Consider the following 57,671-nt stretch of genomic DNA (forward strand, 5'->3'; position numbering starts at 1 on the left):
ATGTCGCCTTTTTCTATACTGTCAACGACGGCTAATTTAAAGCCTAAAGTATAATCTTTTTGAGTGCGCTTAACCTTTACAGTGTCTAACTTGTCCATGAATAAGCTCCTTTTTCGTAAACTTATTTCAGGACGGGACATTGCTCATAAAAAAAGCCTTATAAAGAGTTATAAGGCTTTTTTTATGCAGTTATTATAATTGCTGATAAATATTAAAACTACATAGTATAAGTAGCCTGCAAACTGTCGATCTTACCTGCCAATAGACGCTCAACTTCGTTCTTTATTCTTAATCCCGTAATGTCCGTGCCCATTTGGACTGCAAAACCTACTGGTCGACCACTTTGAGCTTTAGAATTAATCCAAACTACCTTGCCATTCATAGGCAAACGCTCGCTAGAATTGGGCAAAGTAACAGCAATAAAAACTTCGTCACCCAGTTTTTGCGCTCGATCAGACGGCACGAACAATGCCCCATTGGTAACAAAGGACAGATAGCTTGCATATAGCATATCTATGTTTTCAATATGACAGGTTAAAATCCCACCACGTCCTGGCATTGCCATAGTCAGCTCCCTTTATCCATGAGGTTTACAGTATTTTTTCACACAGGGTTATCTTGTATAGTATTAGAGTATAAATACTGATAATAAGTTTAGTGGCATACACTGATATGCGAGAGTATCTTTAAGCCTTGTTGTCTATTACAAGCAAGCCAAATCTTGCATCAGCTTATCATAGGCGAATTTTTCTTGCACGTTTTGTTGCAGCGCAATTTTTGTCTGTTGTAAGCTATGCGCAAACACCTCTAACCCACTATCAATAGGTTGATAATCATTTAAATTGATTAAAAAATTAATGTCTTTTTGCTGCGCTTCAAAGCCCAAACCAACACGGCGGATATCGATTATCATGAGTTCAGACAGCTGGATAAATTCGACAATACCAAGCTGGGTTTGCCAATAGTCACTTGCCGCCACGCTACTGCGCTTACCACTACGTAATGCCTGCCATGTCGTCAGCCATAGCGTGCGCTTGCTATACCATGGCGCTTGAGCCAGTGCCACAGCTGCTAAAGGCGCACCATTTGCTAACTGGATAAGCTGCTCAATGGCATCTGTACCAACCGCTTCACGATGAATATTGCTGCCCAATACTTTAGTCACATAGTCCACTGCGACAGCAGGGTCAATCGTTTGTAATGCCAATTGCTGAACGCGGCTTTTAATCGTTGGGAGCAACTGTGCAGGGGCATCACTAATCAGAAATAAATGGACTTGGGCTTGGGGTTCTTCCAAGGTTTTAAGTAGCGCATTGGCGGCGGCAATGGTCATTTTCTCAGCATGATCTAATACGCAAATACGCATTCCCTGCCCGCCTTGATAAATAAAAGGCTGCAAGGCACGAATATCATCCACCTTTATTTTTAATGACGCGTTACTAGCTGTCTTAGCAGATTTTTTATCTTTTGTACTATTAGTTAATGCTTCTTTTTGAGCGCTGCTATCAGCATTGACTGGCAGGCTGACTAGCGGTAACACTTGTAAGCTTGGATGCGTACCTGATCTAAGCCATTGACAGCTCTCACAATGCCCGCAAGCGCCGAGTGGATGCTCATCACGCCCGCGGCATAATAACCATGCCACCAATCGCCATACAAAAGCGCGCTTGCCCATGCCTTGCATGCCAGCCGCCAACAGCGCATGAGGTAAAGACTGCTGCGGCGCTAGTACCCGCATTGTCAGCTGCGACCAAAGTCCGTGTTGCCATGGCAATAGTGGCGCAAAATACATATCATCTGTCATATTTGTCAGCTCACTCATAGCTATCGCTTAATATCTTTCAATTAAAAATCTGTGTTAAAGCATAATTTCTAAGAGTAATTTGGAATAAAAGTAACGTTATAAAATTTAAGTGAAACACCGTTAATTATTTTCGCTTAGGCTATTCTGCATTAATAATCTTGGAAATCTGTCAAACTCATGGCATTTAAACGATCTAAATCTTCTTGCGTATCGACACCTGCAGGTAATGAGCAGGCGGCTTTAGCAATCGCGATATGTCCCCCATTTTCCAACACACGTAATTGCTCTAAGCTTTCTAGTATTTCAAGCGGCGTTTGTGACCAGTGGACAAATTGCTGTAGCAAACTGACGCGATAAGCATATAAGCCTAGATGACGATAGGCATTTTTTGGCGGCTGTTTATTATTCTCACTGGTTAATACAACGTCACGATTACAAGGAATCGGCGCGCGACTAAAATAAAGCGCTCGTTGTTGACCATTGGACGTCTGACTGACCACTTTAACGACGGATGGGCGCATAAAAGTATCAAAGTCTTCAATTGGCTCACACAAAGTTGCCATGACGCTCTTTGCATCTTGCACCAATAATGTTTTAACTTGCTCTAACAATAATGGCGGTACTAGTGGTTCGTCACCTTGCATATTAACCACTATATCATGGGCAGCCCAGCCTTTGATGGCAGCTACTTCAGCCAAACGGTCCGTGCCTGAAGCATGTTCACTGCTTGTCATCACCACATCAAATCCTGCATCTAGACAAACTTTTGCAATCGATTCATCATCGGTTGCAATACACATATCATCGGCAAAATCCGCCAATCGTGCCTTTTCAGCCACCCAAATTATCATGGGCTTGCCATGAATGGTTAATAATGGCTTGTTAGGTAGACGCGTACTTTTTAAACGTGCAGGAATGACGATATGAGTTTTGACGGGCATAAGGGCTGATGACATAATCTGTTCCTATAAAACCTTTTAAATCTTTATATGATAAACGCTATATTATTGCTTTCTCATGCTTATATCGATGTCCAAGGTTTGCAATTGCTGTTGTAAACTCTCGTAACAACTGTCTGACAATACTGCGGTCACTGGCAATACCCATAATCTGCTGACCAGCTCTTTATACTCATCACTCAGCGCTTGATTAATAATTGCTTGCATTATCGAAGTTCTTATTTTCACGGCATCTTTACTGGTGACAATAATAGGATGGTCAGTATACTGCAACAGTTCATCCAGACTAAAGTCATAATGATCAGGATAAGGATGCGGAATAACTTCAAAACCAAGCGCATTTAAAGTATCAAAAAAACGCTGAGGATACCCAATGCCGCTCACCGCATGTACCTGACTGCCTTTCTCAGGTGCCATGGCTACTACGGCTAAATTATCCATCTGATTATTAGATGACCACAACAGTTCTAAATCATCTGGTTGTAAATGCATCGTTAAATGCTCAGTTAGAAGGGTATTATGATCAGATTTATTGTATATCGATGATGCGTCTGGCTTGTGATGATAAATGACATTTGCATCCTTTAATCGTGAAATGGGTTCGCGTAAAAATCCTGTCGGTAGCAACTGTTTATTCCCAAACCCTCGCGCCGCATCTACGACAACCCATTCGATATCACGTTGCAGCGCATAGTGCTGCAAACCATCATCAGCTATAATAAGCTGTAGATCTGGATAAGCCTCTAGCAAAATAGCAATCGCTTGCTGACGGTTAGGAGATACGGCCATGGATGTCCCTGTCGTATTAACGATGAGACATGGCTCATCACCGACGACATTAGGGACGCTCTCTGTATTAACCAATGCTGGCATTTGGCTACTATCACCGCCATAACCGCGACTGATAACCCCTACTTTAATGCCTTGCTGCTGCAAATGTCGAACCAAAGCAATAATTAATGGTGTCTTTCCGCTACCACCCACTGTGATATTACCGATGACCATGACTGGAATAGGCGCACGGTAACTGGAAAAAACACCTACTTTATAAGCTTGGCGGCGTAGTACCATCAACAGTGCATACAGCCAACTCACTGGCAACAGTAGCCAAAGCCAAGCTGCTTTGCGTTGCCATGCACGTGTTATTGTCGTTTCAATATTCATAGTTATTCAAAATCACGCGCATACATCTGCGCATAATGACCATGTAATTGCATCAGCTCAGCATGGGTGCCAAGCTCAACAATCTGACCACCATCTAGTACAGCAATACGGTCGGCGGACTCAATTGTAGTCAATCGATGCGCAATAACCAATGTTGTGCGATTCTTCATAATATTATCGAGCGCTTTTTGTATATAATATTCTGACTCATTATCTAAAGCACTAGTAGCTTCATCCAATATCAAAATTGGCGCATCTTTTAGCAGAGCACGTGCAATCGATAGACGCTGACGCTGACCGCCAGAGAGTTGTAAACCTTCAGCACCGATTTCACTTTGATAGCCATTTGGCATTTGCATAATAAAATCATGAGCAAAGGCATCTTTTGCTGCTTGCTCAACTTCAGCTGGAGTTTTATGAGCCAAACTGCCATAAGCAATATTATTAAACACAGTGGTATTAAACAGTACCACTTGCTGATTGACCATCGCAATCTGGGCACGTAAGCTTTCAAGCTTAATGTCTTCAATGGGCATACCATCGAGCGTAATCTGCCCTGAAGAAGTGGTTAACGTACGTGTGAGCAAATTGACTAAAGATGATTTACCCGCGCCACTACGTCCAACGAGCGCTACTGTCTCGCCTGCACGTATATCCAAATTAAAGTCGTGTAGTGCCACGGTTGAGTCTGGATAAACCAAGCTGACATTATCCAGTTTAATCTCACCTGCTAAGGTAGGACTAAGCACACCAGTATCCACCTCTTCCGGCTCATCTAATAAAGCAAATATCGATTCACCAGCCGCCAGCCCTCTCTGTAACTGTTGATTGACATCCGTCAATGAGCGTACTGGCTTACTTAAGAGACCTGCTGCTGCGATATAAGAGATAAACTGACCTGCTGAGATATCGTCTATCACCGCAGGGCGTAATGCTAGCCAAACCACGACTGCCATTGCCATTGCCATCAATAACTGTACTGCTGGGGTATTGATACTATTGGTCACAACAACCTTCATACCTTGGCGCAGGTTTTTCTTAGATGTCACATCAAAGCGCTTGGACTCGTATGCTTGTCCGCCATAATTTTTGACCACTTGATAACCATTGATGACTTCATTGGTGATATGACTGACATCACCCATCGTTTCTTGGATACCTTTGGAAAGCTTCAAATAACGCTTTGACGCCACACGGATAAGCCATAAAATCGGTGGCAGCACAACGAATAAAATCAGCGTCAAACGCCAGTTGCTATAAAGCAAAAAGCCCATCAAGGCAACCACGGTCAGACCGTCACGTAATAACGTTTTCATCGAATCGGTGCTAGCAGCGGTCACCTGCTCAACATCAAAAATAAGCTTAGATGAAATCGTCCCTGCCGGATTGGCCAAATAGAATGAACTTGGCAAACGCAGTAACTTATTAAACACCTCTACGCGCAGCTCATAGACCAAATTTCGCGACACCAACGCCGTATAGTAATTACCCAAAAAGCTACCCACACCGCGCACAAAGAACAACATCACAATAATAAACGGAAATAAATCCTGCTTACTTTGATCGTTCTGATTGATAGCATCGGTGATGTATTGCAAGAGTTTGGCAATCCAAATCTCGGTGGCGGCATTAATAGCAAAACCGATAATGGTAAGCAATATTGCCCACCAGTATGGTTTTAAATAAGCCAGTAAACGCATGAGCGTCTTGCGTTTAGGCGGATTTAACGTCGCCACTGTTGGTGCTACTGGTGTTTTAGCAGAAGTTTTTGTAGAGTCAGGTTGGTAAGCTTGGCTCATAAAAGCCTCAATATAGGTATAAGAACGAGAGTAAATGGCATTGATAAAGCAGTAACTTACAATGATGTATATAGCCATAAAAAAGAGTGATGGTGCTTAATACTGAGAACACGCTATAAGTTTATTCAGATTTATTGCGGTAACGCTTGACCAAGTGGTACAACGGTACTGATGTTTATATTTAAAAAGCCCAATTTGCCAGCGATATCCATCACTCTTACCACTGATTGATGTGTGGCATTGGCATCAGCGGCAATCACAAATAGCATATCACGATTACTGCCCGCCTCTTGCTGCAACATACTGGTGAGTTCTGCTTCATTGCTGCTGGCAAGGGTAATACCATTGACCAAATAGCTGCCATCTTCTTGCACAGCTACCTCGATACTGTTTTTGTCTTCGGTCAATGCCACCCCTTCAGCTTCAGGCAAAATAATGTTTAAGCGGCTAAAATGATTGAATGAAGTTGCCAGTAGCAAAAACATGATTAAAAATAATAAACAATCAATCATCGGGGTCAGATTAATTTCAAGCGGCTCAACAGTCGGTTTTCTAAAGCGCATATCACTCTCTTCAATATAATGCTAATGTGCTCGATACATGATTCTCATAACGCTAATATCTTGATGTAAAGGATACTCAAAAAAATAACTATAAAGTAGCGGTCACGGCTTTATCTAAACCTAAGCCATCAATTGAACGCTCACCTTCTACAGGATTATCAACCACTATATTTTGCACAGGCGTATTGAGCGCATAATTATGCTCTAACAATTGATAGTCATACAGTTCTTGAACCATCAGTCCTGCTTGGGTTTCAAACTGTGCATTGATATCGATGATACGGCGCTGGAAATATCGATAGGCTACCAGCGCTGGGATAGCAACTATCATACCAGCCGCTGTGGTAATCAGGGCTTGCGACACCCCTGCAGCAAGCATCGTCGGGTCTTGCATTGCGCCATCAGTAATGGCCAAAAATGAAGAGATAATACCTAGTACCGTGCCCAATAAGCCAAGCAGAGGCGCAATCGCTCCGATCGTACCAAGCATGTTGATGTTTTTTTCTAATTGATGCACCTGTACACTGGCGCGGTTTTGCATATGCATCGTCATCGACTCTAAGCCGTATTGACGATAAAGCAAACCCGTCGCTAGGATATCACCTAGAGCGGTCTTTTCTTTGACATTCATTAGCTGCGTACGACCGATATCACCATTTTCACGAAGGCGCGTTATCAGCTGCTCACGCAATCTATTTGGGGCAACTTTGTTAAACTGTAAAGTATGACTACGCTCTATAATAATCACTAATGCCAAAATAGAGCACAACACGATAGGTGTCATCAGCCAACCACCCGCTTTTACCAACTCCCACATACGAACTCTCTTTTATATTTTTATAAAAATGGTTGTCATCAAGATAACTTAACAAGATAATTCGAACAGCGATTACAAACGCAGTCAATACCTTAAGCCTGTGCTTCTATATGCTTAATTAAAGCGGCTAATTGGTCTTGGCTATGGAAGAATATCTCGACGCTACCCTGCCCATCTTTTTTATGCTTGAGCTTCACTTCTGCACCTAACATATCTGTCAGTCTTTGTGTTAAACGCTCGACATCGCGAGATTGCCCTTGTTCGGTGCGACTCACTTTTGGTGCTGGCTGCAAAATAGATTTAACGAGTTTTTCAGCTTCGCGTACGGTCATACCGCCATCGATGATTTTTTGGGCGATGATAGGCTGCTGATCAGAAGATAAGGCTAAAAGTGTGCGCGCATGACCCATATCTAGAGCATTGGTCGCCAAATGATCTTTGACCGTGTCATGTAATTGATTTAGACGCAAGAGATTGGATACCGTCGTACGTGCTTTACCGACGACTTCTGCAATCATGGCATGACTCATACCAAATTCGGTATGGAAACGCTGTAACGCTGCAGCTTGTTCAATGACCGATAAGTCTTCGCGCTGAATATTTTCAATCAACGCGAGGGCAATCGCCAGCTCGTCTGACAAAGCACGCTCAATCGCTGGAATGACTGACTTGCCTGCCATTTTTGCCGCACGCCAGCGGCGCTCACCAGCGATAATTTCATGCGTAACCAAGGCCTCACTCTTGTCTTCATTCGCCAATAATGGACGAATAACGATCGGCTGCATGATACCATGCTGTTCGATAGAAGATGCCAATTCTGCCAGTGCCGTTTCACTCATATCACGGCGCGGCTGATACTTGCCCGCTTGCAAACGCGTGACATCGATTTGCACCAAACTGATTTGGTCCTCAGACCCGCTATTTTCTGTACTATTTACACGATTGCTCTTAACCGCAGTTTTATTTATCATACGCGGTGTGCGAGCTTTACGCAGACTATTGTCTTTTGGCTCAGAAGCAGCAGATTGAGCGGACGTAGAATTCGTATTGATTGCAGTTTCAGCAGCATTGCCCGTCGCTTTTGTCTCAGCTGGCAAAGCATCCTCGCGCGCAGCCATATCGTCTTGCAAGGCAGAGGCGGTAATTTGCTTTTCTTTTTTGATTGACCCTAATAAGGCATCCAAGCCTCGATTGGCAGCCAACCCTCTTTTCTTCGCCATGATTACCTATCCTCTAACGCTAAAATAAAAGCCAAATGTTTTTAAATTTAATAATGAATACAATGTTCAATGTTCAATGTTTTGTTATTTAGCTGATTGCTCTAATGATCCATTACTTTTTTATCATTCGTCATTTTGTCTTATCCTAAGATAACTAACGACTTTGTTTTATGACTTCAGCGGCCAATTTTTGATAAGCACGTGCGCCCTTTGACCATCTCTCATAAGCAATAACCGGTAGACCATGCGCAGGCGCTTCAGCCAAGCGGATATTTCTTGGAATAATGGTTTGATACATAACGTCGCCAAAGTGCGCCTCTAACTCAGCAGACACATCACGGGCGAGCGTATTACGCGCATCGAATAACGTTCTGACCACGCCGCGAATATAGAGCTTAGGGTTCAATTCTGTTAAACGCTCTATCGTTTGCGACAAATCCGCCAACCCTTCTAGCGCATAATACTCACATTGCATTGGAATAATAACGCTATCAGTTGCCACCAAAGCATTAATCGTCAATAAGTTTAAGCTTGGCGCGCAATCTATAATCACATAATCATAGGCGGGTTTTTGTGCCACTGCTTGCGCATCAATCAAATCTGCCATTGCCGTCTTAAATAACTCATGGCTGTTGGTTTTGCTCATTAATGTGATGTCCATACCCGCCAAATCACGATTGGCACCGATGACATCAAATCCTGCAGGGCTACTGACAATAGCGTCAGATAAAGATACGCCATCAAGAAGCACATCTGCTATCGTCAATGCGAGCTCATTTTTATCGATGCCCGTACCACTAGTGGCATTACCCTGTGGGTCTAAGTCAATGAGCAGTACGTGCTTGCGTTTGGCAGCCAAGCTGGCGGTCAAATTTACCGCCGTTGTGGTCTTACCCACGCCGCCTTTTTGATTCGCAATCGCTATGATTTCCATACACTCACTCAATTTAATTAGGATCTATTACTGATTTTACTAACGGGCTCTTTTACTGAAGGCATAAACATTAGCACAAAGGATGTTTCACCATAAAAACACAGTTTTATGGTAAATGCTGTGCTCATAGCTTAGACATTTTTATGAGACAATTCAATTAAATGACGACTATCATGTAAACGTGGCACATTAAGTTTAATGGTCTTAATCTGCCAATTATCATCCAACGCTTGCAGCTCCTCATCGCTCGGAGCCTTACCTTTCATCGCACATAAGTAACCACCATCTGCTAATCTGGGCTCTGCTGAGTCAACAAAATCTATCAAACTGGCAAACGCACGCGAGGTGACCACATCGTAGCTGGCCTCATGCGCCTCAATGCGCGAGGCGATGGGCTGCACGTTACTCAGACCAAGCTCGCTGCTGATTTGCTTAATAAAACGAATTTTTTTCTGATTGCTATCAAGCGCGGTACATGAGCGCTCAGGCTGGCAAATCGCAATAATAACCGCCGGTAAGCCTGCGCCCGTGCCGATATCAAGCAGCGACCCTGATGGTAAATGCGTTATAATAGCCAAGCAGTCGATAACATGTTTGATAAGTGCCTCTACCGGATCAGTAATGGCGGTCAGATTATACGCTTTATTCCATAATAAAAGCTGGTCTAAATACAATAATAACGTGCGTTGCTGCGGCGCGCTCAATGCTAGACCGAGCTCTTTTATCGCTTGTGCCAAGACATTTGCCAATGTCGGTAATTGCGTGCCAAGCTTTACAAAGCCAGTTGGATCAATATGGATATTGCCTGTGCTAACAGATGATGCAGCGATTTTAGTAGTGTCTGACATACAAGGAATTATCCAGTTTTGATACGTGAACCGTCTATTTTATCATGCAGGCTGCCCATTGAATAGTTACAGATTGCGCCAATGTCCGTCATCTTATACTATCTACACTGACAGTGAGCCGTTATTCTTCTTGTAAGTCGTAAAGTTATCATATCGAAGTTAAGGTAAGTGCATTCCTATTAAATAAAACCTTCATCTACCTATGATACAAAACTGCGCTTAATGACTTATTTAAACTATGGCTATATCTTGTAAGATGTTCTATCCATTATTAAAAATTGACCATAAATATTTAAATATAAAAACCCAGTACTAAAACCAAGCATTAAAACTCAATGACCATCCAACTACTAGAAACGACTGATCATACACTTATGACTGAAGAGCCCAACATACCCCTGAATAAAGACCAACAAGACATCACCGATAATACCGCTGATGCTATGACGCCTATTAGTGATTCAAGTGATAAGCATTTATCTAAAGAGCCGTCAGCTAATAAAGAGCCGTCAGTAAGTAAAGAATCCCTGAATAACAATGCTTTAGCTAAGAAGAAATTAGATCAAAGCTTAAAACGCAAAAGAACGGCTCATAAGTCTGCAGAAAAAGAAAATAACCCCGACACTGCGGACACACCTATGACGCCTCACCCTATATTTACAGAGGTCTCACAGCGCTGCCTCATCGCGGCAAACCAACTTAAACGTTATAGTAAACCTAGCCTACTGCCAACCGATACCCGCAGCGCCCCAGATTTAGATATTGGTTTTGGGCAACAGCGGGCGCTTAAGGCATTGCATACGGCACTCGATATTCATGCTAGTGGCTATCATGTGTTTGCGGCTGGTGAAAATGGCTTAGGCAAACGGACAGTGATTAGTCGCTTGCTCAGTCTTATCGCAGCCGATGCACCGACGCCGGATGATTGGGTATATGTACACAATTTTACTGATCCTCGTACGCCATTAGCCCTACGCTTACCTGCTGGTCAGGCCGCTGTATTGCAACAACAAGTCAATACTCTGTGGCAACAAGCCAAAAAACGACTGAGTCAACGTTTTCGTAGCGACCAGTATCAAAGCAAAATTGAAGCCATCAAAAATGACACCCATCAAAAAGAAAGCCACGCCTATGATGCGCTCAATGCTGAGGGCAAGCAGTATGATTTGGCGTTAACCTTTCGCTCATTTGATAATAAAGCCGTTTTTGTTCATCCAAGCCAGCTTGCCGCAGAAACGAGCGAGATGGATGATAAAGAAGGCAAACTCTCTCATAGCCGTAAAAATAATAACCTTATCGATGACAATAAGGAAGCGGCTACCGCTAGCGCCGATGAGAGCGATGTTAAAGCTGGCAATAAGGCATACAGCAGTGAATATGAGACTGAGCTGAATAATTTTGCGCAAAAAAACCATATGCAAAAACGTCTTAGCCAGCTGACCATTGCTTTAGAGCAATTAGAAGATGAAGCTAATGATGCCATTGAATCATTACATCGCAATATTGCAAAGCGGGCGCTGCAGCCGTTATTCACACCTATTTATGAGCAGTTCAGCGCTCATCCAATTGTCGTTGAGTATCTAAAGGTAGTCTTTGCTGATATGGTTACTCATGTCGAGCGTATCGTCAATGGCGATGATGAAGAGTTTGTAACGGCGCTGCTTGCCACGACGCCTAGCCGCTATGCTGTCAATGTCGTTATCAGCCATGAGCCTGACAGTGGTGCGCCGGTTATCCTTGAAGACCTGCCCACTCATCTAAACCTCTTGGGTCATGTAGAGCAAATTACCCAATTAGGCACGGTCACCACCGATGTCAGCATGATTCGTGCCGGCGCCCTACACCGCGCCAATGGTGGCTATCTGTTGCTAGAAGCCAGTCATCTGCTTGAGCACCCTTATGCGTGGCAGGGTCTTAAGCGTGCACTGCAGTCTCGTAAAATCAAACTCTCAAGCCTTGAGCAAATGCTGACCTTAACAGGCAGTTTGTCTTTAGCGCCTGCACCGATTGAGCTTGATATAAAGGTTATTTTATTAGGCGAAGCTGATTTATATTATGAATTATTAGAGCTTGAGCCAGAGTTTGATGCGGTATTTAAGGTACGTGCTGACTTTCATGATGATGTAGTGCGCACCCATGAGCACGAGCTGGCGTTGGTTGGAAAGATGGCAGACATCATCGACTATGCCAATCTTTATCCGTTTGATAGAAGGGCACAGGCTGCGCTGCTTGAGCATTTAAGCCTACAAGCAGAGGACCAAGATCGTCTAAGTCTGCACAGTGACTTACTTATTAAACTGTTGCATGAATCTAATCGCCATGCGCGTTTGGGCGGACAAGACATCGTCAGTGCCAAGCACGTAGTGCAAGCGATTGAGGATATGGATGAGCGCTCAGGCTATTTGCGCGACCTCTATTGGGATGAGCTCAAAAACGGTCAGCAGCTTATCCAGACCCAAGGAGAGGCGGTTGGACAAGTCAACGCTTTAACCGTGGTGAGTTATGCCGATAGTGAGTTTGGTATGCCTGCCCGTCTCACGGCGGTTATTCAGCCAAATATCGGTACGGGTGAAATTCTAGATATCGAGCGCGACGTTGATTTGGGCGGCAGCTTACACGCCAAAGGCATGCTGATTATGACCAGCTACTTACGGGCGTTATTTAGTCAGCACCACGCATTAAATTTTAGCGCCTCACTGGCTTTTGAGCAGAGCTACGCGCATATCGATGGTGATAGCGCAACTGTCAGTGAAGGCTGTGCCCTATTGTCTGCCTTAGCAAACGTACCGATCAATCAATCTCTTGCGATCACAGGGTCTATGAATCAGCTTGGTGAAGTACAAGCCGTCGGTGGCATTAATTCCAAGATTGCTGGCTTCTTTGATGCCTGCCGCGAGCAAGAATTGACTGGACAGCAAGGCGTAGTCATCCCGATGGCAAACGTCAAACAGCTTATGCTGCGTGATGACATTATTGCCGCTGTCAAAGCGGGCAGTTTTCATATATATGGGGTGCACACGCTGAGCGAAGCGCTCACATTAATGACGGGCTTGCCTATCGATACGATAAATAAGAAAGGTCGCTATCGCAAAGAGACACTGTTTGGTAAGGTGTTAAGTCGTTTGATGCTATGGGATGAAAACCAAAACACAGATGATGATATTGATGATAAAAAATCAAAAAAGAAAGCCAAAAAGAAGCGTCAAGCCAAACGGCAAAAAGAAGAAGACAAGAAAAAAGCAGTTAATAAAGACAAAACGCTTGATGAAGACAATGGCATTGCCACAGACGAAGCACCCTAGACGTTATGCTGCTTTTCTGCGATGATAATCCACTGCTGCCGTCGTGCTCATATTAATATCAATAACCGACTGCCTTCATACTCGTGATTTTACAAAGGTTATCTTTTTATGACTGTATCTCATATCGACACTGCTCATACCAACAATGACAGTCTCGACTCTCAGCTTGCCATTGATGAAGGGACGCATACTGTTGCGCCTTTAGACAATAAAACCTCTGATGATACAGCAGATAGTCGTCATGGCGCTGCGACAACTGCGCGGCAGTGGCAAGTATTGTCGCAATTGCAGCGCAATCGCTGGGTCGGCACAACCCATGTCTATGAACAGCTGATATTGGCAGGTTTTGATATCAGTTTACGCACAGTACAGCGCGACCTAAACGCCCTTGCCAAACGCTTTCCTATCGAAAAAAACAACGCCAACCCGCAAGGCTGGCGCTGGGAAGACGATGCACCACTACAAAGCTTACCGCATATGAATTTATCGCAAGCAGTCGCCTTTAATATGGTAGAAGCCAATCTAAGCCAGCTGTTACCGCCAGTTATTTTAGATGAACTATTCCCTTGGTTTGATTTGGCACGGCGCCAACTTAAAAACAGCAAAGTCACTCATTCATGGATTGACAGAGTTCGTATTGAGCCTGCGACCCAGCCTTTGATTGCCCCGCATATTGATTTGGACAGTAAAGACAATATTTATCATGCGCTGTTTTATCAATTACAAATCAAAGCCTGCTATACCCGCAGCAATAAATCCCAAGCCAGCGAATACATCCTAAACCCTATCGCTATTATCCAGCGCGGGGTGATTATTTATCTGCTCGCAACCCGGACTGATGATAGCGAAAATATCATTCGCACCTTTGCCTTACATCGATTTGCCACGGTTGAGATATTAGAGAGCGCCGCAAAAACCCCTGACAACTTCCAACTGGATAATTATCTAGATGCAGGTGGCATGGGCTTTAGCCATCCCCTATTTAGTCAATTGCCCAATCATGGCAAATACACAGCGATTGAGCTACAATTTACCAAACAAGCAGGCAAGAGCTTGACCGAAAGTAAGCTCAGTGATAACCAAATTGTCACCATCAATAGCGATGAAAGCTTGACCATACAAGCAACCGTGAATCTCACTTCTCAGCTGGTTTGGTGGTTACGAGGTTTTGGTAATGGGCTGCTAGATGCCAAGCCAGAGCTATTACATCAAGCAGTATTGGATAAAGAATTAGATAGCCACTAATCCGTCTTTACGTTGTCTTTATTACACTTGTATAGCTGCCTTAGCTACCTTAACAATTCATAAAAAAATCCAAGCATCAAAAAGGAATACTATGTCGACCACTACCCCATCACCACTACTTTCAGACAGTTTAAGAGGGTTAGGTCTAGACGCAGGGACTTTGTTTTTTGGTCTCAATTATGAATTTACCAAAGTTGAGCAAAAAGGCTTATTTAAAAAATTAAAAAAGCGCTTTAATAAAAATGCAAACTCCATGGATCTTGATTTGGCTTGCGTGTTATATGATGACAACTGCACCATCAGCGACATCGTCTGGTTTAAACAATTGCGTGACAAAGCCGAATCGGTTCGCCATCAAGGTGATAGCCTCAATGGCAAAGACCGCGGTACAGAAGCGATGTACCTTGCACCCCTTGATCAAGAGCAAATCAGACTGTATTTGGATGAAATTCCTGCTCATATCACGCACATTGCTTTGATTGCCAACTCCTATTACGGACAGCCCTTTACCAGAGTTAAAAAGGGTGAGATTCATCTGAGTGATGATGAAGGTAACCGCTCTTTTGAGGTTAATTTAAAGCAGCTGCCGCGTGATTGCGTGACGCTTTGGGTGGCAGACTTGCGCCGAGAAGTAGATGACTGGCATTTGACCTTACAGAACCTGCCACTCCCTGCAACAGATTTGGCAGTAGCGGCGCAACAAGTGGCGCACGAATTGGCACGCGCCTTGCCTATTCCACAGGCAATCTATAGCTAAGACACTGCGTCGCGCTAAATTAAAAATGGTCAATCGCTATACAAAGCCATTGACCATTTTTAATTTTATATATAGGCGATTCGATATAGAAGAAGGCCTGTGATAACTGATATAGTTAAAATATCTTAAAAAACGCTACAGTGCTGCTGGTATAAATTTTTTGCAGCCTCTGTCTGTGTAGGCACAGCAAGCAAGAAAAATTAATATCAGCAGTACTTGATGTATCAATATTACTTTTCCCTGACTATAGTCCTTTACTATAAGCGCTCACCGCAATGTGGACAAAAATTCTTTTGCTGCACGTCTCTTTCACGGCGCTCAAGCTCTTGCTCACGCAGCACTTGCAGCACAATATCCTGCGCTTGCTCTTTATCTAAGCCAAGCTCGCGGCGGATTTTTTCAATCATCATCTGATTTTGAACCAAATCAAAATCACTATCAATCAGTTGTCCCCTGAAATCCTGCTCAAGCTCTTCACGGCGCTGACTGAGCTCATTTGCCAAGCCAGTTGCCAAAATACCAGCAGGTAACGCTGCTAAACCAACGCCCAATATAGTAATGATAGCGCCTAATATTTTGCCAGCATTGGTAATCGGCGTCACATCACCATAACCTACCGTTGTTAGAGTAACTACCGCCCACCACATGGCTTTTGGTATCGATTCAAACTCCTCTGGCTGTGCATGATTTTCTACTAAGTAGATACCACTAGAAGCGGTCACAATCATGATTATTAAGATAAAAATAACCGCTTGGAAGGAGCCTTTTTCCTTACTAATAACCACCAACAAAATACGCAATGAGGCAAAATAACGAGTCAACTTAAGAATACGAAACAGACGTAAAATACGCAAGAAACGCAAGTCTATACTGACAAAGAAGTTCAAAAAGGCAGGGACAATGGCAATCAAATCAATCAATGCAGATGGACTTCTTAGCCAATCCCAGCGCTGTCGCCATGTAGTATTGCTTGGCTTAGCTTCAGCAACGCTCCATATGCGAAGCAAATATTCAATAGAAAATATCACAATAGAAAAATTTTCAAACCACGTAAAGTATTCTTGATAAGGGTAGTACCAAGTATCAACAGACTCTGCAATCACCGCAGTGACATTTGCCATAATTAAAAAAATAAGGAAATAATCAACACAGCGACTAAAGAGCGTATCATGCTCATCGTTTTGCAAAATATTATAGACAAAAAGACGCAAGCGCCGTATAGATTGGAATAACATGCCGTCCCTATGCGGTGTAACACCGAGCTTGGATGAACAAAAAAGCCGTTATGAGAGTCTGATTATACTAACTTTGTATAATAAATGTAGACAACCAAAACCAATATGATAGCAACGGCGAAAAACGCTATGCGCAATAACCGCTCTTCAGCGCGCCACTCATGACTACGTTTTTGGGCAGGTAGCAAGGATAAGCCACAGATCGGGCAACAAGAATCTATTTGGTCTAACACTATCAATGAGAGAGCGTTGTCACAGCGCAGTGGAGAATTACTACAGTAGCCAAGCATAATAAATAACCGATCCCTTTATAAAATAATGGCATATCAATAATAGCAAAAACCTACAATCAAAATAGGTTATGTCATAAACTTTAACGTATCCAAACCTTTCTGATTGTAACTTTACGCATAAATATCTGAACGTTCCGCTTAATACCTTACTACTAGTAAGGTATTTGTACTATAATAGATAGCAGATGTTACAGGTTAATCCCTAGCCTAACATTATATGTTGCTAACTTATGACATCCCTCATGAGCTAGCGACCATTATCTAAACGTTGAGGAATTAAACGATGAAACTACAATCCCTAGTTTTAGCCGCTGCTACTGCACTTACTATGACCACTGCTTTTGCTGTGCCTGCAGGCACTTGGACAGTTGCCGCTGGTGCGCATTATGTTGATCCTAAAAATGATAATGGTGATGTCACTATAGGGGGCACAAATTATGCTGTAGATGTTGATGGCGATGTCCGTCCAACCATCAGTGGTGAATACTTTATCGCTGATAACGTTGGTGTTGAACTACTCGCTGCCATTCCATTTCATCATGACTTTACCTTAACTGATGCCTTAAATAATGAGATCACTGGTAGAACTCAGCATTTACCACCAACGCTTTCTCTACAATATCACTTCGATGATTATAACCTATCTATGAATGTAAAACCGTTTGTGGGTGTTGGTGTAAACTACACGATGTTCTTTAAAGAAAAAGCAAACGTTGTAGGTACTGAATTAAAGCTTGATGATAGCGTTGGTGTTGCTGGTCATATCGGTCTTGATATCCCATTTGCTGCCACTGAGTCTTTCCGTATTGATGCCCGCTATATGGACATCAAAACTGACGCTACTTTAAATGGTACTGATATTGGCAAAATCGACATCAGTCCTTGGGTTTATGGCATTGCCTTTGTAAAACAGTTCTAATTTATCAGAATTATAAGCTAAATAGCATAAATAGAAAGCCAGCGATAAGCTGGTTTTTTTGTGTCTGTTATTTATCTATATTCTGCTTAAATAACAGACACAAAAAAAAGACCACCCGAAGATAGTCTTTCTTTTATATAAAATTTAAGTAATACTAAAATTTATAGCAAGATACGACGCGGGTCAGCAAGCAATGTTGCAACATAACGCGTGAATACTGCCGCATCAGCCCCATTAATCACACGATGATCATATGATAATGACAATGGCAACATCAAGCGCGGTTCAAAAGTTTGCTTATCAGCATTCCATTTCGGTTGCATAGTCGCTTCTGATGCCCCCAAAATACCAACTTGTGGCCAGTTTACCAGTGGCGTAAACGCCGTACCACCCAAGATACCTTGGCTTGAGATAGTAAAGCTTGCGCCTTGCAAGTCTTTAGTACTTAGCTTTTTATCACGGGCTTTGATGGCCAACTCGCCGATTTCAATCGCAATTTGCTTAATACCTTTTTCGTGAGCATTTTTAATCACTGGCACGATTAAGCCATCATCTGTTGCTACTGCAATCCCCATATTTACGCTTTTACGTAGGATGACTTGGGTATTGTCGTCACTTAAATGACTGTTAAAACGTGGATGCTGGGTCAATGCATAAGCCGTTGCTTTGACAATAAAGGCTAAAATTGTCAGTCCAACACCTTCAGCTTTCATACTGCCTTTAAGCTCACTACGAAGCTGCTCTGTCTCAGTGATATCAGACAAATCAAACTGCGTCACCTGTGGCAAGTAAGTGTTGTAATTCAGCTGTGGAATCGACACCTTTTGCAAGCGAGTTAAGTCTTGGGTTTCTGTTTCGCCCCAAATCTCAACGTTACTCATATCAGGTAAGCTTGGTAAGCTGGCTCTAGATACACCGGCTCCAGTATCGGGTGCAGCTTGTTTTGTCGTCAAGCTTTGCTTTACATGAGCAAACAAATCTTCTTTTAAGATACGTGCATTCAGTGCTGAACCTGTTACTTGGCTAATATCTACACCCAACTGACGGGCAAGTTTACGCACAGCAGGACCAGCATAGACATCAACCATTTTTTCATTGACTTGTGCTTCGGTCAGCTTATTACCTGTACTGCTCGTTGCAGTAGTTGTAGTATTAACTACTTGTTTAGGCGCAGTCGTTACTTCCTTGTCCGCTTTCTGGCTCGAATCTACCTTTTGTTCGCTAGCCGCTGGTTTTGCATCTTGCGACTGCTTATCTTCTACTTTGGTTTCACTTGCAGCATCAGCATTGTCTGAGCTTTGAGCGATGATGACAATAAAGTCTTGCCCATTGGCAACCATATCGCCTACTTGTATCAGTATTTTCTCAACTTTGCCGGCTTGTGGCGCTGGTACTTCAACCGACGCTTTATCTGACTCGATCAGCAAGATAGACTGATCAGCAGTGACCATATCGCCAACACTGACCATAATCTCAGATACTTGCGCTTCATCGACGCCTAAATCTGGGAGCGCATGCGTGGTCGCTGTTGCTTCTTGCTCAACAGGTTGATCAGTATTTGACTCAACGGCTACCTTATCGCTCTGCTCTTCTTTTTGCGGTTCTTCTTGCTCAGTATCAAGAGATTTCTCTTGAGTGTCAGCAGCAGGTGTTTCTACGCTTTGACTGTCAGTCTCGCTTTCAAGCTCGATTAGCACCATACCTTCACTGACTTGATCACCAATCGCAACACTGATTTTAGTCACTTTACCAGCAGCAGAGCTTGGCACTTCAACTGAAGCCTTGTCTGACTCAAGTAAAATAATATTATCGTCTTTTGCAATGACATCACCAACTGCAACCATAATTTCACTGACTTCGGCGCTATCGACACCCAAATCGGGGGCTTTAATGTCCATTTTTCATTTCCTTGTCTTATGGTTATTTTTCTTCGACATCATTATTATTAAGTAAGGTTGCATCGGCTTGATCTTCGGCGCGACCTTCACTGCTGATTTCATCATCATCTTCAGCGACAAACTCAGGTACAGGAATCGGATTGATGTTGCCAGGTGCTGGAGCGTCTGGAGAATAGTCATAATATGGCTGTTGCTGCCATGCAGGCGGATGATCGATATCGATATTCAAGCTAGAGATCGCGTCTTTAACCAGACGCATTTCTACTTCGCCTTCATCAGCCAAGCGTTTTAGGGTAGCAACAACAATATGGGCGGCATCAACGTTGAAGAAACTACGCAGATTTTCGCGGGTATCAGAGCGACCATAACCATCAGTACCTAGTGTGGTATATGGGCGGCTATCTGGCAACCAAGCACGGATCTGTTCTGAATAGTTGCGCATATAATCCGTTGCGGCAACGACCACACCTTCGTGCGGTGCAAGCTGTTCAGTAATCCATGGCACGCGCTCTTCATCCATTGGATGTAGACGATTATAGTCATCACACGCCATACCATCACGTGTCAACTCATTAAAGCTGGTCACACTCCAGACGTTCGATGTGATATTAAACTCGTCTTTTAAGATACGTGCCGCTTTTTGCACTTCACGTAAAATAACACCAGAACCTAATAACTGAACTTGCGCAGAACCATTATCTTCTAGCAGATACATACCACGTTTGATGCCTTCTTCAACGCCTTCTGGCATTGCAGGTTGCTCATAGTTCTCATTCATCACGGTGAGATAGTAATAAATACGCTCACCTTCAGCATACATGCGGCGTAAACCATCATGCATAATCACTGCCAACTCATAACCAAAGCACGGATCATAGCTCACGCAGTTAGGAACGACGTTGAATAAAATTTGCGAATGACCATCTTGATGCTGCAAGCCTTCACCATTTAACGTCGTGCGACCTGCCGTAGCACCAAGTAAGAAACCCTGTGCTTGACAATCACCTGCCGCCCAAGCCAAATCACCAATGCGTTGGAAACCGAACATAGAGTAGTAGATGTACATCGGAATCATCGGTAGCGCATTCACTGAATAACTGGTTGCCAGCGCAATCCACGCACTCATTGCACCCGCTTCGTTGATACCTTCTTCTAACATATGACCATCGATGGCTTCTTTATAACCCATCAAGGCTTCACTGTCTTCAGGTGTATACTTTTGACCAACGGCAGAATAAATACCCAATTGACGGAACATACCTTCTAAACCAAAGGTACGCGCTTCATCAGGTACGATAGGTACAACGCGATCTTGGATGTCTTTGTTCTTTAGCATTGCTGATAATAGGCGCACAAACACCATGGTGGTTGATTGCTCTTTACCGTTACTACCTTTTAAAACCCGATCAAAGATAGATAAATCAGGGATATTCAAAGGAATATGACCACTACGGCGATTTGGCAAATGGCCACCCAAGGCTTCACGGCGACCTTTTAGATACTTCATCTCTGCTGAATCTTCAGCTGGACGATAGAACGGTAGCGTTTCTAACTGCTCATCAGTAAATGGCAAATCAAAACGGTCACGGAAGTACACCAATGCTTCTTGATCAAGCTTCTTGACTTGATGCGATTTGTTAACCGCTTGGGTGGTGGATAGACCATAGCCTTTGACGGTCTTCACTAAAATAACCGTCGGCTGACCTTTGGTTTTCATGGCTTCACTAAACGCGGCATAAACCTTCATCGGATCATGACCACCACGGTTCAGACGTGAAATATCTTCATCCGTTAAGGCATCTGCCATCTCTTTTAATTCAGGATACTTATTAAAGAAATGCTCACGGGTAAATTTGGCATCGCGCGCTTCATATAGCTGATACTCACCGTCGACTGTCTCTTCCATACGGTGTTTAAGGACACCAGTATCATCATTAGCAAGCAGACTGTCCCAGTTACCGCCCCAAACCACTTTAATCACTCGCCAGCCTGCACCGCGGAATACGGATTCAAGTTCTTGAATAATTTTACCATTACCACGAACAGGACCATCGAGGCGCTGCAGGTTACAGTTAACGACCCAAATCAGGTTATCCAGCTTTTCACGACCAGCAAGAGAAATAGCACCTAAGCTTTCTGGCTCATCTGTTTCACCATCACCTAAGAACGCCCAAATCTTACGACCTTCTGACTCTAGCAGTTTGCGGTTTTCCATATAGCGATGTACATGGGCATGGTAGATTGACATGATAGGACCTAAGCCCATCGAAACCGTTGGGAACTGCCAATAGTCCGGCATCAAATAAGGATGTGGATAGCTTGATAACCCTTTACCACCGACTTCACGGCGGAAATTATCCAACTGATCTTCAGTCAAGCGACCTTCTAGATAAGAACGTGCATACATACCTGGTGCTGAGTGACCTTGATAATAAATCATATCGCCGCCGAAATGATCGCTGGCAGCACGGAAGAAATGGTTAAAACCAGTTTCATATAGCGTCGCACTAGAAGCAAATGAGGCTAAGTGACCGCCCAAATCGTCATCGTTTTTATTGGCGCGCATCACCATTGCCAAGGCATTGTAGCGAATCAAGGCGCGAATCTTGCGCTCGATCGTCAAGTCACCTGGGTACATGGGCTCATCTTCAACGGCGATAGTATTGATATAGGCCGTATCTAAACGGTTAAATGGTAGGCCTTCTTGCACCCCCATATTATATAAGGCTTTCAATAAGAACTGCGCACGATCTTTATCAGCATGCTTAATCACAGACTCAAAAGCTTGCAGCCATTCCTGCGTTTCGCTGCTATCAGCATCCTTGTAATAATTCATCTTCTCTAATCCTTTTTTATCAGTCATCCCTACACGGTGGCAGGGTATTATTAAATCACAGAGTTATACATATTTTCGTAAGCAAACGATTTACCTAATGCCTTCCTTGCTGCATCTCGTCATTCCATTATATGTCTTGGCTATTACAGACCAGTTGCTCATAATCAGCAACTGTAGCTTGGCATGGGGTTCAAACAGACATCGTAGTAAAAGTAAACGACAGCCGATATGCGACTTTCATCATCAAATGATATTGACGCTCTATTATAGGGGTTTATTCACGTATTGTTTATAGCTATAAAGAAATGCCAATATGACAAGTATTTTTAAAATAAATAGTGATTATGTTTTTTGAGATATTCGGGAGGTTTGTTGGGAGATACTTTGTAATGAGTGATAAATATAATATTTAGCAGAAATATATGTATTTGGTCATATTAAATCTGCCATTCATCCGTTTTCTAAGAAATTTACAAAATTATTGCTTAATATGATGAATTACGTAATATACACAGGTTTTTGGTTATATTTATCGTGCGTATTTACATAAATGATTGTTAGTGAATATCAGTTTATAGGGATAGCAATATGTATCAGACTCAGCGCTTCGTAAATGCAATAGCTTCACAATTATTTGGTACATATCTATATCGAATATTGGCGTTGATGACAGCGATGGTTTTTCTTGCGATCAGTCATTCATCATTTGCACTTGCCCCCAATCCTGGATCTAACCTAGCATGTCCAGCTGGTTCAACCAAAGGAATATTCGATAACAGCAACTACACCAAGCTCAAAGAGAGTTTTGATACAAATACTTATCAAGCCATGACAAGCACATCAAGTTTGTCTATTCCATTGAAAATCAAAATGACCATTGAAGAGATCAACGTTAATACTTCTGGTAATACTACTATGGTTACAGGAACCAGTGCCAATCCTGCTATAGATATTAATAGAAACTTCAAAGACCTGACATCTCGTTCTGAGATCACTTTAGACTTTCAAAACACCGGGAATAGCGACTCTCTTTATTTAAATAATGTTGCCATAAGCGCGTTTGATATCGATAAGAACATAGGCAGCAATAAGACAGGTTGGGATGATTTAGTCAGCATCACTGGCATAACTCGAAACAATACTAAGATTAAAGGGACTTTTCAAAGAATATCTGGATCTAGTGTCGTTGAGCTAGGAAATGGGCTTCAGACCTCTTCTACAAATGCGTCATTTAACTGCACTGCTGCTCTTGATACAAATTGTCAAGGATCTGTCTTATTTAGCGAGGATATCAGATCGGTCACTTTTAGCTACACTAATACTAATAATGTAACTACTCCTACAAGTCAAAGGTTTCAGTTTCGAGTAGATAGCTACTGCTATACGCCACAATATACTTTCTCAGGTATTGTTTTTAACGATAATGGTGGTATCACAGATACTAATGCTACTAACGCCAATATTACAACAGGTCCTTATGCTAATAACGCTAATTACTTTAACGGTATATTCGATAGCACTACACCTAATGCTGAAGCTGGTATTGCTAGTAGTACTGTTGAGCTTACTCACTGTACAAATGGATCTATTTATGGTTCGCAATTGGTTGATGGTAGCACACCTACTATCGGTCAATATAAGATAAATGTTCCTATTACTACCATCAGTGGCAATACCAATAATCTCTGTCTAATAGAAAAAAATAATAATACAGGTAATGTCTATACTATCCGTACCAATAGTGATAAGAAAGTGATTGCATTTGCAAATACCACTTACCATTATCCAGATAATAACTTCGGTAGAGTCATCGCTGCGAATGCTGCTTTGGTATTACAGAAATACCAGTTTGTAAATGACTGTAATGCCAGTACTTTAAATTATACTACAGTACCGACTACTTCTGATCCAAGAACTGGATTTAGCATGGACTCTATTTTAGGCAATATTACTCCACAGCAATGTATTGCTTATAGAATTACCGCCACCAATCGTGCAAATATCGTGATCAGCGATTTTGTGATGCGAGATGTGCTGCAGAAAAAAGGGGTAAACGGCGCTCAAGTCACATCCGTACTTGCCAATCCACCACTTTCAACCACTGATTATAACGCTGCAGAAAACCCAGCTATTGGAGCAAATGGTGAAGTCAAAACCAGAACCCTTACCATCAATGCAAGAACCAATCGCGTTTTTTACTTCAATACCAAATATGGCACCACAGCAAATCCTTAGTCATCGTTTTTTCTTGCATTATTCCCAATACTGAAAATTCTGCCTTTTTCAACAAAAGCCCTATCTTGAAAGATGGGGCTTCTACCGTTTAGTCACTTCAAAATGCCGTTTGTCTTATTTATAGTGAAATTTTGTATTTAGTTTGTGACAATAGCTTTAATAAAAAATCTGACATTACCTAAACTTTTATAGATTACTGATTACGATTTTTGAATCATATAAGATGACATTTAAGTCTCATTAATAGCAATAGTGTAAACAAGGAATACTATATGAAAGGTTTTAATGTTTTACGCAACACATTACTAGCTAGCTTAGCGTCAGTATGTTTGTTAAGTACCGCTCATGCCGATGACGCTTTAAAAATGGATCTAACCGCCAATCAAGTCATTAAAAACGCTGCGGGCAAAACCAGCTATGTGCCCGTTCGTACTGCTCCAGCAGGTACTGTTATTCAGTATAAGGCCACTTATAGCAATATCATCAATAAAGATATTCAAGACTTAGCAGTTGTCTTACCTATCCCCGCCAATATGACCTTTACTGGTGAAGCAAATCCATCAAGTGCTCAAGCCAGCATCGATGGCAAGAACTATATGGATATGCCACTGATGCGTAAAGTCGATGGCAAGATGGTCAAAATTCCGTTTTCTGAATACCGTACCCTACGTTGGAATATCAAGCTATTACCCGCACAGAAAACCGCCGTTGTATCACTAAATACCATCGTTGAATAGCAAACTTATAGCGCTTTTTACTTAAATACTCTAGGAAACTTACCTTATGAAATCTAATTTATTCAAATATTCCATGTTAACTGCTGGTATTGTTACTGCAATGGGTATTACTGCTGCCAATGCTGCTACCCCAACAGGTGGTACTTCTGGTTCTTTTAACGTGACAAACAAAGCCACCGCTTCATACACTGTCGCTGGCAGTACAACTTCACAAACTGCAGAATCAAATGTAGTCACCGTGAATGTTTCTGAAACGGGTTCTTTTAGTTTAATTTCTACTGTTGTTGATAATACTCCTAACGATGATTTTGGTAGAGATCGCCCTATTAATGCCCAAGCAAGCTCAACGGTCGATTTCACTCATACCCTTACTAACGGCGGTAACGTCAACGATACTTATACTGTGAATATTGCCAACATTCCAAATGGAACTGGTGATGATTTTGATTACAGTCTCACCACCAGTGTCATCAAGTATCAAAAAGTCAATGCTGCTGGTACTAATGTTGGTGGTGCAGTAACTGTTGCTAACGGTGGTACGATTGCATTGGCGCCAGGCGAAAAAGCGTTAATTACTGTTACAGCCCAAGCCGATACTAAACGTGTTGCAGATACTAATGGTATTCTAACCGTAACCGCTGAAAGTGCTTACCTAAAATCAAAAACTGGTAACACCGCTGCCACTACTTATACGGCAACTAACACTGATAATGCGTTAACCAAAACGCCACTTTATGCTATTACAAAATCGGCTACTACCAATCTTGGTACTAAAAACTTAGATTTAAACAATACCAACGCTTATGTTGATTACACTATTACTGTCAAAAACGAAGGTAACATCGATGGTACTGCAATAACCATCTCAGATGATCTACCTACAGGTTTAGTAGCAATAGCGTCAACAACAGAAGCTAACTATGTAGCGCCTACTGTTACTGCCTCTAATGGTAGTGCAGCAGGTACAGCCGTCCTCTCGAACAGCAATAAAACAATCACTGTAGCTGGTCAAAATGTCAAAGTCGGCGAAACCATCACCGTCACTTTCCGTGCCAAAAAGGCGACTGGCGCCACTGACGCCAGCTCATTTATTAACTATGCTGTTGTTAGAGATAACACTAAAGACGATGCGACTGCAAACAATCCTGACATCATCGATAGATCTGATAACGGTCTAACGCCAGGTGGCCTTACTCAAAGTACTTATGAAGATCCAAGTAAGCCATTAATAGGTAAAGATGACAATACCAATGCGTCAGTAACAACCAGTAATCAAGTTCGCGCGATTAATATTACTCCTGGTGCCAATAAAGAAATTGCTCTCGTTACTCCTGCAACCAGCAATGTCATCGGCAATACTTATACTTATACTATTACCAACAACGGTAGTGGTGTGACAGAAGCATCGGAGTCTGGTAACACAAACAATGCCGTCAAACTATCTATTCAACCGACTGCAACTAGAAATAATGGCATTGCTGATGATCCTAATATTAGTATTACTCGCGTGTTCGTAGATGCTAATGACGACGGTATATTTAATACTGGAGAGATTGAACTTACTGGCGTAAATGGTATTTATGATCTTAACGCTGCTACTCCTCTTGTGAATGGCACGCGAGCAGGCCTAGCTCCAGGAGCCTCTGTCAAAATTGGCGTACAGGTTTTATCGACAGGCAAAGGTAGCAATGATCCAAACTCTACAACAAACAATGTAAATAACATTGGTGATTTCGAAACCATAGCAGTCGCGCTACAGCCTAGAGGTCCGGTTCAAGGTACAGCAGCACCTACTAGTACTCCTGGTAACCAGCTGTCCACAACTTCTACTACGACCTTGCAAGGCGTTAATCTGAAAAAATATCAGATAGCTGCTGATTGTAATGCTAACCCTGGTGTTGCTGCTGCTGCTTGGTCGACTGACCCTGCAACTGCTAATGCTGATCAGTGTGTCTTCTATAAACTAGAAGCCAAAAACACTTTTACTGATACTACAAAAATCGTTAACAATCTTATCGTTTCAGATACTTTAGATAGCAAACTTACTTATCAAGCTAATAGCTTTTCAGCGTCTCCAACAGCCACTAGTCAAACCCTTGGTCAGTCGTTACAAGTTACCTTTGCAAGTATCGCTGCTAATACAACAGCCAACGTTGTATTTGCTGCAAAACCTTCGCAAACAGGTACTAATTAATAATTAAATAATCTATGAGCTTCACAAGATGCTTATAGACCAACTCTCTAGCTTGAACCAATCATTTTTAACTGGTCAAGCTAGAGACGCTCCATTCTGTTACCCCTTTATATTTTATTGGATAAGCGACTTATTATGACCTCTAGTGTAATCAATACGTCTAAAAGCTTAATATCAGGCACAGCCAAGGTTTCGGCTCTGACGCTTGCTATGTTGCTTATGCAATCAAATATGGCTTTTGCTGCACCTAATACTGCTGTACAGACTATCACTAACATCGCTAACGCAAGCTACTACGTCGATAGTCAAGCTACCATCGTTATCTCTAGCACTTCTAACCAAGTGAGTGTTCAATCGTCTGCTTTTCCTCAATATGGTATTAGCCTAACCTCGCCATTAACAAAGACTATCGCCCCTGGCTCGACCGTTAGTTGGAAAAATCTCCTAACCAATACCAGTTACAGTGATCAGACTATCGATTTGAACCTGACTGTACCTAGTAGCTTATCGAACATAAAACTCTATCAAGACTTGAATAACAACGGACGCTTCGATGATGGTGTTGATAAAGAGATTAAGTTAAATAACAATCTAACTGCTCAGATTACTTTAGGTCAAAGTGAGAGCATTGAACTTACTATACAAGCATTATCTGATGCCAATGCTGAAGCCGATGATACTGCTAGTATTAAGCTTGGCGCTACTGTTGTCGAAGACCCTTCTATTACCGCTTTAGTAGCTGACGATCTTGTTATCGTTGAATCACGACTCGATTTTATGCTTTATTCATGGGATGGTTACAGAAGAACATCTCAAGCAGGTGAAGATGTTTATCTTGAAGCCAGCTGTGCTAAATGTAACGTCCATGATAGCGCACGAGATGAAATATGGATAACTATTACTTCCTCTAAAACGGGTGATAATTATTCACTTAAAGCTATTGAGACTGGCAATAATACTGGCAAATTCCGTCTAGAAGCACCGACAGAAAATAATGCTAATGCCATTCATGACAATATTATTCAGACGCTAGAAGGTGATAATTTACTCGCTACGTTAGATGCTTATATCGACTCAAATAGTATACGACAGGAAATTAAAGAAGCTATCAGTAGCAATATCGCCATCGTTAATGATAGCCCAACCCTGCAAGTTACCAAAGAAGGTGATGTCAAAACTGCCTCACTCGGTGATTATGTTAACTATACGATTAATATCAAAAATGATGGTACCAGTACGGCTTATAACGTTGAGTTAAAGGATGCTTTACCGCGCGGCTTTGACTACGTTGGTGGTAGTGTGAGCATTGATAAAGCGCAAACCACTGAGTTTAAAACCGATGGCAAGTATCAAGTTTTAAGTCTGGGGAATATGGATGCCAAAACTAGTAAAGATATTACTTACCGCGTCCTCATCGGTTCATCAGCATTAGGCGGTGACGGCATTAACCGTGCGACTGCCATTGCTAAAACTGAGCAAGATCAAAGCCTCGTATCAAGAGAAGCCCAGTGGAAAGTAGAAGTCGATCGCGGTGTTATGAATACAGACGGCATCATCGTTGGTAAGGTCTACCACGATATCAACCGCGATGGCATCCAGCAAAAACAAGATGGTGAGCTTGGTGTTGCTGGCGTGCGACTCTATATGGAAAATGGTAACTTTGTAGTGACCGATCCTGAAGGTAAATATAACTTTTATGGTATTAGTGCTAAAACCCACGTCCTCAAAGTTGACCGCACTACTATTCCAAACGCTACAGAACTGGTTACTCAAAGCAACCGTAATACTGGTGATGCTGGTAGCCGTTTCGTTGACCTCAAATATGGCGAGTTACATCGTGCCGATTTCGGCATCGTTGGCGGTATGGCGGACAGTACTGAACGCTTAAACGCAGAGCTTGTTGCGCGTAGCAAAAGTATCGGTGCCAAAAACGATCGCTTAGAGCAAGCGGTTAAAAGCGAGCTAACTTTAGATCCTGACTATAACCGCGACAATAAAGACAATATCAATGCCAGCGGCTGTAAATCTAACGATGTTTTAGATGCAGGGATTCAATGCGATTCAGCCATCGTCAATGAAATGGTCAACCCATCTGCAAATCGCGTTGAGATGGCGATTACTAAAATTGCACCTCCTGTAGAAAAAGAGTTAGAAGAATACCTTAAAGAAGTGGCAACTAATAATGTCTCTTTCATTAATTTGAGTGAAGGTCAGCAGCTCAGCACTTATAAACAAATGGTACAGGTACAAGCCCCACTGGGCTCTATTTTCACTCTATATGCCAACGGTAAAGCCATATCAAGAGAACAAATCGGTAAAACGGCTGAACAACAAAAGCAAAATGTCACCGCATTTGATTATTACGCGGTCGATTTAAAGCGTGGCACTAATACTTTACGCGGTGTCGCAACCGACGTGAATGGCAAAGTTATCTCTGAGCAAACTATCAAGGTATTAACACCGGATATTTTACAATCTATTAGTTATCGTACCCAAAAACAATTGGTGGCAGCTGACGGCGTCAGCGATTATCAAATCGTTATCAGTCTAAAAGATCGTGATGGTCGTCCTTATATAGCATCAACTCCTATCACCATTGATACCAATATTGGTCGTATCAACTTGGCAGACAGCAGTAAAGATCAAGCCGGCACGCAAGTTACTGTCAATGGTGGTGAGCTGTTGATCTCCGTGACTGCGCCAAGCGTACCCGGTAAAGGTGAGATGATCATCGATACAGGCAGTACTAAGCAAGTAATTCCGCTACAGTTTACAGCTCAATTGCGTCCATTAATAGCTGTTGGTATCGTTGAAGGCGCGATAGCACTCAAAGACTTTGATGGTAGTAATATCACTGACGCACAAGGTGCATTTGAAAAAGAATTACGCGAAATAGCCGGTAACGATGATTACTCAGCGACGGGTCGTGCGGCAATGTTCTTAAAAGGCAAAGTACGCGGTGATTATCTATTAACGCTTGCTTATGACAGCGACAAAAAAGGCGAGCGCCTGTTCCGTGATATCGAGCCGGGCGAATACTATCCCGTTTATGGCGACTCATCAGCCAAAGGTTTTGATGCGCAATCGACGAGCAAGCTATATGTACGTCTAGATAAAGGTCGCTCATTTGCCATGTATGGCGACTTAAAGACTCAAATTGACAACGATGAAGGTATTAAGCTCGGTCAATACAATCGTACACTGACTGGTGTCAAAGCCCAGTTTGAAGATAGCAACACGCGTATTACTGCTTTTGCCGCTGAAACCAGCACCTCCCAGCGTGTCAATGAAACTCGTGGTTTGGGCATTTCAGGTCCTTACCCGCTTGCTAATGATTTTGATGCAGTATTAGAAAATTCAGAAACTATAGAAGTAATCACCCGTGATGCTAATAATCCTGGACGTATTGTGCGCCGTGAGACCTTGACGCGCTTTGCTGATTATGAAATTGATCCTATTAGCCGTAGCTTATATCTAAAATCACCGATTGCTAGCCAAGATATCGATGGCAACCCTATCTACTTACGCGTTACTGTCGAGGTTGATGAAGGTGGTGAGAAATATTGGGTAGGTGGCGTCGCTGCTAAACGACAATTGACTGATAAAATCACTATCGGTGGCAGCTATATCAATAGTGACGATCCACTTAATAAAGAAGAGCTTGCTAGCGCTAATACTGTGGTTAAGTTTAATGACAAGCTAAAACTGGTCGCAGAATATGCCAAAAACAAAGCTGAGAATCCAAATTTCGAGCCAAGCAATCAGATCAATGCGGACAAACTAACAGGCGATAATGCTGAGGGTGACGCTCTACGTATCGAGCTTGACTATGATGATAAGAAAAATACTCGTGCAAAAGCCTATCATAACGATACCGATATCGGTTTTGTCACTGGCGCGTCACCACAAACTGCTGGTCGCACCGAATCTGGCATCGAAATCATCCACACTTTAAACGAGAAAAAGACTGCGCTTAAACTTGAAGGCGTGCGCACAGAAGATCATATTACTGATGCAAGTACTGAAGGCGTACAGGCCAGTATCGAACAGCGTTTAAGCAAAAATATCGTTGGTGAAGTCGGTGTACGTTATTACAAACAAGAAGGTGCTTCACGTAATATCCAAGCAGCAACAGATGTGGTGGATATTACTAATGATACTTTTGCAAATGATGACATCATCAATCAATCTGCGCTAAGCAACGTCAGCAACACTGAAAAAGATATCGAAGGCACCACTGCCCGCGCCCGTCTAACCGCGCATTTGCCAAAGCTAAATAACTCATTGGTATTTGCTGAGTATGAGCAAGATATTGAACACAGTTCACGCAACGCAACCTCTATCGGCGGTGAAACAGCACTGGGTAATTTAGGTCGACTTTATGCTCGCCATGATTTAATCAATAGCTTGTCTGGCAGCTATGGTTTAGACGATTCTGAAGAGCGTCAACGCACTGTTGTCGGCTTTGATGCCACTTATATGAAAGATGGCAAGGTTTATAGTGAATACCGTCTACGTGATGCCATCAGTGCTCGCGAAGCGGAAGCTGCCATTGGTCTAAAGAATAAATGGTATGTGCAAAAAGGCTTGACGCTTAATACCTTACTCGAGCGTGTCGAATCTTTAGAGGGTGAGAAAGACAGTACCTCAACTGCAGCAGGTTTTGGCGTTGAATACCTTGCTAACGAAAATTACAAAGCATCAGGGCGCCTAGAAAAACGCTGGGGCGATACCAGTGACACCTTATTAGGTAGTGCTGGCATTGCTTATCGTTATAGCGATGAAGTTACTTTATTAGCCAAAGATATTTATTCAAAAGTTGATTATGATGATGGTCATCGGACTATCAATCGCTTTCAACTTGGTGCTGCCTATCGCGATTACGATAGCAATCAGCTTGATATGCTGGCCAAGCTTGAATATCGCTTAGATGATAATGCCACTGGTGATGACCCTTATCAAAAGGATGCTATTGTTTGGTCATGGAGCGGTAACTACCATCCAACGCGCCCATTAACGTTATCAGGTCACTATGCAGGTAAATATACCGAATACGATGCTCAAGGTATCGCAAGTGACAATACCGCTCATGCTGTGTACGCTCGCGGCTTATATGATATTAGCGAGCGCTGGGATATTGGTTTACAAGCAGGTACTTATTGGAATAAGCAAGCAAATGACCTAGCCTATTTAGTTGGCGCTGAAGTTGGCTATAGTCCAATGAACAATTTATGGTTATCGCTTGGTTATAACTTCATGGGCTTTGAAGATGAAGACATCGCTTATGACGATACTACCATCGAGGGCGCTTACTTTAGACTACGCTTCAAGTTTGATGAAGATCTATTTAAGCGTGAAGACCGACGTAAAAATAAACGTGCAGCACCTGTATCCTCTACATTATAAGACGGTCAATTAAAAAGGCACCATCTTGAATGACGTTTTTCTGGAATCGTTTTTCCTTATTCACATGCACTAAAGCAAGATAAAGACTTCAAAATCTTATTCCAATAGCACTATATTTTTGAAGTAAATTGACTATAGCATTTGATAAGCGATAAAATCAGTCTCAAAATTGCCAGCACCGATACTTATCAGCTTACTACAAGGTTTTCGCGTTATGCTTTACTCTACTATTAAAGTAGCTACTTATAAAAATCCAATATGTGCTGCGTTTTCAGCTGTTTTGCTATTATCAACGACTTCATGCGTATCAACCACAGCTACGACTCTTCAAAAAAGTGGGAATATCACTACTATAGACACCTCTGATTACTGCCAGAGTCAGGATTTAAAAGCGACATATAAAAACCAAAATTCGCAGCAACGGGCGATGAGCTGTATGCTAGCAGAACTGCAGCATTATCAGCAAAAAGATAAAACTGCGCAGCAACAGTACTTTGCTTATAAAGCCCAAGCTTGGCTCAACTATGCCATCCATAAAGACAGTATGAATAGTCGCTCACCTGCTGGATTAGAAGCGGCAAAATCTGCAGAAGCTATTTTGCAAGCATTAAAAAAAGGCTCAGAAAACGATCTTGTTCTTATCCAAAATATATCTGCCTCATCAGCGCTAATGCGACCTGATTTATGGGCAACATTAAGTGCCCTCAAAGACAGCGGTGGTATTGCAAGCGCTCCCCGTGAAATAGCATTTAGTGAAGTGGCATTAATCTGGGCAGCGACCGACCAATGTGAACATAATTCACGGCAGGCAGGCAGTCAATTTCGCATGGCTGACCGCTGGCTTGAACAAGCACGTGAAGCTTTTGTTAATGCTCACAATTCTAAAGAAAACGTGGCATTAGAAGGGCTTATCGTACGTTATTATGAGCAATACTCGCCTTTCGATGCAAGTGGTGAGCGCTGTAATGGACAAGTATTGCCGACACTTGATCAAATGTAGAAATTTTATTCACTATAAGTATTTTATAAAGCTTATACATAAAAATTTAGCAAAAAAATCCGACATATAAATGTCGGATTTTTTTAATGTCTGTCTTTAAAACTTAATAGACAGACTAACGGTCTTTACGCGGTAGCTTCTCTGGCAAGTAACAACGCAGATAAGCGATAGATGCCGTATTAGCTTCTTGCAGATACTTATCGGTAATACGCTCATGACGACGATAAGAAACAGTAAAGATCGCATTCACGATACTAAAGGTAATCAATAACACATCTTGAATATCTTCAAACTTAGGCACTTCATAGCGTTCAGCCAAACGATCATAGACCAATTTTACTACTTGGTGATCCATATGCTCGCCAAAACTGTCGCCTTCAAAATCAGGCGTATTGGTATCATAAATTAATTTGGCTTTGGTTTGATCTTCATCAAAAATTTGTACACAGCGATCAATCAGCGCTGTAAGATACCCTTGCCATCTATCATATTTAACCGTCTCAACGGTTCTCAATACATCTAAAATATCAATAGCATTTAAAAAACGCAGCGCCAAAAATATGGCTTCAATATTAGGGAAGAAATGATAAGCAGACGCCCGTGGAATACCCGCTTCTTCGCAGACAGCGGCAAGCGTAATATCATTGATAGATTGGGTTTCACTCAACTTTTTAGCACCCATCAACAATTTTTGACGGCGGGCGCGTCCTTGCTGGCTAGTAAACTTAAACTTATTCGGCACCAGCTTTTTTGCCAGCTCCGAATCTACTAGTACATCTTCAATTTTGTCGTCTTTATTTTCACTCATGATAAATCTCTTAATGTTATGTCATATCTTTAAAAATATAGTGTTCATCGGATAGTATGCGCCCTAAATCAAAGCACCATTTCTATCAATCATATATGGATTGATAACACCGCTACTATACTCAACGAAGAGGCATAATAAACGCTTGTACACTATCAAGCAAGGAACAAGAATAGGTTAAAAACAATTCACTAATTAATTATAAAATAGTGTTAATTGTGAAGCTTTATTTTCGCTCTTATAATACCATGGTCGATCACTCTATCTGCATAATCCCACTTTAAATGGTCATTAAAGTAGTCAACCCGTTCAACCTGACCGAGCGAAAACTTACTATCAGGTAGAAATTCTTCAGAGACAAATAACTGATCAATCACTTCTGGCATACCTTGATAGATATGAGTATATGCTACATCTTTCATCCAACCATAACGGGCTTGAATACGAGCAGCATCAAACAGCGCGACGTCTCGCATGCTCTTGTCATAGTTGACCTCGCCAATCTCAGTCATCAGCTGGGTGGTTACGCTTTCAGTCACATCATTCATATCACCAAGCAAAATCAAGGGCTCACGAGTATGCTGTAACCTATCTATGATAGAAAGCCTGATAGAAGCCGCTTCTGCCGCACGCATACACAAACTACGCAACTTGGCACGAATACGAATATTTGGATCATCCATATCTTCTAATAAATTACCGGCCTCATCACGTAAGAAAAAAGCACGTTTACTTTTTAGATGAGCGGTAATAATGGTTATCGGCTGACCAAATGCATCTACGCGCAATACAAGGGGCGGACGATTAAAGCGCTGATAAGGACCAACATCAGGGATATCGATGACCGCTTTTGGGGCAATCTCTTCAAGCAAACTGGTCTCTAAGTGCGCAAACCGACTAATAATACCGACAGCAGGTGTATTTTGCGCCCCTTTACCTTGCGTATAGGAATTTACGCTGTCATTACTTGCCAGTGGAATAACGACATGTTCAGGCTTAAAGCCCAATGATACTGCTAAAGCTTCGAGCGCTTCACTGTCCCATACTTCTTGGACCGCAATGATATCAGCATGTGCCTTTGACAGTAGATCTGTGATACCGCGTAACTTATGTTCGTATTCGTGATTAGTATATGCAGGTGCGTTTGGATAATAGAGACGATTGGGATTGGCAAAATTGAGCAGGTTGGCAGTTGCTATATAAAACTGCTTATGATTACTTTCATTATTATTGGTCATAAACTGCCTATTATTCTATAATTGTTTTTACATAAGGTTTCTAATTATTACTTATTGGCTAATTTTAACAATAAAGCATATTATATATTCATACATAGTAATATACAGTAAAAAAGCCTCCAAAGAAATCTTTGGAGGCTTTAAAATAGCATAAATTCAAATTATTGCGTCTGTTAACAAAAAATGTCTACAATCGAACTAAACCCAGTAATAAGACAGTAAGCTTTAGTCGTGTTTACTTACTTGAAGCAAGTATACTATTAGCAGCACTTGCATATTAATCGCTGACTACTTTTCATAAACTATCTGACCTGAGTACTTAATATCTTATTAAAATCAGCATAAATACATTAAGAAATGCGGTTCCATGCATCACGAGATGCTCTACGTGCCTCATTCCATTCCATACGTGATTCACCTTTCACATTGTTCCATGAGCGCTCTAAATCTGACTCATGATCTTCAAAGCGGGCATCAGCGGGATAACGTGCACGGTTAGCATAGCCTACCGCGTAAGCTGGATGCAAATCACGATCGAAATCATGACCTTCTTGATAGTAATCGGCATTGGCATACTCTGCACGCCAATATGCTTCTTCACGCGTTGGATCAATCGCTTCGGCTGCTGCATGACCTGCACCGCCACCGACAATTGCACCAATTGCTCCACCAATAAGCGTGCCTAATGGGCCTGCCATCGTGCCAATAGCAGCACCTGCTGCTGCGCCGCCAATACCACCAATACCTGTACCTACAGGGTGCGAGCCTGGCTCGCCTGTGATTGGATCAGCATTCAGATCACTTCTTGCTTCTTTCGACATATGCTTGACAGCAGTACGATCAATCGCATCATGATCCTCTATAATGTTGTCATTTTCATGTCTAATAACAGTATTGTTGATTGTCTGATCATTACCAGTCAATCGGCGCTCATTATCATCGATAATACGCTCTCTATCACCAACTTCAAGATAGTCATCAGTAATCACACGGTTATTCGAGTCTGTAATACGGCCATCGTTATTCATAATATCTTCCTTAATTGATTTGTTATATATTCTATTTATCATCAATCCACTTAATAGCAATATAAGCCAGATTAAGCGTTTTATTAAATCTTCTAAAGTATAGGAACTGAGTTCAAAGACAGATAGGTCGAATATGTAAACTGTGTCAAAATCACGATGGTATTGCGTTACAGTCTGTATCTGTACCAAAACTTTGTCAACTGACATAGTCTCTAGGCAAGTCGATTACATAATATTGAAAAACGGCTATTAAGTAATAAGCAAAACACTATCTATCATGGTAATCAAGGCACTATTAATGCTCTACTGATAGCTTGTTGCCATTTATACAGATGCTTTTCACGCACATCTATAGACATATTAGGCTCAAAAACTCGATCTACCTGCCATGAGGCCTTCATCGTTGTATCATCATATAAACCTGTTTTTAAGCCAGCAAGTAAAGCGGCTCCTTTTGCGGTAATCTCTGTGTCTCTTGGACGCAGTACCGGCACATTCAATAAATCTGCTTGGAACTGCATCAACAAATCATTGTTTGCCGCGCCCCCATCTACCCTTAATTCAGTGAGTGGATGCGGGCTGTCTTTTTGCATGGCAATGAGCACATCGTATGTTTGATAAGCAACCGCCTCGAGTGCTGCTCTTGCAATATGGGCTTTGGTCGTACCGCGACTCATACCAGTAATACTGGCACTGATATCTGAGCGCCAATAAGGGGCACCTAATCCCGTAAATGCTGGCAGCAAAACCACCTCTTCACTACTCTCAACTTGCCGAGCCAAGTCTTCTACCTCGCCGCTTTTTTGAAACATACCTAGGTTGTCACGCAGCCACTGTACAATTGCACCCGCCATAAAAACACTGCCCTCTAACGCATAAGTTACTTCTCTACTTGGAGGCTGTAGCATGCGTCTGCCAGATTGGACGATTTGTTCGAACGAGAGATTGTCTGGGCGAGTTGGTGCAGATTTTCGTTGCCATGCAATAGTTGTGAGTAGCTTATGTTCACTAAGCAGCGGCTTTTGACCGATATTCATCAGCATAAAACAACCAGTGCCATAAGTATTTTTAGCCATGCCCGTCTCAAGACAGCCTTGACCAAAAAGTGCTGCTTGCTGGTCACCTAATACTGCATGAATTGGGATTTGCTTGGCAAATAATCCCTTTTTAGTTTTGCCAAAGTCGCCATCAGATGGCAGGACTTTGGGCAAAATATTCATGGGTATGCCAAATCGGGCGCACAACTCCTCCGACCATGCCAGCTTATGAATATCGTATAGCAAGGTACGAGAAGCATTGGTGACATCAATGACATGCTCACCGCCTGTGAGCTTATATATCAGCCAGCTGTCTATGGTGCCAACTGCTATCTCACCTTTGCTGGCGCGTATGCTTAATTTAGGATTTTGATCTAGTAACCAAGCGATTTTACTGGCACTGAAATATGGATCTAAACGCAGACCTGTAATACGTTGCACTTCGCTTGCCATATCACCTTGGCTATTATTACTAACCGTACCACTTTGCGGCGTGGCGGCTAAGTTCTCAGTAGCAAGCGCTTCACAGTAGCTCGCTGTACGCCTGTCTTGCCAAATAATAGCGGGGGCAAGTGGCTTACCTGTTTGCTTATCCCACATGACTATAGATTCACGCTGATTGGTAATAGCGATACTGCTAACATCGGTGGCGAGTAGCCCTGCCTGATTGATGACGTCATGAGCGCAGCTGATTTGCGTCTGCCAAATTTGCTGGGCATCTTGCTCAACAAAACCGGCTTGCGGTGTCTTTAAGACCGTTGGCTGCTGTGCCATTTTGATTGGGCGCGCATGATCATCGTACAATATAGCCCGACTTGACGTTGTCCCTTGATCTAACGCTAAAATATATCCTGCCATTACTCACATCCCATCTTGTCTTGTCTTGTCTTATTTGAGTCTAATATTATTATTTATTAACTATAAATTTATAAAATCTAAAATTCAGTATAGATAATGCTATCCATTTTATAGATAGTACTTACAAAAAATTTAAACCTATGCAATTAGGAAAATTAGAGTAAAAACAAGTTGTTAGCCTATATCAGCCGTTTATTAAATGATGCTATTATTCATTATAGTTAAAAGCATTACCATAAACCCTTTGTTGATACAATGCAGAATAAGCAAATAGTGAGCATTGACCCGTCACTATTGTGGCACTACAGTGTACGCTTTGTCATCCATGACAAATTTTAGATCGAATCATATTTGATAATTTAGTCTATTTAGCAGCACATTTTGCATAATATTTAGCTTAGATTATCTCTAGCATAAATAGTACTCAGCATGACTAATACTGTTTATACATTGCGTGTGATTCTAGACACCTTTTAACTTGTACCTTGTATTCTAATTAATGGCTTACGTGACCTATGAAATTTGCTCTATCGACTCTGTCCACTGCCGTGATGACGATTACGCTCATGAGTATAGCGGCGACTGCCTCTGCACGCGCTAGTGAGCATATGAATGAGTCACAAAATGAGGTGATAGCTGTCAATGTGACACAGATTATCGACGCCGACAATCAAAACAATGCATCAAGTGCACTTGATATGGTCAATCAAAATATCACCTCTAAAACGGTATCCTCTAAGCATGCAGCTTCTGCAAACAAATCTTCTATAAACGAAGCTTCTTTAAAATCAGCGACGATACGTGGCGACAGTACGGGCGAGGTCTCTGGACGTCAAGCAGCTCTAAGCACGCTTATCGATCCTATTACCCATAAAAGCATAGAGAATAGCTATCCGTTAGAAGTGTCTAGCTTGTTAAGTCTTGAGCAAGCGCAAAATATTTTGCTGCAAGTATCCCCAAAAATCGCTGCCAATCAAGCCGCTATTGCTGCCAGCGAATATCAAACGGATGCCCTCAAAACTATCGACCACCCACTTGTATTTGCCCGTGTTTCAGCCACTACCTACAATTTGGATGCGGACATTGATCTATCGTCGCTAAAAAACGGCATCGTTAATGATATTAATAATGGGGTTGGTGACATTATTCCGCCCATTCCAGATTTGCCAAATTTTGGTGAATTGGTTGGTGAGCGTATCCCAGATAACTACGAGTTAAAACGCTCAGGCTCTACGGCGGGCGCAGGACTTGGGGTAGTATGGCCTATTTATACCGCTGGACGTACTGCCGCTCTGACAGGCGCGTCCAATGCTCGTACTCAAGAAGCCGTAGCTGACAGTATATTGGACAAAAACGAGCTTTATAACACCTTGATTGAGCGTTATTTTAAAGCGCAATTGGCAATCATTGCCGCCTATTTACGCGACGATGCCTATGATACCTTGCAGCAGACTGACCATATGGCGCAGCGGCTTTTTGAAGAAGGTTTTATATCGCGGGTTGATCGCTTAGAAGCGCAATCGGCACTTGCTGATGCCAAAAGTGAATCTGTCAATGCCAATAATGATGCACGTCTTGCTATGATAGCTTTACAGCGTCTATTGCGCACTGAGTATCGCATTAAACCTCGCACACCTTTGTTTGTCTCAAGCCGACCCTTACCTGATGTCAGCTACTTTCAAGATTTGGCACTGACCAATCACCCAGGTCTACAAAAAGTCGCCGCCAAACGTGCTCAGGCTCAGCAATTGCATGCGCTATCGGATACTGGTTACAAGCCGACTGTGATGCTGTATGGCTACGGGCAAATTGAAAAAGACCCAAGCTGGGTCGCTGGCGTATCGGCGAGTTGGAAATTATGGGGCGGTCTGGATAAAACTGCGTCTCTGGCATCAAGTAATGCCAAGATACGTCAAGCTGATTTGTCTGAGATTGAAGTCAGTGACAACCTATTATTACTGGTTGAAAAAAACTGGCATGATGTGAATAACGCCCAATCACGCTATCAAGCTCTACAAAGCAATGTAGAGCTTGCGGCAGAAGTCTTGCGTTTGCGCAGGCTTGGATTACAAGAGGGTTTAAATACGCCAGTCGAGATTGCCCAAGCGCAAACGCAGTCGTTAAAAGCACGTACGGAGCAAGCGCAAGCAGCTTATAGCTATGTTCAATCACTTGCTGCTCTTATGCAAAGCTGTGGTACGCCCCTTGCCTTTAATGCCTATCTCAATGCCGCCGATATTCGGCTACCCACTTTATATGACAAATAACATCGCCCATTTATCGTCTTAGCAATATCAGACGACAAACGATTTATTTTGCTTATTACCGACTCTATTGCTTTAGGAATCTCACTGTCATGACTGAATCTACCAACGAATCAGGCGACTCGCGCAAACTAGGTGGCTTAAATACATCGACTGGATCGACCAATACTAACGATAATCCAGCGCCCACGAACATGGATTCTACGGTCGATGCAAATGATGCTGATGCGTCTAAGACTGATATGAATAACAGCACTGATGCCGATAGGGACACCAATACTGATACTAGCATTGAGCCGGAGCAAACGGTGCCAAGCTATAAGCGCCAGTCAGCAAAAGATAATAAATCAACAAAGATTAAAAAGGCGATTTTGGCGCTGGTGATTTTAGTTATTTTGGGTGTGATTGCTTATGGTTTATACAAGAGCAATCAGCATAGCGAGCCGCAAATTATTACCCTCCAAGGGCAAATGCAAATGCAGCAAACGTCTATCGCAGCAAAAGTACCGGGGCGTATTGCAAAAATATTGGTAACAGAAGGTGATGCCGTAACGGTCGGTCAACAGCTAATAGAGATGGATTCGCCTGAGATTAATGCAAAAATCAATCAGGCACGTGCTGGCAAACAGATGGCACAAAGCCAGCTAGATAAAGCAGAAAATGGGGCGCGCCCGCAAGAAATCGCTCAAGCAAAAGCAGCATGGCAAGCTCATAAAGCAGCATCTGACTTGGCAGAAAACACTTATCAGCGTGTTAATCGTCTATATGAAGAAGGACTAATGGCGCGGCAAAAGCGTGATGAAGCCTATGCACAATATTTGGCAACTCAAGATCAAACTGAAGCAGCACGCTTACAGTATGAGTTAGCGATGGAAGGCGCACGTAGTGAAGATAAGTCAGCGGCGACTGCACAAGTTGCGCAAGTCGATGCGCAATTAGAAGAAGCATTGGTAGCGAAAGAAGAAGCCAACTTAAAAAGCCCAATCTCTGGTGTCGTCGATAATGTCATCGTCAATGCAGGTGAAGTGATCGGTCAAGGTGTGCCGCTGCTAACCTTAGTCAATACCAATGATCAATGGGTCGTCTTAAATGTCACGGAAACCTACTTAAATCAGTTTGCGATTGGTCAGCGGTTCATGGGTACTATTCCCGCTTTATCATCACCTGAAAAGCCTTATACCAAGCAATTCACTGTTTATGCTACTTCAACCTTGTCTGACTTTGCCACTTGGCGACCGACTAATAATGATGATGGTTTTGATGTTCGTACCTTTGAAGTAAAAGCCCGACCCACTAACCCTGATAGACGTATTCGCTCAGGTATGAGCGTAGTTGTACGTCTCAATCCTGCCCTCGTTAATCAGAACCAAGAGTAAGCTATGCGCCTGACGAAGCTAAAGGATGCTTTTGTACGCAGTGCAGCTTACGAGCGACGTTTTTTGGTAAAAAATCCGTGGGACTTGGCGATGGTGTTCTGGATACCGCTGGCTACTGTGCTATTAATTTGGTGGATTTTTTCACAAATACAAATCACTGATTTGCCTATTGGCGTGATTGATAATGATCGGGGGCCTGTTGCCAATACGGCATTACGGTATTTGGAAGCCAATCCTAATTTGACGGTAAAGCAGCTATATCATACGCCTGCTGCGGCAAAAGCTGCTATCTTGCAGCGTGATATCTATGCAGTCGTCATTATCCCTGAAGATTTTTCTCGTAATATCTTATTAAGTAAGCCTGCTCCTATTGTACTCCAAGTCAATGCCCAATATGGCACCCACTCTGGCATTATCCAAACCAGCGTACAGTCTGTCATCGGCACCTTATCCGCAGGCGTTGAGATGAAGCGCTTGGTCAAGCAAGGGATGGCTCCATCACAAGCTGCGATTGCCTACTCTCCTATTAGCATTCAACGTATTAGCTTGTTTAATGCTGCGACTGATTATCAGCAATTTTTGGCATCGACAGTCATTCCTGCTCTGTTGCATATTTTGGCAATGGTCATTGGCGCAACGACGATCGGCCGTGAATTGCGTGACAAGCGAATCGGACGCTGGTATCACTTTATTAATGGCAGTCATGTTTCTTTAACATTACCACCTAAAGATGATCAACCTAATAATGACAGCCAACCTAGTCCATTAGATAATGTCTCAGCCAGTCAAAACCAAGCACCAGAAGAAGTAAGTATACCGGTATTGGTAGTTGGTTTATTGGGCAAGTACTTTTGGCCGCTACTGGCTTATAGTATTTGGTCGATATTGGCTTTATGGCTGGCAGCGCCGCAACAATCGATTGCTATTAGCGCGCTCATGGTAACCTATATAAGCCTTATATTATTAATGATGTTATCTTTCTGGCTTGGCGCTATATTTACCTTAGGCTCCTTCTCATTGCGTATGGGTTTATCGGCGACGGGTTTTATCTCAGCACCTTCTTATGCGTTCGCTGGGGTGACGTTTCCTTATGTCGCTATCAGTAAGAATGCCCAGCATTGGTCAGATGTGTTGCCGCTTACCCATTATCTTAAGCTGCATATTGCACAGTTACAGATGCAAGCGCCTGTCATCATATCCTTACCAATTGTTTATGGGCTGACGCTAGCAACACTCGTTACGCTATATTTAACGGCCTTACTAAGCAAACGCGCATTAGCGCATCCTGAACGCTGGGGAGCACGCTGATGTCATCCAATTCAAATCATAAATCGTCTACTAAAATAGTAGTATCAGAGGAAATTCTGGCATCACCAAGCTTCTTTGGCAGCTTTTTACAAACCATAAAAGACGTGTTTTCTGATAAAGGTGTGCTGTTACTATTGATGATTGCACCGATTATCTATGGTTTCTTCTATCCTTGGCCGTATTCTACCGAAGTTGTAAACCACGTGCCTGTTGGCATTGTTGATAAAGACAATAGTCCTTTATCGCAAACCATCGTTCGCTATGCCAGTGCCAGCCCGCAACTAGATACGAAACGCTTCTTAAATGAGCAGCAAGCCATCGATGCCATATGGGCGGATGACATCGCAGGCTACATGATTATTCCAAGCGGACTTGAACAGCAAGTGTTGTCAGGCAAAGCCGCTAGCGTCAGCGTGCTTGGTAATGGCGGCTATTTTTTATTAAATAAAAACGTACAAATGGGATTTTTGCAAGCGGTTAGTACCGTCTCAGCTGGCATTGAGGTAAAGAAAAACGTGGCACAAGGGGCGTACTTAGCGACTGCTTCTGCCAAAACTCAAGCCGTACCGTTAAAGATTATCCCTTTATATAATCAAACGGAAGGTTATGGCGCTTACGTCGTGCCAGCGGTATCTATTCTTATCTTGCAGCAAACGCTTTTGATGTCAACGGCGATGTTGATCGGCACTTGGTATGAGCAACGACGCCATAGAACTAACATTCGTGGCTGGCTTGGGCGGATTGCCGCGCTAAGTATGTTTAGCTTTGTGATTGGCTGTTTTTATTACGGCTGGGCATTTGAGCTTCATGACTATCCGCGCGGGCAAAACATGCTCGGCAGTTTATTATTCTTGCTGCTATTTTGTCCGACAGTCGCCACACTTGGTTGCGTGCTTGGACTTTGGTTTCGCCAGCGCGAGCGTAGTATGCAAATTTTAATTTTTAGCTCATTACCGATGTTTTTTGTCAGTGGTTATCCGTGGCCTGCCCATCAGCTTCCTGAATTCTTGCAAATCATTCGTTGGTTATTGCCAACGACACCAGGTATCAATACTTCCGTGCAGCTTAACCAAATGGGCGCCAGTATTGCACAAGTAGCGACAGGATTTTATGCGTTGGCAGGATTGTGGATTTTTTACTTTATTCTACTGTTGCTATTCCGCTGGTTAACGTCAGAACATAGAAATGCTTATTAAAGTTAATAACATATTAGCCATGATAAAAAAAGCGCCTGTATAATTACAGACGCTTTTTTATTGACTCAGTTTAATATCATTAATCGTTAGAACACCCGATTAAGACCATTCAATGCCGCAACGCGATAGGCTTCTGCCATTGTTGGGTAGTTAAAGGTGGTATTGACAAAGTATTCAAGCGTGGCATTACATTTCATCACGGCTTGCCCAATGTGGATAATCTCTGAGGCATGGTTGCCGTAGCAGTGAATCCCTAAAATCTCTAACGTCTCACGGTGGAACAAGATTTTTAGAACGCCTGAACGCTCACCAATGATTTGCGCGCGTGCAAGATGCTTAAAGAAAGCCTGACCGACCTCATAAGGAACTTTGGCATCGGTTAATTCTTGTTCCGTTTTACCGATACATGAAATCTCAGGTATCGTATAAATACCTGTTGGTACGCTCGATACGGGCTCTGCATCACGGTCACCGACCATAAATGCCGCCGCACAGCGCCCTTGGTCGTAAGCGGCAGAAGCTAATGAAGGCCAACCGATAACGTCGCCCGCTGCATAAATATTTTCAACTTCGGTACAGTAAGTATCATCAACTTTCAGCTGACCGCGGCTATTGGCTTCTAGACCTAGGCATTCTAAATTTAAGCCTTCAGTATTACCTGAGCGTCCATTCGACCATAAAATAGCGTCTGACTTGATTTTCTTACCACTTTTTAGATGCAAAATCACACAGTCATCATGCGTTTCTAAATGGTCAATCTCTTCATTGCTGCGGATAACCACGCCAAATTGACGGAAATCATGAGCGATGGCGTCACTGATTTCACTATCCAAATAGCTTAGCAGTTGATTCTGGTTATTAATCAAATCTACTTTATAGCCAAGACCGGTGAAGATAGACGCATACTCACAGCCAATCACGCCAGCGCCATAAATAATGATTTTCTTAACGACATAATCCATCTGTAGGATTTTATCAGAATCAAATACGCGTGGATGATTAAAGTCTAAGATATCAGGGCGGTATGGACGGCTGCCGACCGTAATGATAGCTTTGTTAAAGGTGATCGTTTCAAAGGTATTTTCATCAATTTCGATACGTATCGTGTTTTTATCGATAAAATTTGCCCAACCATGAATCACTTCGATTTGGTTGCGCTCATAGAATCTGGTGTGCGTCTGAACCTGTTGCAGAATCACTTTTCGAGCTTTAGCTAACACGATATTCAGCGGGACTTGATGATAGTCCATGGCCTTAGTAAACATCTGGTCACGGCGAAAGTTAATCAAGTTAAAAACGGACTGGCGCAAAGCTTTACTTGGAATCGTACCAACGTGGGTACAGTTACCGCCTACTTGCTCACGCGGGTCAATAACTACCACCTTCTTACCCGATTTGGCAAGTTTCATGGCAGCAGCTTCACCCGCAGGACCTGCACCTAATACGACCGCATCATATTCAAACTCATGCTTATCGCTTTTTAGACGTTGTGAATCCTTAGTAAAGCCCGATTTTACGTCGATACGTGTATCATCTAGTGGATTGACCAAATCTGGATGATGCATGATATCTTCAGTAACTTGCTCATGCGTTTGTTCGATTTTCTCTTTCTTATTTTTACCCTCAGTATGCTCGGGGTTTGGCACACGACCACTTTCCTTATTAGACACCTCAGTTTTAATATCTTTACCAGTATCATTGGTCGCGTCGCCTATCGTTTTGCTTCCCATCGTGTCCTCTTTATTCATTTATGAATCTGTTTTTTAGCTCGCGGACGCCTTCATCTTTATAAATGTCTAGATAAAAATATCCATGGTGCTAAAGTGTGTCCACCATACGTGGTGATACGTTATTTTGCAATACAGCCACGACTACAACTGTTTTTTTCAAAAGTATTGTTTTTCAGAAAAATAGAGGCCGAGCTCAATTAGCCAATGCGGCGTTTGAGACCAGTCATCTGTAATATACGCGTGGCAATCTCTTCAACAGACATCTCTGACACATCAAGGCTTGGAATCCCCTGTGAGGTATAAATTCCTTGTATTGCACGCTGTTCTTGCTGACATTGCTGATAACTTGAGTAGCGACTACCCGCGCGACGCTCTTGGCGGATTTTCACCAAGCGATCCGTATCGATAATCAGACCAAACAACTTGTGTTTATGCTCACGCAATGCTTTAGGTAGCTGGTTGTCGTTTAGGTCTTCTTCGGTTAAAGGATAATTGGCCGCTCGAATACCAAATTGTAGTGCCAAATATAAGGAGGTTGGCGTTTTACCAGAGCGTGAAACGCCAATCAAAATAATATCTGCTGCATGATAATGACGGGTACGAGCGCCGTCATCGTTATCTAAAGCAAAATGCACCGCATCAATACGCTCTTTATAAGTCTCAGAGTCGACGTTATCATGTGCATGACCTGAATGCCCATCTGGCTCCACGCCTGTCTCTTCTGCTACGCGACCGATGAGACCTTCATACATATCAAGATTACAACTGTGCGCTGAATTGATTTTTTCACGAATCTCAGGACTGACAATGGTATCAAATACCAATGGCAGCAAGCCATCTCGCTGATAGGCGGTATTGATTTGCACAACTGCATCTTCAGCACGTTCTAGATTATCTACATAAGGCAATACTCGAGTCTCAAAGGGCACTGAAGCAAATTGGCTTAAAATAGCACGGCCAAGCGTTTCTGCTGTAATCGCCGTGCCATCAGAGATAAAAAACGCCGTTCTTATGTTTTGAGCGTTATCAACTTCTAGTGCTTTCATATTTTGAATCGTAGAATTGGGTTGTGGTGACGAATGATTTACATACATAACGTTGATACCTTATTTTTAAATCCTTGGTTGAAACCTCAGTAGCAGCCTTTCATTTTTAGCATCTAGCGCTTCATAATTTGGTCATATGCGTCTCAAATTTTCACCTTTATTATACGCATAATAGACGCTTAATAGTAATCAATGTTACAGGCGTACACTTAGACTTACATAGATTTTTAAGACTCGGCTCAATGTAAGATCGATATTTATCGTGCCAAAATTTATGATCTATCCCAATAAATATGTAGCAAATCTCACAATTTGTAGCTTTTTCATCATTTTTTTGCTTCAAGCTCTCGAATTTCTCAAAATATAGGGGTATAATCGACCATTATAATCTTTACTAAATAACCTTATTTTCTGGAGTTATCATGGCAGCGCAATCTACAGCACTTGTAATTAACCTTGATCAGTTAGGAAAAGACGACATTGAAATGGTCGGTGGCAAAAACGCTTCACTTGGTGAAATGATCAGCCATCTATCTGATTTGGGCGTTAGTGTTCCAGGCGGCTTTGCCACAACTTCAAATGCTTTTTACCAGTTTCTAACAGAAACAGGCTTACTTGACAAAATTAACAACGAGCTTAAAACACTTGATGTTAATGATGTCAATAAACTGGCTGAAACTGGCAAAAAAATCCGTACTTGGATTATTGAGCAAGAACTGCCAAAAGATCTTGAGCAAGCGGTTCGTGATTCATTCGAAGCAATGAGCGATGGTAAAGAAATCGCGGTTGCTGTACGTTCTTCTGCTACTGCTGAAGATTTGCCAGACGCCTCATTTGCCGGTCAACAAGAAACGTTCTTGAACATTCGCGGCATTGATAACGTCCTAATCGCGATTAAAGAAGTTTTTGCTTCTCTTTATAATGACCGTGCTATCTCTTATCGTGTGCACAAAGGTTTTGAGCACGAAGGCGTAGCGCTATCTGCTGCTGTACAGCGTATGGTTCGCTCAGAAACTGGCGCTGCAGGCGTTATGTTCACACTAGATACCGAAAGTGGTTTTGATCAAGTGGTCTTTATCACTTCAAGCTATGGTCTAGGTGAAATGGTTGTACAGGGCGCCGTAAACCCTGATGAATTCTATGTATCAAAGCAATTACTTGCTAACGGCAAACCTGCGATTATCCGTCGCAACTTAGGTAGCAAGCATAAGAAAATGATTTATGGTGATGAAGGTAGTACCACCAAATCAGTTAAAGTCATTGATGTTGAAAAAGAAGATCGCATGCAGTTCTCTTTGTCTACGGAAGAGCTGACGTCACTTGCCAAGCAAGCGATGACCATTGAAAAGCATTATGGTCAAGCAATGGATATCGAGTGGGCAAAAGACGGCGACACCAATGAAATCTTTATCGTTCAGGCTCGTCCTGAAACGGTTAAGAGTCGCCAAGACAGCAATGTCATGGAACGTTATATCATCGATACGACTAACGCTAAAGTATTGTGTGAAGGTCGCTCAATTGGTCAACGTATCGGTTCAGGTAAAGTCCGTATCGTTAGTAACCTAAATGAGATGGATAAAGTACAAGAAGGCGATGTATTGGTATCAGACATGACGGATCCGGATTGGGAACCAGTCATGAAGCGTGCTTCTGCTATCATTACTAACCGTGGTGGTCGTACTTGTCACGCAGCGATTATCGCTCGTGAGCTAGGCGTCCCTGCTATCGTTGGTTGTGGTAATGCCACTGAGCTATTGGTCGATGGTCAAGATGTGACTGCTTCTTGTGCTGAAGGTGATACTGGCTTCATTTATGAAAGTCAAATCGACTTTGAAGTACAGACCAACTCTGTAGAATCTATGCCTGAGCTTGCCTTCAAAGTCATGATGAACGTTGGTAATCCAGATCGTGCCTTCTCATTTACGCAAATGCCAAACGAAGGTATTGGTCTGGCACGTTTAGAATTTATCATTAACCGTATGATTGGCGTGCATCCAAAAGCATTGCTAAACATGAACAGCTTGCCACGTGAAATTGCACAAGCTATCAATGAGCGCATCGCTGGTTATGCCTCACCTGTTGACTTCTATGTGGACAAATTGGTTGAAGGTATCTCAACGCTCGCTGTCGCCTTTATGGATCAGCCAGTGATCGTTCGTATGTCAGATTTCAAGTCAAACGAATATGCTAACCTGCTTGGTGGTAAGTTATACGAGCCATCAGAAGAAAACCCAATGCTTGGTTTCCGCGGTGCCAGTCGTTATGTGTCTGATAACTTCCGTGACTGCTTCGAGCTTGAGTGTAAAGCACTGAAACGTGTACGTGACGAGATGGGCTTGACCAACGTCGAGATTATGATTCCATTCGTCCGTACCGTCGGCGAAGCCAAACAAGTCATCGAATTGCTTGAGAAAAACGGTCTAAAACGTGGTGAAAACGGTCTACGCATTATTATGATGTGTGAGCTACCAACCAACTGCTTACTAGCAGAAGAGTTCCTAGAGCATTTTGACGGTTTCTCAATCGGTTCAAACGATTTGACTCAGTTGACTCTAGGTCTTGACCGTGACTCAGGTATCGTCTCACATCTATTTGATGAGCGTGACCCTGCGGTTAAAAAGCTGTTGTCAATGGCAATTGATGCTTGCCGTAAGCAAAACAAATATGTCGGTATCTGTGGTCAAGGTCCATCAGACCATCCAGATCTAGCTTTATGGCTCATGGAGCAAGGCATCAGCTCAGTATCATTGAACCCTGACTCAGTACTAGATACTTGGTTCTTCTTAGCGGGTGAAGAAGCGAAATAAGCTGTAACGTTACGTCACAACGTTAATTCACACCGTCATTTAAGATACAATTACTAGGGTCTATTTGATTTTTTCAAATAGACCCTAATATAATGTATGATCAATAGTGACTGAAAAGCAGTTTTTTAAAACAGTGACTTAAGACATGACTAACTATGCAGGCAATTATGCAGATTTTCCTTGCTCGAAATAACGTACAAGCCGGTCCCTACACTTTGGATCAGCTCAATATTATGCTCACCTCTGGTGAAGTGCTATTAGATGATTTGGTCTGGCATGACGGCTTAGATCAGTGGCAGCGCGTGGGTAACTTAACTAATAATCAAGCCTTTTATCGCCCAACTCATGTAGCGATGCCTGAGGTCAATGATTCTATCATCAACAACGTTACTATCTTCCCAGAAGACGATGCAGCAGATACCAATAAAGACAAACAATCGGTGTCGCTAGATCGTTTATATGGCAAGCCTGAACGTTCAAAAGACACGGCTAAAAACACCAAAGCAGATATGACAACCAATCGTCATCACACGCCAAATAACAACGTGTCATTAAATAAGTCTAACGCGACCAAAGCTGCTTCAGCGAAAGGCAAAGTAGTGGGTAATGTGATACTGGCTCCTATCATGTCACGGATATTGGCAACGGCGCTGAATGCTTTACTGTATTTATTGGCTATTTTTCCACTAGTCATGGCGTTGACCAAGATGGATGTCGATTATACCAAGTTCCAAAATATCCAAGATATGGACGCTGCTTATCAGTACTCAGTGACGTTGATGGAAAGCTTGCCTAGTAGCACGTTGATGATCTCGCAGGTCATGGTCTTTGGTTTGTTTGCCTTGCAATTGTTATTTATCATTTTGCGTGGTCAATCACTGGGCAAAATGATTACAGGTATTCGCGTGGTTGATCAAACCACCCATCGTCTACCATCATTTTTAAAGCTTATTGGTATGCGTACCTTTTTGCTGTTTATCATTTATAACTTATTGTTCTCGTTTACCAGCTTTTTGGGTTTCGTTATTGTCGCCATTCATTATTATATGGCGTCTAAAAGCCCTGAAAACATTGGTTGGCACGACAAATTGGCCAAAACTTTGGTAGTTAAAGCAGATAGCAGTCAATTGATAAAAGAGCCAAAAATAAAATAATCCTATTTTTGACTATAAATAATATCTCTTATGTTTGTCATAGAAAGCAACGTATCAGCGTTGCTTTTTTATTGATAAAGAAACAAGGTATTCGATTAATAATTTTTATTAACAGTTGCGCATTGATTAACCTTTGTGTTCATCAGTGACTACTGTTATAATACGGCGCTTTATAAACTAAGCTTATTCTCTGTTAATTATTTATAATAATGGGTAGGATTTGAGCTTACCTTATAAATCTCCTTGCTATTAACATAGGGTTAATAGCTACTAATCCGTAAGGAGTCATAATGCGACATTACGAACTGGTGTTACTTGTACACCCAGACCAAAGCGACCAAGTGGTCGGCATGGTTGAACGCTATATCAAGTTGGTTCAAGACAACAACGGCACTATCCATCGTCTAGAAGATTGGGGTCGTCGTCAACTTGCTTACCCAATTAACAAGATTCACAAAGCTCATTACGTTCTTTTCAACATTGAAACTGACGGCGAGACTTTAGCTGAACTTGAAGAATTATTCCGTTATAACGACGCGATCATTCGTAGTCTAGTTATGCGCCGTGATGATGCTGTCACTGAAGAGTCGCAGTTAGCCAAGAATGCCGATGAAAAACGCGCACGCAAAGCTACTACTCGTCGTCCAGACAGTAATGATGACAACGACAACCACAGTGATGACTAATTAAAGGAGCATAATCATGGCACGTTTTTATCGCCGTCGCAAATTCTGCCGTTTCACTGCTGAAGGTATCACTCACATCGATTATAAAGATGTTGAATTGCTAAAACAGTATATCAGTGATAATGGCAAAATCGTACCAAGCCGTATTACCGGTACGTCTACTAAATATCAGCGTCAACTAGCGACTGCTATCAAGCAAGCTCGTTATTTATCGCTACTTCCATACACTGATAACCATCAGGGTTAACCGTTAACTAGGAATGACTCATGCAAATTATTTTGTTACAGCGTATCGTCAACCTTGGCAAACTCGGTGAAACTGTCGATGTAAAACCAGGTTACGGACGTAACTTTCTTATCCCTTTGGGTAAAGCACTACCTGCTACTAAAGCTAACATTGAAAAGTTCGAAGCACGTCGTGCTGAACTTGAAGCTGAAGAAGCAAAAGAAGTAGCGGTTGCTCAAGAACGTGCTGACGCATTAACTGACGTTAATGTTATCATGCGCGCTAAATCAGGTGACGAAGGCAAGCTATTCGGCTCTATCGGTACACGCGATATCGCTGAAGCATTGACTAACTCAGGTCTAGAAGTTGACCGTGCTGAAATCAAGCTGCCTGAGGGCACTTTGCGTCAAATTGGTGAATATAATGTTGATATTCAACTACATCATGACGTTACGGCTACTATTCTAGTTACCATTCTTTCTGAAGATGGCGACAACGAAGATTTAGACGAAGACAACGCTGCAGACGAAAACGAAGACTATTCTGAAGAGTAATCTTTAGCATACTGAGTTTTAGTCGCAATAAAAAACCAGCAACTTTAGGTTGCTGGTTTTTTTTGTGTTGGATTTGGACTTCGTTATTTATATTAGTACTGATACAGACAATAAACACTGTATACGCAATGACAAAAGACTATTGATAACGTCTGTTGTATTCTAATCCTACTAGTCACTATGCTGACGATATCTATTTTATGAATGAAATCTAGGATACCATGATAAATACTGATGACACTTTACGATGTACTCAAGGCAATGACTTTTATACCGAAGGCAAAACTTATAAGGTTGGTAGAATCGTTAATAATAAATACTTCCAAATATTAACCGATAATAATACTGACCATTGGTATGCGACCTTAGATGACAAAGGCATTTATGTGAGCTTTGATTCGGCTATAGCAGAAACTGAGAGAGCATGTTTTGAGAAGATTAATGATCTATCAAATGACTGTCAGTCGCATTTCAACACTTTTAAACTATAATTAAATATTAAAAACGGTCATTATAATGACCATTTTTTTTGGTTAAATATCAATACGACTACAGGATAAATATCCTACAGAGTGTGGCCAGTTAATTGCAAGGTTTGGTACCTCTTGACCAGTCGCGATCATCTTAGCGGCATTGATCCAACCAGCATGACCGATGGCTAATACTGGATGATCTTTTTGCTCAACTGCAATTTTATCCAACCAGCTCTCCGCTCGATTAAACAGCTGTTGCAAATTTTCACCATGATCAGGCGCAAAGTGGGCAAAATTATTGCACCATTCATCAATTTGTTGTTTCTCAATCTGTTTCCAAGACTGACCATCCCAATCACCGAAATGAATCTCAGCCAATTCAGGTGCGACTCGACACTCAAAACCGCGCTGTGCCAATATTTCCCCGACCTTTAGTGAACGCTGTAAGGGGCTAACCCAAATCACTTTTGGTAATTGTTGTAGACGTACAAAGCGCTGTATTTTATTGGCAAGGCGTTTTAGTTTACGTTTATCGACCTCTACATCTGTCTGTCCAATACAGAGACCACCAGCCGTAACTGGTTTTGGATGACGCCAAATATACATAATCATGAGTGCGAGTATCCTTTCTTAGCATCATTTTTAACGCTTTGGCTTAAATTAAGGGCAATGAAGCGGCCAGTCCAATATAAATAGCAATTTCGCTAAGCTGCTGCGTGGCTCCTAAGCCATCACCCGTATAACCATCTAAACGTCTATGTAATAAGCGCCGCATATAATCTGTCGCGCCTATGCCTAGCAATAAAGCCAATAACCATTGCCAAATACCAATCTGTTGCATGGTATTAGGGAAAACCAGTGTGACCAAAGTAATAGCCAATATTAGCCAACCACTGCTATATATAGCTTGTAATGGTGTCAGCTGCTGTGCCATCGGTTTTGCTTTGGCATGTTCAATCTCTCCGCCATAAGGCAATAGCGTCAGTAAACTAATACAAAATAAACGTGACGCAGTATGCCCAATAATGAGTGCAACGATAGCAACGGGTATTGGCATCGCAGTAAGTAAGCTGATTTTAAGCAATAGCGCTGAGACCAAACCTAATACGCCATACGTGCCTAGGCGTGAGTCTTTCATAATCTCTAAAGTGCGCTCGCGAGTGAGTCCGCCACCTAGCCCATCGCAACTATCGGCAAGTCCATCTTCATGAAAAGCACCTGTTAACTTGATACCAAAAGCCGTACTTATCACTGCCGCAACTAGCGGTATGAATAAGAGACTGCTAAGCCAAAACACGCCAGCACAAAGCAAACCTATCAGTAAGCCTACCGCTGGAAAATAACGGCTGCTTTGGTGCAGCCACTGCGGATCATAATGGCTAAAAGACGGGACGGATATACGGGTTAAAAACTGAACAGCAACCAATATCAATCGGGCTTCATAACGAAGGCGCTGCAATACAGACAGCTTTGAGGATGAACTTTGCATCACTTGCTTTGCTCACTGATACCAGCATCACTAAAACTTGCCATCTCATTGATAATGGCACAGGCAGATTGTAATAGTGGATACGCTAATGCCGCACCACTACCCTCGCCTAAGCGCATACCCATATCAAGTAATGGCTTAGCATTCAGCAGTTTTAATAAATGCGCGTGCCCTGGTTCAACTGAGTGATGAGCAAAGATAGCATATTGAGCAACGCCCGGCTCTAAACGCTCAGCGACCAATAATGCGCTACTAGCAATAAAACCATCGATTAACAAAATACGACGTTCACTGGCAGCCTGCATCAGCGCGCCTGCCATCATAGCAATCTCAAGCCCGCCTAATGCAGCAAGCACATCGAACGGCGCTTGTACTTCACTGTGACGCTCTAATACTTGCGTTAAGATATTTGCCTTATGCTGCAAGCCTGCATCATCGAGTCCTGTACCGCGACCGATACAATCAGCAATAGACAAGTCGCCAAGTCTCGCTAGCAAAAGACTTGCCGCTGAGGTATTACCGATGCCCATTTCACCGACAATCAATAGATTACCCGCCATGTTCTTAACCACGTTCATACCGCTTTCTAACGCAGCTAAACATTCTACTTGTGTCATCGCAGCTTCTGTTAGTGCATCACGGCTACCATGTCGAATTTTATAATCTAGCAGTTGCGGATGAGCATCAAAATCCGCATCTACCCCAGCATCGACTACTTTTAGCTCAATATTATGCTGACGTGCTAAGACATTGATGGCAGCGCCGCCTTGCAAAAAGTTATAAACCATCTGTGCAGTGACTGCACTAGGATACGCAGACGTGCCATGCTTGGTTAAACCATGATCGGCGGCAAATACTCGAATTTGAGGTTGCTCAATCTTTGGCATAATTGTGCCTTGAATCATACCTAACTGCAGAGCGAGCGTCTCTAAACGTCCAAGTGCGCCAATTGGTTTGGTCTTCTGGTCAATGATTTGCTCTAGCTGCTGGCGTAGCAAATTATTTTCGATATTGGGAATTATCGGGGCATTAAATATGTTCAAAGGAAGTATCCTAAATCTGGTACATGTCAAACAAAACCCACATACTAGCAGAGTATCTCAGCTTTACCATGAATAAAATCAAATATGAGCCGAATAGATTTCCTAGCAACGTAGATTTACTATAGAATATGCCCCTTTAAAAATTCATATGACTATTGATGCTTTATGAAGTGCACGCTGCATGAGCCTCATAATTTTTCATAAGACATTAACAACTATATAGAGATAGTGATGATCGTATTTTGGCTGGTGCTGACCATTCTTTTTATTATTTTTGCCACCGCAAAACTCAAGTGGCATCCTTTTTTAGTATTGATATTATCTGCCTTCTTGGTCGCACTGTTTTACCAAGTACCGCTTAATACGGTCGCCAAAACTATCTCTGATGGCTTTGGCGGTATCTTAGGGTATATCGGTCTGGTCATTGTATTTGGTACCATTATCGGCTTAATCCTTGAAAAAACAGGTGCCGCCATTGTGATGGCAGAGACAGTCATTAAAGTCTTGGGACCACGCTTCCCTACTTTGACGATGTCTATCGTAGGTGCCGTGGTATCTGTACCAGTGTTTTGCGATTCAGGCTATATTATTTTAAACTCGTTAAAAGAGTCTTTGGCTGAGCGCTTAAAAGTATCAAGCGTGGCGATGAGTATTGCCTTAGCAACTGGCTTATATGCCACTCATACCTTTGTACCACCGACACCCGGTCCAATTGCAGCAGCAGGAAACTTGGGACTTGAGTCAAATTTGGGCTTGGTCATCATGGTCGGTGTAGTTGTGACAACTGTTGCCGTACTTGCCGGTTGGTTATGGTCCAATCGCTTCCTGAATGCCACTCCTGACAATATTGATGCAATCGACGCGCCAGCTGCGACTGTGCCGAATAACATGAAAACTCGCGACGACTATAGTAAGCTACCGTCGGCAACCATGGCATTTTTACCTATTATCGTGCCTATTGTCTTGATTTGCTTATCGTCTGTTGCTAACTTACCTAGTACGCCATTTGGTACAAGTACCATAACAGATATCTTGGTATTTATTGGCAATCCATTGACAGCCCTACTGATTGGTTTGTTTCTATCATTTTTACTCATCAATACTGAACAAAAAACACAGCAAATCAGCGATAGTATTTCTCAAGGTCTGGTGGTCGCAGCGCCTATTCTCTTAATCACTGGCGCT

At 42.4% G+C, this 57,671-nt stretch carries 42 protein-coding genes (1 of these 42 running past the window's edge); 20 read left to right on the forward strand and 22 right to left on the reverse strand.

Annotated elements, in window-relative coordinates:
* Positions 1 to 217: 217 nt before the first annotated feature.
* From JMX75_RS10950 to rsmG, 10 genes are all read right to left on the reverse strand, one after another.
* A complete protein-coding gene (locus JMX75_RS10950; protein ID WP_011513403.1) occupies positions 218 to 565 on the reverse strand; it encodes a PilZ domain-containing protein in 348 nt (115 codons plus the stop codon).
* A 138-nt stretch (positions 566 to 703) separates the two neighbouring features.
* Entirely contained in the window at positions 704 to 1,822 is a 1,119-nt protein-coding gene (locus JMX75_RS10955; protein ID WP_201532338.1) for a DNA polymerase III subunit delta', read from the reverse strand.
* Positions 1,823 to 1,953: 131 nt separating this feature from the next.
* Positions 1,954 to 2,760 (reverse strand): 3-deoxy-manno-octulosonate cytidylyltransferase, encoded by an 807-nt coding sequence (gene kdsB, locus JMX75_RS10960; protein WP_201532339.1) that lies wholly within the window; start codon positions 2,758 to 2,760, stop codon positions 1,954 to 1,956.
* Between the two features lie 48 nt (positions 2,761 to 2,808).
* Positions 2,809 to 3,927, reverse strand: a complete 1,119-nt coding sequence (gene lpxK, locus JMX75_RS10965) for a tetraacyldisaccharide 4'-kinase (protein WP_201532340.1) — start codon at positions 3,925 to 3,927, stop codon at positions 2,809 to 2,811.
* A 2-nt stretch (positions 3,928 to 3,929) separates the two neighbouring features.
* Positions 3,930 to 5,726, reverse strand: coding sequence for a lipid A export permease/ATP-binding protein MsbA (gene msbA, locus JMX75_RS10970; protein WP_201532341.1), 1,797 nt, complete (start codon positions 5,724 to 5,726; stop codon positions 3,930 to 3,932).
* A 131-nt stretch (positions 5,727 to 5,857) separates the two neighbouring features.
* On the reverse strand, positions 5,858 to 6,289 hold the full coding sequence (locus tag JMX75_RS10975; protein ID WP_201532342.1) for an ExbD/TolR family protein: 432 nt from the start codon (positions 6,287 to 6,289) through the stop codon (positions 5,858 to 5,860).
* Positions 6,290 to 6,377: 88 nt separating this feature from the next.
* Positions 6,378 to 7,106, reverse strand: a complete 729-nt coding sequence (locus tag JMX75_RS10980) for a MotA/TolQ/ExbB proton channel family protein (RefSeq protein ID WP_201532343.1) — start codon at positions 7,104 to 7,106, stop codon at positions 6,378 to 6,380.
* Between the two features lie 92 nt (positions 7,107 to 7,198).
* Complete coding sequence (locus tag JMX75_RS10985) at positions 7,199 to 8,326, reverse strand: ParB/RepB/Spo0J family partition protein (protein WP_201532344.1); 1,128 nt, start codon at positions 8,324 to 8,326, stop codon at positions 7,199 to 7,201.
* Between the two features lie 154 nt (positions 8,327 to 8,480).
* Positions 8,481 to 9,260, reverse strand: a complete 780-nt coding sequence (locus JMX75_RS10990; protein WP_201532345.1) for a ParA family protein — start codon at positions 9,258 to 9,260, stop codon at positions 8,481 to 8,483.
* Between the two features lie 131 nt (positions 9,261 to 9,391).
* Complete coding sequence (gene rsmG, locus JMX75_RS10995) at positions 9,392 to 10,108, reverse strand: 16S rRNA (guanine(527)-N(7))-methyltransferase RsmG (RefSeq protein WP_201532346.1); 717 nt, start codon at positions 10,106 to 10,108, stop codon at positions 9,392 to 9,394.
* A gap of 374 nt (positions 10,109 to 10,482) precedes the next feature.
* Between rsmG and JMX75_RS11000 the strand changes: the two genes are divergently transcribed.
* From JMX75_RS11000 to JMX75_RS11010, 3 genes are all read left to right on the forward strand, one after another.
* On the forward strand, positions 10,483 to 13,410 hold the full coding sequence (locus JMX75_RS11000) for an ATP-binding protein (RefSeq protein ID WP_201532372.1): 2,928 nt from the start codon (positions 10,483 to 10,485) through the stop codon (positions 13,408 to 13,410).
* A 108-nt stretch (positions 13,411 to 13,518) separates the two neighbouring features.
* On the forward strand, positions 13,519 to 14,655 hold the full coding sequence (locus tag JMX75_RS11005) for a helix-turn-helix transcriptional regulator (RefSeq protein ID WP_201532347.1): 1,137 nt from the start codon (positions 13,519 to 13,521) through the stop codon (positions 14,653 to 14,655).
* A gap of 91 nt (positions 14,656 to 14,746) precedes the next feature.
* A complete protein-coding gene (locus tag JMX75_RS11010) occupies positions 14,747 to 15,412 on the forward strand; it encodes a TerD family protein (protein ID WP_201532348.1) in 666 nt (221 codons plus the stop codon).
* A 257-nt stretch (positions 15,413 to 15,669) separates the two neighbouring features.
* Here the strand turns inward: JMX75_RS11010 and JMX75_RS11015 are convergent, their stop codons facing one another.
* Positions 15,670 to 16,647, reverse strand: a complete 978-nt coding sequence (locus JMX75_RS11015; protein WP_020443260.1) for an ion transporter — start codon at positions 16,645 to 16,647, stop codon at positions 15,670 to 15,672.
* Between the two features lie 576 nt (positions 16,648 to 17,223).
* Here JMX75_RS11015 and JMX75_RS11020 point away from each other — a divergent pair.
* Positions 17,224 to 17,859, forward strand: coding sequence for an OmpW/AlkL family protein (locus JMX75_RS11020; RefSeq protein ID WP_201532349.1), 636 nt, complete (start codon positions 17,224 to 17,226; stop codon positions 17,857 to 17,859).
* 161 nt (positions 17,860 to 18,020) lie between these two features.
* Here JMX75_RS11020 and JMX75_RS11025 read toward each other — a convergent pair whose 3' ends face one another.
* Together JMX75_RS11025 and aceE are read right to left on the reverse strand one after the other, a co-directional pair.
* Complete coding sequence (locus JMX75_RS11025) at positions 18,021 to 19,757, reverse strand: 2-oxo acid dehydrogenase subunit E2 (protein WP_201532350.1); 1,737 nt, start codon at positions 19,755 to 19,757, stop codon at positions 18,021 to 18,023.
* Between the two features lie 22 nt (positions 19,758 to 19,779).
* On the reverse strand, positions 19,780 to 22,593 hold the full coding sequence (gene aceE, locus JMX75_RS11030; RefSeq protein ID WP_201532351.1) for a pyruvate dehydrogenase (acetyl-transferring), homodimeric type: 2,814 nt from the start codon (positions 22,591 to 22,593) through the stop codon (positions 19,780 to 19,782).
* A gap of 588 nt (positions 22,594 to 23,181) precedes the next feature.
* On the opposite strand from aceE, the gene JMX75_RS11035 reads away from it, so the two are divergent.
* The 5 genes from JMX75_RS11035 (at position 23,182) to JMX75_RS11055 (ending at position 34,165) form a co-directional block, all read left to right on the forward strand.
* On the forward strand, positions 23,182 to 24,828 hold the full coding sequence (locus JMX75_RS11035) for a hypothetical protein (RefSeq protein ID WP_201532352.1): 1,647 nt from the start codon (positions 23,182 to 23,184) through the stop codon (positions 24,826 to 24,828).
* 272 nt (positions 24,829 to 25,100) lie between these two features.
* On the forward strand, positions 25,101 to 25,565 hold the full coding sequence (locus tag JMX75_RS11040; RefSeq protein ID WP_133104143.1) for a hypothetical protein: 465 nt from the start codon (positions 25,101 to 25,103) through the stop codon (positions 25,563 to 25,565).
* 46 nt (positions 25,566 to 25,611) lie between these two features.
* Positions 25,612 to 27,759, forward strand: coding sequence for a beta strand repeat-containing protein (locus JMX75_RS11045; protein WP_201532353.1), 2,148 nt, complete (start codon positions 25,612 to 25,614; stop codon positions 27,757 to 27,759).
* A gap of 135 nt (positions 27,760 to 27,894) precedes the next feature.
* Positions 27,895 to 33,165, forward strand: a complete 5,271-nt coding sequence (locus JMX75_RS11050; protein ID WP_133104141.1) for a DUF11 domain-containing protein — start codon at positions 27,895 to 27,897, stop codon at positions 33,163 to 33,165.
* Between the two features lie 436 nt (positions 33,166 to 33,601).
* Positions 33,602 to 34,165, forward strand: coding sequence for a hypothetical protein (locus JMX75_RS11055; RefSeq protein ID WP_227673073.1), 564 nt, complete (start codon positions 33,602 to 33,604; stop codon positions 34,163 to 34,165).
* Between the two features lie 115 nt (positions 34,166 to 34,280).
* Here the strand turns inward: JMX75_RS11055 and JMX75_RS11060 are convergent, their stop codons facing one another.
* From JMX75_RS11060 to glpK, 4 genes are all read right to left on the reverse strand, one after another.
* The gene (locus JMX75_RS11060) at positions 34,281 to 34,973 is read right to left on the reverse strand and encodes a TetR/AcrR family transcriptional regulator (protein ID WP_011513381.1); all 693 of its coding nucleotides are present in this window, start codon (positions 34,971 to 34,973) and stop codon (positions 34,281 to 34,283) included.
* 212 nt (positions 34,974 to 35,185) lie between these two features.
* On the reverse strand, positions 35,186 to 36,211 hold the full coding sequence (locus tag JMX75_RS11065; protein ID WP_133104139.1) for an endonuclease/exonuclease/phosphatase family protein: 1,026 nt from the start codon (positions 36,209 to 36,211) through the stop codon (positions 35,186 to 35,188).
* 350 nt (positions 36,212 to 36,561) lie between these two features.
* Positions 36,562 to 37,032 (reverse strand): hypothetical protein, encoded by a 471-nt coding sequence (locus JMX75_RS11070; RefSeq protein ID WP_226939380.1) that lies wholly within the window; start codon positions 37,030 to 37,032, stop codon positions 36,562 to 36,564.
* Positions 37,033 to 37,523: 491 nt separating this feature from the next.
* A complete protein-coding gene (glpK, locus tag JMX75_RS11075) occupies positions 37,524 to 39,134 on the reverse strand; it encodes a glycerol kinase GlpK (protein WP_201532354.1) in 1,611 nt (536 codons plus the stop codon).
* 515 nt (positions 39,135 to 39,649) lie between these two features.
* Here glpK and JMX75_RS11080 point away from each other — a divergent pair.
* The 4 genes from JMX75_RS11080 (at position 39,650) to JMX75_RS11095 (ending at position 45,278) form a co-directional block, all read left to right on the forward strand.
* Positions 39,650 to 41,401, forward strand: coding sequence for a TolC family protein (locus tag JMX75_RS11080; RefSeq protein ID WP_201532355.1), 1,752 nt, complete (start codon positions 39,650 to 39,652; stop codon positions 41,399 to 41,401).
* 89 nt (positions 41,402 to 41,490) lie between these two features.
* The gene (locus JMX75_RS11085; RefSeq protein WP_133104136.1) at positions 41,491 to 42,774 is read left to right on the forward strand and encodes an HlyD family secretion protein; all 1,284 of its coding nucleotides are present in this window, start codon (positions 41,491 to 41,493) and stop codon (positions 42,772 to 42,774) included.
* A gap of 3 nt (positions 42,775 to 42,777) precedes the next feature.
* A complete protein-coding gene (locus JMX75_RS11090) occupies positions 42,778 to 44,082 on the forward strand; it encodes an ABC transporter permease (RefSeq protein ID WP_133104135.1) in 1,305 nt (434 codons plus the stop codon).
* Positions 44,082 to 45,278, forward strand: a complete 1,197-nt coding sequence (locus JMX75_RS11095) for an ABC transporter permease (RefSeq protein ID WP_201532356.1) — start codon at positions 44,082 to 44,084, stop codon at positions 45,276 to 45,278. The genes JMX75_RS11090 and JMX75_RS11095 overlap by 1 nt, the downstream gene beginning before the upstream one ends.
* Positions 45,279 to 45,364: 86 nt before the next feature.
* Here the strand turns inward: JMX75_RS11095 and sthA are convergent, their stop codons facing one another.
* A complete protein-coding gene (gene sthA, locus JMX75_RS11100; RefSeq protein WP_011513373.1) occupies positions 45,365 to 47,008 on the reverse strand; it encodes a Si-specific NAD(P)(+) transhydrogenase in 1,644 nt (547 codons plus the stop codon).
* 197 nt (positions 47,009 to 47,205) lie between these two features.
* Positions 47,206 to 48,054 (reverse strand): pyruvate, water dikinase regulatory protein, encoded by an 849-nt coding sequence (locus JMX75_RS11105; RefSeq protein WP_041753451.1) that lies wholly within the window; start codon positions 48,052 to 48,054, stop codon positions 47,206 to 47,208.
* A gap of 422 nt (positions 48,055 to 48,476) precedes the next feature.
* On the opposite strand from JMX75_RS11105, the gene ppsA reads away from it, so the two are divergent.
* The 6 genes from ppsA to JMX75_RS11135 all read left to right on the forward strand — a co-directional run bounded on the left by ppsA (position 48,477) and on the right by JMX75_RS11135 (position 53,972).
* The gene (gene ppsA / locus JMX75_RS11110; protein WP_133104133.1) at positions 48,477 to 50,861 is read left to right on the forward strand and encodes a phosphoenolpyruvate synthase; all 2,385 of its coding nucleotides are present in this window, start codon (positions 48,477 to 48,479) and stop codon (positions 50,859 to 50,861) included.
* A 155-nt stretch (positions 50,862 to 51,016) separates the two neighbouring features.
* Positions 51,017 to 52,015 (forward strand): RDD family protein, encoded by a 999-nt coding sequence (locus JMX75_RS11115; RefSeq protein WP_201532357.1) that lies wholly within the window; start codon positions 51,017 to 51,019, stop codon positions 52,013 to 52,015.
* Positions 52,016 to 52,305: 290 nt separating this feature from the next.
* Positions 52,306 to 52,701 (forward strand): 30S ribosomal protein S6, encoded by a 396-nt coding sequence (rpsF, locus tag JMX75_RS11120; RefSeq protein ID WP_011513370.1) that lies wholly within the window; start codon positions 52,306 to 52,308, stop codon positions 52,699 to 52,701.
* A 16-nt stretch (positions 52,702 to 52,717) separates the two neighbouring features.
* The gene (rpsR, locus tag JMX75_RS11125) at positions 52,718 to 52,948 is read left to right on the forward strand and encodes a 30S ribosomal protein S18 (RefSeq protein WP_010198808.1); all 231 of its coding nucleotides are present in this window, start codon (positions 52,718 to 52,720) and stop codon (positions 52,946 to 52,948) included.
* A gap of 20 nt (positions 52,949 to 52,968) precedes the next feature.
* Positions 52,969 to 53,481 carry a 50S ribosomal protein L9 gene (gene rplI, locus JMX75_RS11130; RefSeq protein WP_011513369.1) on the forward strand — a complete coding sequence of 171 codons (513 nt, stop codon included), beginning with the start codon at positions 52,969 to 52,971 and terminating at the stop codon, positions 53,479 to 53,481.
* 221 nt (positions 53,482 to 53,702) lie between these two features.
* Positions 53,703 to 53,972 (forward strand): hypothetical protein, encoded by a 270-nt coding sequence (locus tag JMX75_RS11135; RefSeq protein ID WP_201532358.1) that lies wholly within the window; start codon positions 53,703 to 53,705, stop codon positions 53,970 to 53,972.
* Between the two features lie 42 nt (positions 53,973 to 54,014).
* Here JMX75_RS11135 and JMX75_RS11140 read toward each other — a convergent pair whose 3' ends face one another.
* From JMX75_RS11140 to cobT, 3 genes are read right to left on the reverse strand one after another with little or no spacing between them, the layout of a single operon-like run.
* Positions 54,015 to 54,566 carry a histidine phosphatase family protein gene (locus JMX75_RS11140; RefSeq protein WP_149492519.1) on the reverse strand — a complete coding sequence of 184 codons (552 nt, stop codon included), beginning with the start codon at positions 54,564 to 54,566 and terminating at the stop codon, positions 54,015 to 54,017.
* 43 nt (positions 54,567 to 54,609) lie between these two features.
* Positions 54,610 to 55,443, reverse strand: coding sequence for an adenosylcobinamide-GDP ribazoletransferase (locus JMX75_RS11145; RefSeq protein ID WP_201532359.1), 834 nt, complete (start codon positions 55,441 to 55,443; stop codon positions 54,610 to 54,612).
* Complete coding sequence (cobT, locus tag JMX75_RS11150; RefSeq protein ID WP_201532360.1) at positions 55,443 to 56,486, reverse strand: nicotinate-nucleotide--dimethylbenzimidazole phosphoribosyltransferase; 1,044 nt, start codon at positions 56,484 to 56,486, stop codon at positions 55,443 to 55,445. Before cobT ends, JMX75_RS11145 begins: the two co-directional genes overlap by 1 nt.
* A gap of 231 nt (positions 56,487 to 56,717) precedes the next feature.
* On the opposite strand from cobT, the gene JMX75_RS11155 reads away from it, so the two are divergent.
* Positions 56,718 to 57,671, forward strand: partial view of a GntP family permease gene (locus JMX75_RS11155; RefSeq protein ID WP_201532361.1) — the 5' portion only. It continues 405 nt past the right edge of the window; 954 of the gene's 1,359 nt are visible here — the first part of the coding sequence; the start codon lies at positions 56,718 to 56,720; its stop codon lies off the right edge, out of view.

Origin of the sequence: Psychrobacter sp. LFX-11D (assembly GCF_904846475.1) — a bacterium.
In the GTDB taxonomy this organism is placed as follows: domain Bacteria; phylum Pseudomonadota; class Gammaproteobacteria; order Pseudomonadales; family Moraxellaceae; genus Psychrobacter; species Psychrobacter cryohalolentis.

Bases quoted from the DNA above. Each gene is read 5' to 3' on its own strand.
- JMX75_RS10950 (WP_011513403.1), bottom strand. From the start codon at position 565: ATGGCAATGCCAGGACGTGGTGGGATTTTAACCTGTCATATTGAAAAC.
- JMX75_RS10955 (WP_201532338.1), bottom strand. From the start codon at position 1,822: ATGAGTGAGCTGACAAATATGACAGATGATATGTATTTTGCGCCACTA.
- kdsB (WP_201532339.1), bottom strand. From the start codon at position 2,760: ATGTCATCAGCCCTTATGCCCGTCAAAACTCATATCGTCATTCCTGCA.
- lpxK (WP_201532340.1), bottom strand. From the start codon at position 3,927: ATGAATATTGAAACGACAATAACACGTGCATGGCAACGCAAAGCAGCT.
- msbA (WP_201532341.1), bottom strand. From the start codon at position 5,726: ATGAGCCAAGCTTACCAACCTGACTCTACAAAAACTTCTGCTAAAACA.
- JMX75_RS10975 (WP_201532342.1), bottom strand. From the start codon at position 6,289: ATGCGCTTTAGAAAACCGACTGTTGAGCCGCTTGAAATTAATCTGACC.
- JMX75_RS10980 (WP_201532343.1), bottom strand. From the start codon at position 7,106: ATGTGGGAGTTGGTAAAAGCGGGTGGTTGGCTGATGACACCTATCGTG.
- JMX75_RS10985 (WP_201532344.1), bottom strand. From the start codon at position 8,326: ATGGCGAAGAAAAGAGGGTTGGCTGCCAATCGAGGCTTGGATGCCTTA.
- JMX75_RS10990 (WP_201532345.1), bottom strand. From the start codon at position 9,260: ATGGAAATCATAGCGATTGCGAATCAAAAAGGCGGCGTGGGTAAGACC.
- rsmG (WP_201532346.1), bottom strand. From the start codon at position 10,108: ATGTCAGACACTACTAAAATCGCTGCATCATCTGTTAGCACAGGCAAT.
- JMX75_RS11000 (WP_201532372.1), top strand. From the start codon at position 10,483: ATGACTGAAGAGCCCAACATACCCCTGAATAAAGACCAACAAGACATC.
- JMX75_RS11005 (WP_201532347.1), top strand. From the start codon at position 13,519: ATGACTGTATCTCATATCGACACTGCTCATACCAACAATGACAGTCTC.
- JMX75_RS11010 (WP_201532348.1), top strand. From the start codon at position 14,747: ATGTCGACCACTACCCCATCACCACTACTTTCAGACAGTTTAAGAGGG.
- JMX75_RS11015 (WP_020443260.1), bottom strand. From the start codon at position 16,647: ATGTTATTCCAATCTATACGGCGCTTGCGTCTTTTTGTCTATAATATT.
- JMX75_RS11020 (WP_201532349.1), top strand. From the start codon at position 17,224: ATGAAACTACAATCCCTAGTTTTAGCCGCTGCTACTGCACTTACTATG.
- JMX75_RS11025 (WP_201532350.1), bottom strand. From the start codon at position 19,757: ATGGACATTAAAGCCCCCGATTTGGGTGTCGATAGCGCCGAAGTCAGT.
- aceE (WP_201532351.1), bottom strand. From the start codon at position 22,593: ATGAATTATTACAAGGATGCTGATAGCAGCGAAACGCAGGAATGGCTG.
- JMX75_RS11035 (WP_201532352.1), top strand. From the start codon at position 23,182: ATGTATCAGACTCAGCGCTTCGTAAATGCAATAGCTTCACAATTATTT.
- JMX75_RS11040 (WP_133104143.1), top strand. From the start codon at position 25,101: ATGAAAGGTTTTAATGTTTTACGCAACACATTACTAGCTAGCTTAGCG.
- JMX75_RS11045 (WP_201532353.1), top strand. From the start codon at position 25,612: ATGAAATCTAATTTATTCAAATATTCCATGTTAACTGCTGGTATTGTT.
- JMX75_RS11050 (WP_133104141.1), top strand. From the start codon at position 27,895: ATGACCTCTAGTGTAATCAATACGTCTAAAAGCTTAATATCAGGCACA.
- JMX75_RS11055 (WP_227673073.1), top strand. From the start codon at position 33,602: ATGCTAGCAGAACTGCAGCATTATCAGCAAAAAGATAAAACTGCGCAG.
- JMX75_RS11060 (WP_011513381.1), bottom strand. From the start codon at position 34,973: ATGAGTGAAAATAAAGACGACAAAATTGAAGATGTACTAGTAGATTCG.
- JMX75_RS11065 (WP_133104139.1), bottom strand. From the start codon at position 36,211: ATGACCAATAATAATGAAAGTAATCATAAGCAGTTTTATATAGCAACT.
- JMX75_RS11070 (WP_226939380.1), bottom strand. From the start codon at position 37,032: ATGTCGAAAGAAGCAAGAAGTGATCTGAATGCTGATCCAATCACAGGC.
- glpK (WP_201532354.1), bottom strand. From the start codon at position 39,134: ATGGCAGGATATATTTTAGCGTTAGATCAAGGGACAACGTCAAGTCGG.
- JMX75_RS11080 (WP_201532355.1), top strand. From the start codon at position 39,650: ATGAAATTTGCTCTATCGACTCTGTCCACTGCCGTGATGACGATTACG.
- JMX75_RS11085 (WP_133104136.1), top strand. From the start codon at position 41,491: ATGACTGAATCTACCAACGAATCAGGCGACTCGCGCAAACTAGGTGGC.
- JMX75_RS11090 (WP_133104135.1), top strand. From the start codon at position 42,778: ATGCGCCTGACGAAGCTAAAGGATGCTTTTGTACGCAGTGCAGCTTAC.
- JMX75_RS11095 (WP_201532356.1), top strand. From the start codon at position 44,082: ATGTCATCCAATTCAAATCATAAATCGTCTACTAAAATAGTAGTATCA.
- sthA (WP_011513373.1), bottom strand. From the start codon at position 47,008: ATGGGAAGCAAAACGATAGGCGACGCGACCAATGATACTGGTAAAGAT.
- JMX75_RS11105 (WP_041753451.1), bottom strand. From the start codon at position 48,054: ATGAAAGCACTAGAAGTTGATAACGCTCAAAACATAAGAACGGCGTTT.
- ppsA (WP_133104133.1), top strand. From the start codon at position 48,477: ATGGCAGCGCAATCTACAGCACTTGTAATTAACCTTGATCAGTTAGGA.
- JMX75_RS11115 (WP_201532357.1), top strand. From the start codon at position 51,017: ATGCAGGCAATTATGCAGATTTTCCTTGCTCGAAATAACGTACAAGCC.
- rpsF (WP_011513370.1), top strand. From the start codon at position 52,306: ATGCGACATTACGAACTGGTGTTACTTGTACACCCAGACCAAAGCGAC.
- rpsR (WP_010198808.1), top strand. From the start codon at position 52,718: ATGGCACGTTTTTATCGCCGTCGCAAATTCTGCCGTTTCACTGCTGAA.
- rplI (WP_011513369.1), top strand. From the start codon at position 52,969: ATGCAAATTATTTTGTTACAGCGTATCGTCAACCTTGGCAAACTCGGT.
- JMX75_RS11135 (WP_201532358.1), top strand. From the start codon at position 53,703: ATGATAAATACTGATGACACTTTACGATGTACTCAAGGCAATGACTTT.
- JMX75_RS11140 (WP_149492519.1), bottom strand. From the start codon at position 54,566: ATGATTATGTATATTTGGCGTCATCCAAAACCAGTTACGGCTGGTGGT.
- JMX75_RS11145 (WP_201532359.1), bottom strand. From the start codon at position 55,443: ATGCAAAGTTCATCCTCAAAGCTGTCTGTATTGCAGCGCCTTCGTTAT.